The organism is Paraburkholderia piptadeniae, assembly GCF_900007165.1.
Taxonomy (GTDB): Bacteria; Pseudomonadota; Gammaproteobacteria; order Burkholderiales; family Burkholderiaceae; genus Paraburkholderia; species Paraburkholderia piptadeniae.
The window spans coordinates 56225-113895 of the sequence record NZ_CYGY02000064.1 but is presented as its reverse complement, the minus strand read 5'-3'; the positions used below and the strand labels follow the sequence as shown (position 1 = coordinate 113895).

Annotated in this window: 49 protein-coding genes, 1 tRNA gene, 1 pseudogene and 1 riboswitch (1 of these 52 cut by a window edge); of the genes and pseudogenes, 18 read left to right on the top strand and 33 right to left on the bottom strand. The window is 65.6% G+C overall.

Annotated features, from left to right (window positions below; translation table 11 throughout):
- From BN2476_RS31185 to BN2476_RS31175, 3 genes are all read right to left on the bottom strand, one after another.
- A protein-coding gene (locus tag BN2476_RS31185) for an FAD-dependent monooxygenase (protein WP_087738043.1) crosses the window boundary here: on the bottom strand, positions 1-505 show its start. 1217 nt of this gene lie to the left of the window's left edge; 505 of the gene's 1722 nt are visible here — the first part of the coding sequence; it begins with the start codon at positions 503-505; the stop codon falls past the left edge of the window.
- A gap of 125 nt (positions 506-630) precedes the next feature.
- A complete protein-coding gene (locus tag BN2476_RS31180; RefSeq protein ID WP_087738042.1) occupies positions 631-1734 on the bottom strand; it encodes a cation diffusion facilitator family transporter in 1104 nt (367 codons plus the stop codon).
- Positions 1731-2087: an ArsR/SmtB family transcription factor gene (locus BN2476_RS31175; protein WP_087738087.1), complete on the bottom strand. Its 357-nt coding sequence runs from the start codon at positions 2085-2087 to the stop codon at positions 1731-1733. Before BN2476_RS31175 ends, BN2476_RS31180 begins: the two co-directional genes overlap by 4 nt.
- A 128-nt stretch (positions 2088-2215) precedes the next feature.
- On the opposite strand from BN2476_RS31175, the gene BN2476_RS31170 reads away from it, so the two are divergent.
- The gene (locus tag BN2476_RS31170; protein ID WP_087738041.1) at positions 2216-4063 is read left to right on the top strand and encodes a tetratricopeptide repeat protein; all 1848 of its coding nucleotides are present in this window, start codon (positions 2216-2218) and stop codon (positions 4061-4063) included.
- A 106-nt stretch (positions 4064-4169) separates the two neighbouring features.
- Here the strand turns inward: BN2476_RS31170 and BN2476_RS31165 are convergent.
- Positions 4170-5471 (bottom strand): annotated as a pseudogene (locus BN2476_RS31165) (MFS transporter).
- Between the two features lie 439 nt (positions 5472-5910).
- Here BN2476_RS31165 and BN2476_RS31160 point away from each other — a divergent pair.
- Both BN2476_RS31160 and BN2476_RS31155 read left to right on the top strand, forming a co-directional pair.
- The gene (locus BN2476_RS31160; RefSeq protein ID WP_087738040.1) at positions 5911-6468 is read left to right on the top strand and encodes a GNAT family N-acetyltransferase; all 558 of its coding nucleotides are present in this window, start codon (positions 5911-5913) and stop codon (positions 6466-6468) included.
- Between the two features lie 173 nt (positions 6469-6641).
- Positions 6642-7796: a hypothetical protein gene (locus BN2476_RS31155; protein ID WP_235851035.1), complete on the top strand. Its 1155-nt coding sequence runs from the start codon at positions 6642-6644 to the stop codon at positions 7794-7796.
- A 149-nt stretch (positions 7797-7945) separates the two neighbouring features.
- Here BN2476_RS31155 and BN2476_RS31150 read toward each other — a convergent pair whose 3' ends face one another.
- From BN2476_RS31150 to BN2476_RS31140, 3 genes are all read right to left on the bottom strand, one after another.
- Positions 7946-8692, bottom strand: coding sequence for a DUF2968 domain-containing protein (locus BN2476_RS31150; RefSeq protein WP_087738039.1), 747 nt, complete (start codon positions 8690-8692; stop codon positions 7946-7948).
- Between the two features lie 266 nt (positions 8693-8958).
- Entirely contained in the window at positions 8959-10314 is a 1356-nt protein-coding gene (locus BN2476_RS31145) for a gamma-glutamyl-gamma-aminobutyrate hydrolase family protein (protein ID WP_087738038.1), read from the bottom strand.
- A 183-nt stretch (positions 10315-10497) separates the two neighbouring features.
- Positions 10498-12255, bottom strand: a complete 1758-nt coding sequence (locus BN2476_RS31140; RefSeq protein WP_087738037.1) for a cation:proton antiporter — start codon at positions 12253-12255, stop codon at positions 10498-10500.
- Between the two features lie 170 nt (positions 12256-12425).
- Here BN2476_RS31140 and BN2476_RS31135 point away from each other — a divergent pair, with 170 nt between their 5' ends.
- The 7 genes from BN2476_RS31135 (at position 12426) to guaD (ending at position 22479) form a co-directional block, all read left to right on the top strand.
- Positions 12426-13814: an amidase gene (locus BN2476_RS31135; RefSeq protein ID WP_087738036.1), complete on the top strand. Its 1389-nt coding sequence runs from the start codon at positions 12426-12428 to the stop codon at positions 13812-13814.
- 110 nt (positions 13815-13924) lie between these two features.
- Entirely contained in the window at positions 13925-14431 is a 507-nt protein-coding gene (locus tag BN2476_RS31130; protein WP_087738035.1) for a disulfide bond formation protein B, read from the top strand.
- Positions 14432-14857: 426 nt separating this feature from the next.
- Positions 14858-16405 carry a xanthine dehydrogenase small subunit gene (gene xdhA / locus BN2476_RS31125; protein WP_087738085.1) on the top strand — a complete coding sequence of 516 codons (1548 nt, stop codon included), beginning with the start codon at positions 14858-14860 and terminating at the stop codon, positions 16403-16405.
- Positions 16402-18831 (top strand): xanthine dehydrogenase molybdopterin binding subunit, encoded by a 2430-nt coding sequence (gene xdhB / locus BN2476_RS31120; RefSeq protein WP_087738034.1) that lies wholly within the window; start codon positions 16402-16404, stop codon positions 18829-18831. The genes xdhA and xdhB overlap by 4 nt, the downstream gene beginning before the upstream one ends.
- 100 nt (positions 18832-18931) lie before the next feature.
- Complete coding sequence (gene xdhC, locus BN2476_RS31115) at positions 18932-19942, top strand: xanthine dehydrogenase accessory protein XdhC (protein ID WP_087738084.1); 1011 nt, start codon at positions 18932-18934, stop codon at positions 19940-19942.
- Positions 19943-20072: 130 nt separating this feature from the next.
- The gene (locus BN2476_RS31110; RefSeq protein ID WP_087738033.1) at positions 20073-21113 is read left to right on the top strand and encodes an adenosine deaminase; all 1041 of its coding nucleotides are present in this window, start codon (positions 20073-20075) and stop codon (positions 21111-21113) included.
- 28 nt (positions 21114-21141) lie between these two features.
- A complete protein-coding gene (gene guaD, locus BN2476_RS31105; RefSeq protein ID WP_087738032.1) occupies positions 21142-22479 on the top strand; it encodes a guanine deaminase in 1338 nt (445 codons plus the stop codon).
- 70 nt (positions 22480-22549) lie between these two features.
- On the opposite strand, the gene BN2476_RS31100 is transcribed toward guaD, so the two are convergent.
- The gene (locus BN2476_RS31100) at positions 22550-23797 is read right to left on the bottom strand and encodes an NAD(P)/FAD-dependent oxidoreductase (protein ID WP_087738031.1); all 1248 of its coding nucleotides are present in this window, start codon (positions 23795-23797) and stop codon (positions 22550-22552) included.
- Positions 23798-23923: 126 nt separating this feature from the next.
- Between BN2476_RS31100 and BN2476_RS31095 the strand changes: the two genes are divergently transcribed.
- Complete coding sequence (locus BN2476_RS31095; RefSeq protein WP_087738030.1) at positions 23924-24664, top strand: class I SAM-dependent methyltransferase; 741 nt, start codon at positions 23924-23926, stop codon at positions 24662-24664.
- 126 nt (positions 24665-24790) lie between these two features.
- On the opposite strand, the gene BN2476_RS31090 is transcribed toward BN2476_RS31095, so the two are convergent.
- The 17 genes from BN2476_RS31090 to BN2476_RS31010 all read right to left on the bottom strand — a co-directional run bounded on the left by BN2476_RS31090 (position 24791) and on the right by BN2476_RS31010 (position 41475).
- Positions 24791-25219, bottom strand: coding sequence for a hypothetical protein (locus BN2476_RS31090; RefSeq protein WP_087738029.1), 429 nt, complete (start codon positions 25217-25219; stop codon positions 24791-24793).
- Between the two features lie 103 nt (positions 25220-25322).
- On the bottom strand, positions 25323-26549 hold the full coding sequence (locus BN2476_RS31085) for a beta-ketoacyl-[acyl-carrier-protein] synthase family protein (protein WP_087738028.1): 1227 nt from the start codon (positions 26547-26549) through the stop codon (positions 25323-25325).
- Positions 26546-27772: a beta-ketoacyl-ACP synthase gene (locus BN2476_RS31080; RefSeq protein ID WP_087738027.1), complete on the bottom strand. Its 1227-nt coding sequence runs from the start codon at positions 27770-27772 to the stop codon at positions 26546-26548. Before BN2476_RS31080 ends, BN2476_RS31085 begins: the two co-directional genes overlap by 4 nt.
- Positions 27772-28497: a 3-ketoacyl-ACP reductase FabG2 gene (locus tag BN2476_RS31075; RefSeq protein WP_087738026.1), complete on the bottom strand. Its 726-nt coding sequence runs from the start codon at positions 28495-28497 to the stop codon at positions 27772-27774. The genes BN2476_RS31080 and BN2476_RS31075 overlap by 1 nt, the downstream gene beginning before the upstream one ends.
- Positions 28494-28976, bottom strand: coding sequence for an ApeP family dehydratase (locus tag BN2476_RS31070; RefSeq protein WP_087738025.1), 483 nt, complete (start codon positions 28974-28976; stop codon positions 28494-28496). Before BN2476_RS31070 ends, BN2476_RS31075 begins: the two co-directional genes overlap by 4 nt.
- A gap of 36 nt (positions 28977-29012) precedes the next feature.
- The gene (locus BN2476_RS31065) at positions 29013-30197 is read right to left on the bottom strand and encodes a beta-ketoacyl-[acyl-carrier-protein] synthase family protein (protein ID WP_087738024.1); all 1185 of its coding nucleotides are present in this window, start codon (positions 30195-30197) and stop codon (positions 29013-29015) included.
- Positions 30194-32611 (bottom strand): MMPL family transporter, encoded by a 2418-nt coding sequence (locus BN2476_RS31060; protein ID WP_087738083.1) that lies wholly within the window; start codon positions 32609-32611, stop codon positions 30194-30196. The genes BN2476_RS31065 and BN2476_RS31060 overlap by 4 nt, the downstream gene beginning before the upstream one ends.
- A complete protein-coding gene (locus tag BN2476_RS31055; RefSeq protein ID WP_087738023.1) occupies positions 32611-33282 on the bottom strand; it encodes a LolA family protein in 672 nt (223 codons plus the stop codon). The genes BN2476_RS31060 and BN2476_RS31055 overlap by 1 nt, the downstream gene beginning before the upstream one ends.
- Positions 33270-33707 (bottom strand): acyl-CoA thioesterase, encoded by a 438-nt coding sequence (locus tag BN2476_RS31050; protein ID WP_087738022.1) that lies wholly within the window; start codon positions 33705-33707, stop codon positions 33270-33272. Before BN2476_RS31050 ends, BN2476_RS31055 begins: the two co-directional genes overlap by 13 nt.
- Positions 33704-35299, bottom strand: coding sequence for an HAL/PAL/TAL family ammonia-lyase (locus tag BN2476_RS31045; protein WP_087738021.1), 1596 nt, complete (start codon positions 35297-35299; stop codon positions 33704-33706). Before BN2476_RS31045 ends, BN2476_RS31050 begins: the two co-directional genes overlap by 4 nt.
- The gene (locus BN2476_RS31040) at positions 35286-37052 is read right to left on the bottom strand and encodes a glycosyltransferase family 2 protein (protein WP_087738020.1); all 1767 of its coding nucleotides are present in this window, start codon (positions 37050-37052) and stop codon (positions 35286-35288) included. Before BN2476_RS31040 ends, BN2476_RS31045 begins: the two co-directional genes overlap by 14 nt.
- Entirely contained in the window at positions 37049-38752 is a 1704-nt protein-coding gene (locus tag BN2476_RS31035) for an ApeI family dehydratase (RefSeq protein WP_087738019.1), read from the bottom strand. The genes BN2476_RS31040 and BN2476_RS31035 overlap by 4 nt, the downstream gene beginning before the upstream one ends.
- On the bottom strand, positions 38749-39399 hold the full coding sequence (locus tag BN2476_RS31030; protein WP_438942913.1) for a COG4648 family protein: 651 nt from the start codon (positions 39397-39399) through the stop codon (positions 38749-38751). The genes BN2476_RS31035 and BN2476_RS31030 overlap by 4 nt, the downstream gene beginning before the upstream one ends.
- 47 nt (positions 39400-39446) lie before the next feature.
- A complete protein-coding gene (locus BN2476_RS31025) occupies positions 39447-39704 on the bottom strand; it encodes an acyl carrier protein (RefSeq protein ID WP_087738017.1) in 258 nt (85 codons plus the stop codon).
- Positions 39701-40000 carry a phosphopantetheine-binding protein gene (locus BN2476_RS31020; protein ID WP_087738082.1) on the bottom strand — a complete coding sequence of 100 codons (300 nt, stop codon included), beginning with the start codon at positions 39998-40000 and terminating at the stop codon, positions 39701-39703. Before BN2476_RS31020 ends, BN2476_RS31025 begins: the two co-directional genes overlap by 4 nt.
- On the bottom strand, positions 39981-40775 hold the full coding sequence (locus BN2476_RS31015) for a lysophospholipid acyltransferase family protein (RefSeq protein ID WP_087738016.1): 795 nt from the start codon (positions 40773-40775) through the stop codon (positions 39981-39983). The genes BN2476_RS31020 and BN2476_RS31015 overlap by 20 nt, the downstream gene beginning before the upstream one ends.
- Positions 40759-41475, bottom strand: a complete 717-nt coding sequence (locus BN2476_RS31010) for a beta-ketoacyl synthase chain length factor (protein ID WP_087738015.1) — start codon at positions 41473-41475, stop codon at positions 40759-40761. The genes BN2476_RS31015 and BN2476_RS31010 overlap by 17 nt, the downstream gene beginning before the upstream one ends.
- Before the next feature lie 531 nt (positions 41476-42006).
- Positions 42007-42191: riboswitch (yybP-ykoY riboswitch) on the top strand.
- Between the two features lie 55 nt (positions 42192-42246).
- On the opposite strand from BN2476_RS31010, the gene BN2476_RS31005 reads away from it, so the two are divergent.
- Positions 42247-42819, top strand: coding sequence for a TMEM165/GDT1 family protein (locus tag BN2476_RS31005; RefSeq protein ID WP_087738014.1), 573 nt, complete (start codon positions 42247-42249; stop codon positions 42817-42819).
- A gap of 89 nt (positions 42820-42908) precedes the next feature.
- On the opposite strand, the gene BN2476_RS31000 is transcribed toward BN2476_RS31005, so the two are convergent.
- Positions 42909-43604 carry a DUF4136 domain-containing protein gene (locus tag BN2476_RS31000; RefSeq protein WP_087738013.1) on the bottom strand — a complete coding sequence of 232 codons (696 nt, stop codon included), beginning with the start codon at positions 43602-43604 and terminating at the stop codon, positions 42909-42911.
- A gap of 179 nt (positions 43605-43783) precedes the next feature.
- On the opposite strand from BN2476_RS31000, the gene pepN reads away from it, so the two are divergent.
- The 3 genes from pepN to BN2476_RS30985 all read left to right on the top strand — a co-directional run bounded on the left by pepN (position 43784) and on the right by BN2476_RS30985 (position 48056).
- The gene (pepN, locus tag BN2476_RS30995; protein ID WP_087738012.1) at positions 43784-46486 is read left to right on the top strand and encodes an aminopeptidase N; all 2703 of its coding nucleotides are present in this window, start codon (positions 43784-43786) and stop codon (positions 46484-46486) included.
- 395 nt (positions 46487-46881) lie between these two features.
- Positions 46882-47898 carry a class 1 fructose-bisphosphatase gene (locus BN2476_RS30990; protein WP_087738011.1) on the top strand — a complete coding sequence of 339 codons (1017 nt, stop codon included), beginning with the start codon at positions 46882-46884 and terminating at the stop codon, positions 47896-47898.
- A gap of 82 nt (positions 47899-47980) precedes the next feature.
- Positions 47981-48056 (top strand) — tRNA-Thr (locus BN2476_RS30985).
- A 73-nt stretch (positions 48057-48129) separates the two neighbouring features.
- On the opposite strand, the gene BN2476_RS30980 is transcribed toward BN2476_RS30985, so the two are convergent.
- From BN2476_RS30980 to BN2476_RS30970, 3 genes are all read right to left on the bottom strand, one after another.
- Positions 48130-48798 carry an autotransporter domain-containing protein gene (locus tag BN2476_RS30980; protein WP_087738010.1) on the bottom strand — a complete coding sequence of 223 codons (669 nt, stop codon included), beginning with the start codon at positions 48796-48798 and terminating at the stop codon, positions 48130-48132.
- Positions 48799-48977: 179 nt separating this feature from the next.
- Positions 48978-50117 carry an acyl-CoA dehydrogenase family protein gene (locus tag BN2476_RS30975; protein WP_087738009.1) on the bottom strand — a complete coding sequence of 380 codons (1140 nt, stop codon included), beginning with the start codon at positions 50115-50117 and terminating at the stop codon, positions 48978-48980.
- On the bottom strand, positions 50110-51360 hold the full coding sequence (locus tag BN2476_RS30970; RefSeq protein ID WP_087738008.1) for a CaiB/BaiF CoA transferase family protein: 1251 nt from the start codon (positions 51358-51360) through the stop codon (positions 50110-50112). Before BN2476_RS30970 ends, BN2476_RS30975 begins: the two co-directional genes overlap by 8 nt.
- 99 nt (positions 51361-51459) lie before the next feature.
- Here BN2476_RS30970 and BN2476_RS30965 point away from each other — a divergent pair, with 99 nt between their 5' ends.
- Positions 51460-52392 carry a LysR family transcriptional regulator gene (locus BN2476_RS30965; protein ID WP_087738007.1) on the top strand — a complete coding sequence of 311 codons (933 nt, stop codon included), beginning with the start codon at positions 51460-51462 and terminating at the stop codon, positions 52390-52392.
- 54 nt (positions 52393-52446) lie between these two features.
- Here BN2476_RS30965 and BN2476_RS30960 read toward each other — a convergent pair whose 3' ends face one another.
- The 3 genes from BN2476_RS30960 to BN2476_RS30950 are packed head-to-tail and all read right to left on the bottom strand — an operon-like array spanning position 52447 to position 56590.
- Positions 52447-52914 (bottom strand): thioredoxin domain-containing protein, encoded by a 468-nt coding sequence (locus BN2476_RS30960; RefSeq protein ID WP_087738006.1) that lies wholly within the window; start codon positions 52912-52914, stop codon positions 52447-52449.
- Positions 52911-54236 (bottom strand): sialidase family protein, encoded by a 1326-nt coding sequence (locus BN2476_RS30955; protein ID WP_087738005.1) that lies wholly within the window; start codon positions 54234-54236, stop codon positions 52911-52913. The genes BN2476_RS30960 and BN2476_RS30955 overlap by 4 nt, the downstream gene beginning before the upstream one ends.
- A complete protein-coding gene (locus BN2476_RS30950) occupies positions 54224-56590 on the bottom strand; it encodes a TonB-dependent receptor (protein ID WP_087738004.1) in 2367 nt (788 codons plus the stop codon). Before BN2476_RS30950 ends, BN2476_RS30955 begins: the two co-directional genes overlap by 13 nt.
- Between BN2476_RS30950 and BN2476_RS46685 the strand changes: the two genes are divergently transcribed.
- Entirely contained in the window at positions 56589-56756 is a 168-nt protein-coding gene (locus tag BN2476_RS46685) for a hypothetical protein (protein ID WP_160111790.1), read from the top strand. The two genes, BN2476_RS30950 and BN2476_RS46685, sit on opposite strands and share 2 nt — an antisense overlap.
- Positions 56757-56763: 7 nt before the next feature.
- Here BN2476_RS46685 and BN2476_RS30945 read toward each other — a convergent pair whose 3' ends face one another.
- Complete coding sequence (locus BN2476_RS30945) at positions 56764-57144, bottom strand: DUF2946 domain-containing protein (RefSeq protein ID WP_087738003.1); 381 nt, start codon at positions 57142-57144, stop codon at positions 56764-56766.
- A gap of 221 nt (positions 57145-57365) precedes the next feature.
- On the opposite strand from BN2476_RS30945, the gene BN2476_RS47305 reads away from it, so the two are divergent.
- Positions 57366-57515 (top strand): hypothetical protein, encoded by a 150-nt coding sequence (locus tag BN2476_RS47305; RefSeq protein WP_162849273.1) that lies wholly within the window; start codon positions 57366-57368, stop codon positions 57513-57515.
- Positions 57516-57671: the final 156 nt, after the last annotated feature.

Here is a 57671-nt window from a genome sequence, read left to right as displayed (position 1 = left end):
TGTGCGCACCGTCGGCGGCGATCATGTACGACGGATGAAGCGTCTCGATGTGGCCGTCCGCGCGATGCAACGTCGCGTTGATGCCCGCCGAGCCCTGCGCGAACATCGTCAGTTCGACGCCGCGTTCGACGTGCACGCCGAGCGTTGCGAGGTGTTCTGTCAGCAGGCGTTCCGTGATCGATTGATCGAGGAACAGCAGATACGGATAACGCGTTTGCAGCGGATCGAAATCGAGCCGCGCAAGACGCTGCCCATTTGAATAGAGATTCGCGGCACGCGCGCGATGGCCGAGATCGAGAAACGGTTCGACGAGGCGATGCTGCTCCAGCAGTTCGAGTGTGCGTGCCTGAATGCCGATCGCGCGCGAATGGGGATCGGGTTGCGGCGCCTTGTCGATGAGCCGCACGGGCACGCGCGCGCGTGCAAGGCTCATGGCCGCCGCGAGTCCCGTCGGCCCCGCACCGACAATCAGCACGGGCGGCACGTCGAAGGAAGCACCCGTCATGCAGACCTCCGCTGTCGGACATGCTTAGGGTCTTATGCAAACAGATCCTAGTGTACGCCGTGCATTTCGATCGCTGCGGCATCGCCGACGACGCGCCGCATCAAAGAAGCATGCAGCGCGAACGCTCAACGCCTACTGGGCACGTGATCGAGCGAACAGCGGTGATGCGTCGATCCGATGTCGACCTGCAGCGTCGCGTGATGCATGTCGAACTCGTCGCGCAGCGTGCAGACGATACCGTCGATCACGTTGTCGCCGGGATGCCCGTCCGGTATCACGAGGTGAGCGGACAGCGCGTTGCCCGTCGTCGAGATCGCCCACACATGCAGGTCGTGCACGTCGATCACGCCCGGCTGCGCGGCGAGGTAGTCGCGGATCTTCTGCACGTCGACGCCAGGTGGCACGGCATCGAGCGCGAGGCTCACGGAATCGCGCAGCAGGCCCCACGTGCCGTAGACGATCACCGCGACCACGACGATGCTCATCACCGGGTCGAGCCAGGTCCAGCCGGTGAAGAGAATCGCGAGACCGCTGATCGCGACTGCGGCGGACACCGCGGCGTCGGCCGCCATGTGCAGAAACGCGCCGCGGATGTTCAGGTCGTCTTCCTGGCCGCGCATGAAGAGCCACGCGGAGAAGCCGTTCACAACCATGCCGACGGCGGCGACGATGAACACATCGAGACCCGCGACGGGCGCGGGATGAATCAGACGCCCGACCGCTTCCGCGACGATCACGCCGCACGCGAACAGCAGCAATCCGGCATTGAGCAGGCTCGCGAGAATCGACGAGCCGCCGAGGCCGAACGTATAGCGCGCCGATGGCCGGCGCGTCGCGAGCCACGTCGCGCCCCACGCGAGCAAAAGGCCCAGCACGTCCGAGAGATTGTGGCCGGCATCGGCGAGCAGCGCGGTCGAGTTCGCGAGCACGCCATAGACCGCTTGCACGACGACGATGAACACGTTCAGCGCGACGGCGAGCGCAAACGCGCGGCCATGTCCCGCGACGGGCGCGTGGTGATGGTGATGATGGCCATGGCCGTGAAGATGCGCATGCGATGCGTTGCCGCCATCCGCGTGCGCATGGTCGTGATCGTGCTCGTGCTCGTGCGACGCGTGGTCATGGCCCGCGTGATCGCATGCGCCCGTGTGCGCGTGCGAGCCGGACGCCGGTTGATGCTTCGCCGCCGCGGTGTCGGAGTTGGTGTTGTTGTTGGTGTTGTATTTCATGTGTGGTCCTGCGCGAGATCGACGGCCGGTTCGCCGACTGAATCGTTGAGAGGTTCGGCGACGTGTTCGAGCATGTCCGCGAGCATTCCGCTGATGTGACGGTCAGCCGCCACGTAGAACACCTGCTTGCCCTGCCGCTCCGCGCGCACGATGCGCGCCGCGCGCAACAGCCGCAGATGATGGCTCACGAGCGAAGGCGACAGCTTCAACGACTCGGCGATCGCGCCCACCGCGCGGCGCTCGTCGACGCACGCGAGCACGATGCGCAGACGCGTCGGGTCGCCCAGCAGGCGGAACAGATCGGCGATCTGGACGACGCGGTCGTCGGCATTGAAAGAGACAACGGCTGACATGATTCGGACATACATATGAACACGTGTTCATATGTTATTGAGCAACACTCGCCGCGTCAAGTCGGAGGTGCGCGCGCCGAGTGTGGGAGAATGCGCGTTTTCCCGCATCACCCCACACCGCCTCCGTCATGCAACCCCTTTTCGATCGCGCGTACAGCGCGCATCGTGACGGCCGGCTCGACGACGCAGAGCGCGGCTATCGCGCGACGCTCGAACTCGATCCAGCTCACGTCGACGCGCTGCATCTGCTCGGCGTGCTGCGCCACCAGCAAGGCCAGCACGAAGAAGCGGCCGACCTCGTACGCCGCGCCGCCGATCTGCGCCCGCAGGACGCCGCGCTGCAGTTGAACCTCGGCAATGCGCTGAAGGCGCTCGGCCAGCTCGACAAGGCAATCGAACGGTTTCGCAACGCGCTGACCCTCGCACCCGCGTTCGCGATCGCGCACTACAACCTCGGCAACGCGTACGCGCTCGCCGGCCGTCACGAAGATGCCGTCGATGCCTTCCAGAAGTCCTTGCGGCTCCAGCCGACGGACGCGTCGTCACACGTCAATCTCGGCAATGCGCTGCATGCGCTCGGACGCCATCGCGAAGCCGTCGACTCGTTACGGCGCGCGCTCGAGCTGCGGCCGGGCCACGCGGGCGCGCACAACAACCTCGGCATGGCGCTCAATGCGCTCGGCTCGGCCGACGAGGCGATCGTGCATTTCCGCGCGGCGCTCAGGGCGGAACCCCGCTTCGTCGCCGCGCAGTTCAATCTCGGCAATACGCTCGACGCGACGGGCCGGCATCAGGAAGCCGTCCCCGCGTTCGAAGCCGCGCTCGCGCTCCAGCCGAATCTGCCGCCCGCGCTGTTCGGGCTCGGCAACGCGCTCGCCGCGCTCGGCCGTCACGAAGAGGCGCGACCGCGTTTCGAGCGCGCGGTCGGGCTCGACCCCACATTCACGCTCGCGTGGCTGAGCCTCGGCGCCGCGCATCATGCGCTCGGCGCGCACGAGGCGGCGATTCGCGCGTTCGATCAGGCGCTGCGTCTGCGGCCCGATCTCGCCATCGCGCATATGAATCGCGGCGTGACGCTGCTCACGCTCGGCAATTTCAAGCGTGGCCTGCCCGAATACGAATGGCGTCTGGAGAATGCGGCGCAATCGCCGAACGTGGCCGCGCTGCCGCGCTGGAACGGCGAGCCGATCGCCGGGCGCACGCTCTTCGTGCACGCGGAACAGGGCTTCGGCGACACGCTGCAGTTCGTGCGCTTCGTCGAGCTTGCCGCGCAGCGTGCCGCGCACGTCGTGCTCGAAGTGCAGCCGCAGCTCGTCTCGCTGCTTGCGCCCACCGCGCAGCAATGGCGCGTGACGTTGATCGCGCAAGGCGCGAAGCGCCCGCATGCCGACTTGCAGTGCCCGTTGTTGAGCCTGCCGCTCGCGCTCGGCACCGATTTCGACGCGATTCCGGCGCGCACGCCTTATCTGAATGCGCCCGCCATGTCGCGCCGCGCGTGGCGCGGTTCGCTCGGTGGGCACGCGAAGCGCAAGATCGGGCTCGCGTGGTCGGGACGCGCGCAGCGCCAGGATAACCGCGCGCTGCCGCTCGAGGCGCTCGAGCCGCTGTTCGCGCTCGACGGCATCGACTGGATCGTGCTGCAGCCCGCGCTCAGCGACGACGAGCGCTCCGCGCTCGACGAACATCCGCGCGCGAAGAACATCCATCGCTTCGATGCGCGCATCCACGATTTCGCGGACACTGCGGCGATCATCGAGCGGCTCGACGGCGTGGTGTCGGTCGATACGTCGATTGCGCATCTGACGGGCGCGCTCAACAGGCCGCTGTGGCTGATGCTGCCGTTCGCCGCCGACTGGCGCTGGTTCGTCGGCGACGCGCGCAGCCCGTGGTATCCGTCGGCGCGTCTCGTACGGCAGCCACGGCCGGGCGCGTGGGCCGACGTCGTCGAAGAGGTGGTTGCCGCGCTGCGCAGTTGAAGCTGAGTGCACGGCCTTGCTTCGCCGACGATCCAATGAAAACCCCCGCTACCGAGCGGGGGCTTTTGTTTTTTCGGCGACGCTGCCTGATGGGCCAAAAGCGCTTTTAAGCCGCCCGGTATTGATTGCGCGCTTCCGGCGTACGGTACAGCGCGAGCGTGGCGATCAGGCCGCAGACGGCCGCCACGCTCATCCACAGGCCGGGCGCCGCCTTGTTGCCCGTCGTATGAATCAGGTACGTCGCGATCGCGGGCGTGAAGCCGCCGATCGTCGTCGCGAGACTGTACGCCAGCGAGAAGCCCGCCGTGCGCACGTCCGACGGCATCACCTCCGTCAGAGCGACGACCATGCCGCCGTTGTAGCAGCCATACAGGAACGACAGCCACAGCTCGACCATCAGCAGGCGCGCGAACGACGGATCGGCGACGAGCCACTGCACGGCCGGATACGAGGTGAGAATCGTCAGGATCGTGAACGTCAGCAGCACCGGGCGACGGCCGATGCGGTCCGAAATCGCGCCCGATACGGGCAGCCAGATCAGGTTCGACACGCCGATGCAGACGGTCACGATCAGCGTATCGATCGCGGAGAGCTTCAGCACTTCCTTGCCGAAGGTCGGCGTGTACGCGGTGATCATGTAGAACGACACCGTCGTCATGATGACCATGCCCATGCCGCCGAGCACGATGCCCCAGTTCTGCGCCATCGAACGGAAGATTTCGCCGACGGTCGGACGATGCTTCTTCGTGAGGAATTCTTCCGTTTCCTTCAGCGAGCGGCGGATCAGGAACAGGAACGGCACGATCAGACAGCCGATCAGGAACGGCACGCGCCACCCCCACGCGGTCATCTGGTCAGCGGGCAGGAGACGGTTCAGGAACACGCCGATCAGCGCGGCGAACACGACGGCCACCTGCTGGCTGCCGGACTGCCACGAACAGTAGAAGCCCTTGTTGCCCTTCGTCGCGATCTCCGACAGATACACCGACACGCCGCCCAGTTCGACACCCGCCGAGAAGCCCTGCAACAGCCGCCCAAGCAGCACGAGCGCGGGCGCGAGCACGCCGATCGTCGCGTAACCCGGAATCGCGGCCACCGTCAGCGTGCCGAGCGCCATCAGCGACAGCGTGAGGATCAGGCCCTTGCGCCGGCCGTGATGATCGATGTAAGCGCCGAGGACGATCGCGCCCAGCGGACGCATCAGGAAGCCCGCGCCGAACACCGACAGCGACAGCATCAGCGAGGCGAACTCGTTGCCGCTCGGAAAATACGTCTTCGCGATCGCACCGGCGTAATAGCCCTAGACCATGAAGTCGTACATTTCCAGGAAGTTGCCGCTGACGACGCGGAATACGGTACGGGCCTTGGGTTCGCCCGTCGATGCGTGAGCACGGGATGCTGTTGCCATGTCGATCTCGGTATCGGGTATTGGCCCGCAACCTGCGCAAAGGCGGCACTGGGCAGTGGAAACGATCCGCACGGAAACATGGATGCCCGGATCGGGCGGCGGCAGAGGCACATGCGATTGGCCCGGGCACGGCGTTCACATGGGCGCGGTACGCTGATCCTGCGAATCACACCGATGTATCAGGGTAAACCTGTGATCTCGCTTACGAGATGCGCGAACCCCGACAATAACGTTACTGAGAACGTCGCGCAGCCAATACAATTTACTTACATTGGCGCACTTTCAGGAAAATTCTTTCGATGCAGCTATCGACGCTCCCGCGCTGCCAGATGACGCCGGAGGCTATGCGCCGTATCGTGAGTCTTGGCGAATTCGACCTGCTGAGTTCGTCCTGCTTTTGACCCGTCCAACCTGTCTGCTTCCCCCCGGTACCGCTGTAATGCCTGATCCTGCTTCGCCACCCGCTCTGTCGAGCCTCACGCTGCGACCCGCCACCGAGGCCGACTCCGATCTCATCGCCGCCATCCATAGCGCAAGCTGGCAAGCGACGTACCGCGGGCTGCTGCCCGATGAGTTTCTCGATGGCGAAGTCGTGCAAGAGCGCGCGTCCTACTGGCGCGCGCGGCTCTCGGCGCCCGGCGCCGACCGGCGCATCGTGCTGATCGCCGAGCGCGCCGGAGAGCCGATCGGCTTCATGTGCGTCGAGCGTCAGCCGGATTCGCCGTGGGGCGTGCTGCTCGACAACCTGCATGCGCTGCCCGCGCACCAGGGCGTCGGCGCGGGCAAGCTGCTGATGCGCGCCGCTCAGGACTGGGCGCGCGAACACGGAGAAGCACAGCTCTATCTCTATGTGCTCGAAGGCAACGCGCCCGCGATCGCGTTCTACGAGCGACAGGGCTGGCAGCTTTCAGGCGCGGAGCCCGATCATATGGGCGGTGTCGATATCACCGCATTGAGATACGTGTATCGGCTGGATCGCACTTCTGACTATCACTGATACCCGATCAGTTTTGGGAATTATCTGATCGATCGATCTGCATCCGCCTGCCACCATGCCGCGTCGAAGGCCCCGACGGGCAGCGTAGGCAGGATGCCGGTTCACACCTGATGTTGTCTGCCGCTTCGAGGCTCCAAGAACGCCAACAAAAACGAGGGAACGAGGCGAAGACCGTGTCGACACCACAATTCACTCTCATTGCCGGCGCCATGGCGATGCCGCGCCTCCGCCCTCTCGAGCTGGTCTCGCGCTCCATTGGCCGTGAATGGTCGCTGTTGCCGCCGAACATCAGCCTTCGAAAGGAACTGAAAGTCCTGTACACGGCGATGATGCGCACGTTCTGCCTGAACGCCGCCGCGATTCGCGCGATGTGCCGCTGGGACCCGCAGACCCTGCGCCGCCAGCCGGCCGCCCCGAGCGCGCCGGCTGTCGCACCCATCGGCAGTGCCATTCCGCTCGACTTGCGTCATCCGGCGCGCTCGTTCAAGCGCAAGAACCGTCAATGGAACACGATTGCGGGCGGTGCATGCGCGATCAGCGGCGCGGCCGTCATTGCGTGGCTCGTCGCGAGCCAGCAGCGGCAACCGCCGGCGCCAACGCTGGCAGCCGCGCCTGACGTGACGCTCAACGCCCGCGCAACGCATGTCGACGATGATGCCGCTACCTCCGAACATCGCCGCACCGGAAAAGTCGCGAGATCGACTGACGCGCGCGACACCTGGAATCGCGCTCGCGGCGATCTGAACGCACGCTCATCCGGGCAAACGGCGCCGCAGACAGCAGACACGCCGGACGCACCTACCGCGAACGCCGGGCGCTTCGACGTCGGCAACGGAGCCGCATCCGAACGCGCCTTCCCAGTTGCCCGGCGCGCCGTCGATACCAATGCGAGTGCGTCGCCGAGACACGCCACGGACCGGTCAGACACCGATCGATTCGCACGAGGCGCGAGCCGAAAGCATTCGACGAAGCGGGAGCGCGACGCCATTATCAACGCCGGCACGCACCGCGCTCCGCATCCGACATTCCGTTCGCTCGATGCCGAGCCGCGCTACAGTTGGCGGTCGCAGCCAGACGCAGGGCGTCACCCGACACACGGCACGCTGCATCGCACGCGTCCGCAGCCGTCGATGGCGGGCGCCTACTCGCCGTTCGCGCCGTCGCCGCGAGCCAACAGCGACTATGCTTCCGTCACCATGTCGGCGGGCATGCACGGCATTGCACCCGCCGCCATCGCGCGTGGACACGTCGATACGGACAGCACCGAGTGGATGAACCAGATATCGCAACGACGCGTCACCGAAATACCCGATCGCTTCTCGAAGTAGGACAGGTCAGCTAGCGCGCCCGTCAAACAAGACTCCGCGCCCACGCACAAAAGAACACCCCAAAAGCCGAACGCCAGCTTTTGGGGTGTTCTTTTATGGCAGAGCGCGACGCGCAGCGCGGCTTCACTTGAAGCCTGCCGAGGGCACCCTCAGCGCCCGCCAGGCAATCCCGCCTCCGCCTGACGCTGCAATTGCAGAACCTGCTGCTGCAACTGCCGCAATTGCGACTGCGCCTTTTCCTTTTCTTCGCGCAAGGCAAGCATTTCGTCCTGTGTTTGCCGCTGGTAGTCCGCGACCTTCGCTTCCTGGGCACGCGCCACCTGGATGTCCGCCTGCAAACGCTGCGCGCGTGCCTGCGACTCGCTGATCACGCGTTCTATCGACGCGTTCTGCGCCTGCAATTGCGTCCTGCGGATTTCGACTTCGGCAAGCTGCGCCGTCTGCCGCGCAAAGCCCGCATAAATGGCTTCGGCGCGCGCCTGATCGGACGTCCTGATGACGCGCCAGAAGCGCTTGTTCTGGAACAGCGCGATGTAGTACGTCATGTCCTGCGCGTAGAAGAACATCGATGCGCCGTAGCCGCCGTTATACGTCGTGCGCATTTCCGTGAGCGCGCCGTCGTGGATCAGTTGCATCAGATCGGCGACATCGCCCTGCACGCCGCCGCCCGCGCCCGAGTTCGCGTCGGAATTCGCTTCACTGGCCGGTTCGGCGACGGCGTCCGCATCGGTTTGCGCGTCAGACAACGCATCGGCCTGGGCGACTTTGGCAGCGCTCGCGCGAGCGACGTCAGGGTTCGACGCCGCCTTGCCCGCCGCCCACGCGATGCCGCCGTGCATGAGCGCGCAGGTAATCGCAAGCAATCCTATGCGGCGCAGATCCAAGGGGTACTTCATACGTCGATACTCCATGCGTATCCAGAAACAGCCTCGGATTATCGCGCGGATTTTGCCCTTTCTGACGCGCGGCTACAGGACTTTAAATCGAGATAAATGGACAACTAAGCAATCCGATGCGCAAACGCAAAAAATCGTAAAACACGCGCCGTATTTGTGAATTGAGCCCGGAAATCGAGACGACCGCCGCCACCAACCGCCGACGCAAAAAGAAACGCGGGCGTCACATCGGATGTGCGCCCGCGCATCGCCAGAAAGAGGAGAAATCAGAAGCGCGTTTCGCGCGCGACTCGCAAGAACGTATCGAGCAGCGGCGTGCAATCGAGCAGTTCCGGGCCGCCCGCGCGGTGGAACTCGGGGTGCCACTGCACGCCCATCACGAACGGTGCACGCCGGTAGCGCACGGCTTCGATGATGCCGTCCGACGCCGACACCGCTTCGATATTCAGATCGCGTCCCAACTGGTTGACCGCCTGGTGGTGGATCGAGTTGACGATTGCCTCGCGCCGTCCGGGGAACATGTTGACGAGTGTCGAGCCCTCCGGAAAGTGAACCGAGTGACGGTGCTGATCGTAATGTTCGTTGACGTGGACGCCCGCCGTCGGCACGTCGCTGGCGATGTCCTGATACAGCGTGCCGCCGAACGCGACATTGATCAGCTGGCAGCCGCGGCACACGCCCAGCACCGGCTTGCCTGACTCGATGAACTCGTGCAGCAGCTCCAGCTCGTACATGTCGCGCACGCGGTCGCCGGGCCATTCGGGCCGCGTCGCGACTTCGGCATAGGTTTGCGGCGACACGTCGGCGCCGCCTTGCAGCAGCAGGCCGTCCAGATGCTTCGCGTAGTCGCGCAGACGGATGTTGCTCGGGTGCAGCATGCCCTGATGGCCGACCGTCGGAATCATGAACACGAGCACGTCGCGCGACATCACCCAGTGCGCAATCGATTCTTCCAAGTACTGCAGCGTCTTGCCGCGCAGCCCCTTCGCGCCCGGCTCCGGATGGAATATCCGCGCCGACACGCCGATGCGCAGCGTTCGCTGCGTGATCCTGCGCCCCGCGCGGTCGAACAGCTGGCGCGCGCGCGCCGCCATGACCCGTCCGAAGACGGACCACGCCGAATCGCTGCGCTTCAGATACGCGGGCGGTCCCGGCGGAATGGCGGTGGCGGGCGGCGGATTGGCCGCGCTGAAATCCGGTGCCGAGCCGAAACCGGGCGGCGGCGAGCCACTGGGTTTCGCCGATGCGCCGAGCGTGCCGTCCGGCTCGCCGCCGACGCGCGCCGCCGCGGCGGCGCCCGCTGCGTCCGCCGTTCCCGCGGGCCTTCCCGCTTGCGCCGCTGCCCGCTCCGCGCTCGATACGACCGACTGCACGCGGGCCGCCGCTTCCTGCTGCGCGGTGGCCTCCGCGGCGCTTGCGCGCGCGTGCTCGGCCTCGTTGCGTCGCGTCGCGGGGGCGTCCCTGGGCGTCACGTTGGAGGCGCTTTCGGGGGAATCGGTGGAGGCCGCTTCTTTGGCGGGTGTGGGAGTCGGAGCCGGTGCGGGTTTCGGCGCGCCCGGCTGGCTCGCCGAAGGAGTGGGGGTGCCGGGGGCGCCGGCGTTATCGGAATTGTTTTCGCTCATGACTGTAGTCCAAACGCGTCCTGGCGCGCGAACAAATAGACACGAATCATTATCCGCCTCGCGCCTTGCGGCGGCAAACCAGCACACATTTCGTCACATCACGTCACAACATGCAACGTTGTGCGAACGTCCCCGATTGCATCCGCGCGACGCCATCATGCGCCACTTCGATGACGCTTTGCATCACGGGTCCGGCTGTTCGTCGAAGGTTTCGCGCAGCGCGATCTGCATGGTCGCGTGAATCCGCACGCACCAGCGCCAGAGCACCGCCAGCAGCAGCGCGGCAACCAGCAGCACGGCGACGAGCAGACCCGTCGGCGGCAGGATCGCGCTCGACAGCGCCGAGACGAGCAGGAACACGCCCAGCATCGAGACGACGGGCACGAGGTCCGAAATGGCGTAGCGGATCGCGCTCGTGAACCGCCCCGCCTTCGCCGGCTGCACGCTGATTTCGGCGAGCAGCAGCGCGAGCGACTTCGTCTTCCGGTAGACGGCGACGAGAAACGGCATCGAGACGACGAGCGCCGCGCTCCACAGCACGACGCGCTGCATCGGCTCGGACGGCAGCCATTCTGTGATGAAGCGGCTTCCATATGGCGCGCCGTACGATGCGCCCAGAAAAACGGCCGCGACGATGGCCAGATTGACCGCGATCTGCAGGATGATCCGCCGCGTGAGACCGAACACCGTCGGCCCGCCGGAGGCCGGCCGCAGGCTGCCGAGCCACTGTCCGTACATGGCGAACACGTTGGCGACGGTGGGCGGCATCGCGTGGCCCAGACGCCGCGTGAGGGGATCTGCGGCGCGGATCAGATACGGCGTGAAGAGCGTCGTCAGCGCGGACACGGCGACGGCGATCGGATAGAGAAACGCGCTCGTCACCTTAAGCGTAAGCCCGAGCGACGCGATGATGAACGAGAACTCGCCGATCTGCGACACCGTCATGCCGACGCGCATCGCCGTGCGCCCGTCCTTGCCCGCGAGAAAAGTGCCGAGGCCGCACGACATGATCTTGCCGGCGATCACCGCGATCGTGATCACCGCGATCGGCCATGCGTAGTCGACCAGCACGGCCGGATTCAGCATCAGCCCGATCGTCACGAAGAAGATTGCGGAAAACATATCGCGCAACGGCGCGATCAGATGCTCGATCCGATGTAGATGGCGCGACTCGGCCATGATCGCGCCGATCAGGAATGCGCCGAGCGCGATGCTGTAGTCCAGCTCGACGACCAGCAGGCAGAACGCGAAGCAGAAACCCAGCACGGAGACGAGCAGCATTTCGTCGCTCTGCGATTTCGCGACGTAGCTGAGCGCGCGCGGCACGACGAGTATCCCGACCACCAGCGACACCGTCATGAACAGCAGCAGCTTGCCCAGCGTGACGAGCGCGATGCCCGCCGACAGCTCGCCCGTCTGCGCGATGCCCGACAGCAGCACGAGCATCGCGATGCCGAGAATGTCCTCGACGATCAGAATGCCGAACACCAGTTGCGCGAAACTCTCGCGCTTCAGGCCCAGATCGGCGAGCGCCTTGACGATGATCGTGGTCGACGAAATCGCGAGAATCGCGCCGAGGAACAGCGAATCCATCGGGCTCCAGCCAAACGCGCTGCCGATCTCGTAGCCGATCCACAGCATCAGCACGATCTCCGATAGCGCCGCCACGATGGCCGTCGCGCCGACCTCGACCAGCTTGCGCAGGCTGAATTCGAGCCCCAGCGAGAACATCAGGAACACGACGCCAAGCTCGCCGAGCGTCTGGATGGTCTGTTCGTCGTGGATCAGCTGGAACGGCGGCGTGTACGGCCCGATGATCACGCCCGCCGCGATATAGCCGAGCACCACCGGCTGCTTCAGGCGATGGAACAGCACGGTGACGACGCCCGCGAGCGCCATCACGACTGCCAGATCCTGAATGAAGCCGATTCCGTGGTGCATGGGCCTTTCCTTACAAAAAGTAATACAGAGAGCGCGATGGTACCGCACGAACGGTGAAAGATGATGGTGGCGACGCGCGACGGAATGCATTGCGCACGATTGGCGCGTGTCCCGTCTGAAGCGTCACAATACGATTCCAGCCATCGTCAACCGTACCCGCCGCGCACGCCATGACCACTGCCACGTCCACCGATTTCACGCCCTTCCCGCCGCTTGCCCAGCTTGGCGCCGACCTCGCCGCCGGCCGCACCACGAGCCGCGCGCTCGTCGAAGCCGCGCTCGAACGCATCGCCGATCCCGCCGGCCAGGGCGCGGTCGTCTTCATGCACGTCGACGCCGACAACGCCCGCGCGACGGCCGACGCGCACGACCGCCTGCGCGCCGCCGGCACTGTGCTGTCGCCGCTGGCGGGCATTCCCGTGTCGGTGAAAGACCTGTTCGACATCGAAGGCCAGGTGACGCGCGCCGGCTCGACGGCACTGGCGGGCGCCGCGCCCGCCGCGTCGGATGCCCCCGCCGTCGCGCGGCTCAAACGTGCGGGCGCCGTGATCGTCGGCCGCACGAACATGAGTGAATTTGCGTTTTCCGGCCTCGGGCTGAATCCGCACTACGGCAATCCGCTGTCGCCGTACCGGCGCGGCGTGAAAGGCGACGAGCGGGTGTCGGGCGGATCGTCGTCGGGCGCAGCCGCGTCGGTGGCGGATGGCATGGCGGCCGTCGCGCTCGGCAGCGACACGGGCGGTTCGCTGCGCATCCCCGCCGCGCTGTGCGGCCTGACGGGCTTCAAGCCGACGGCCGACCGCGTGCCGAAGCAAGGCGGCGTGCCGCTCTCGCCAACCCTCGACGCGTTCGGTCCGATCGGCGTGACGGTCGCGTGCTGCGCGCTCGTCGACCGGATTCTCGCGGGGCTGGAACCCGTCGTCCCGGCCGCGCGACCGCTCGAAGGCGTGCGGCTCGGCGTGCTGAATCACTACGTGACGGACGGCATCGAGCCGGAAGTCGCGCAGGCCTATGACGCCGCGCTGAAGCACCTGGAAGCGGCGGGCGCGATCGTCAGCGACGTGCGCTTTGCGCCGCTCGACCGCCTCGCCGAGATCAACCGCTTCGGCTTTTCGCCGATCGAGGCGTACGCATGGCACAGGCCGCTACTCGAAGCGCATCGCGGCGACTACGATCCGCGCGTGCTCGCGCGCATCCTGAAGGGCGAGCCGGCGACGGCCGCCGACTATCTCGACCTGCTCGCCGAACGCGCGGCCGTGCTCGCCGAGGCGCGTCCGATGTGGCAGCGCTTCGATGCCATCGTTGCGCCGACGGCGCCCATCGTGCCGCCACGCGTCGCCGATCTCGTCGACGACGACGACGCGTTCTTCCGCGCCAACGGTCTGGTGCTGCGCAATCCGAGCGCGTTCAATTTTCTCGATGCGTGCGCGCTGTCGCTGCCTTGCCATCCGCGCGGCGATGCGCCCGTCGGGCTGATGCTGGCCGCCGCGCCGCACGCGGACGATGCGTTGCTGGGAATAGGACGTGCCGTCGAAGCAGTATTGAATTCGATCCGCTGACAGCCGTTGGCGACGGGCTCACCGCGGAGTTTTTTGCCCACCGGCAAGCGTCACGGCCTTCGGCTAGAATCGCGCGACGCCTTTTCGGAATCTCAACCGCTATAAGGATTATGGTCAACGATAACGTCACGCTGCGCCGCGAGCGCAGCCTCCTCGTTCTGCTCGGGCTCGTCTGTGTGGCGCTCGTCGGCGGGGCGCTTTATCTTCAGTTCGTCGAGCATGAAGACCCTTGCCCGCTGTGCATCATCCAGCGGTATTTCTATCTGCTGATCGCCGTGTTCGCTTTTATCGGCGCAACCATGCGCGGATGGCGCGGCGTGCGCGCGCTCGAAGCGCTGGCGCTGATCTCTGCGCTCGCCGGCGTGGCAACAGCCGCGCGGCATGTGTATGTGCAGTCGCACCCGAACTTCAGCTGCGGGTTTGATGCGCTGCAGCCGATCGTCGATGGGCTGCCTCCCGCGCGTTGGCTTCCGGGCGTGTTCAAGGTCGCCGGGCTGTGCGAGACGCCCTATCCGCCGATTCTTGGTCTCTCCCTGCCGCAGTGGTCGCTGGTTGGGTTCGCCGTCGCGTTCCTGGCTCTCGTGATAAGCCTGCGGCGGAACCGGCGGACACGCTGATTCCACTGGACAGCGCCGGAATGGTCGCGTGAGGGACTTTCCGGCGCAACGCTTCCTTTTCCGATCCGCCGAGGGGGGACCGTTCGCTTTCCTCCCCGCGGCGCGACGGCTCGTCTTCTCCTTCGGCGTAAACACCTGGCCCGCCGCCGTACGCCGCGTGCGCATCGCCTGATTCCTTGTCCGCCACGCGCAAAGCCCCGCCCATAAGGCTTCGCGCCCTTTTTCGTCACGCCCGCGCCCCACTCGCATCCTCAAAGCCGCGCCCTCATGACCGCTCCCGAATAACCCCCATTCGCGCCCGGAAATATTTTTGGGACAAAGTGGTGTTATGTTCGGTCATGGATGGCGATCTACGTGCGCGAGGCCGGCTACGGCGCGACCCCATGCGTAACGCGCGCCTGGTCCGCAATGTCTTCAGGATTCGCCGTGACAACGCAAACCATCCGTTTCTATCACCAGGGGACCGTCCGCGAAGTCGCCGACGCGCCCGCTTCGCGCACCGTGCTCCAGCATCTGCGCGACGACCTTCATTGCACAGGAACCAAGGAAGGCTGCGCGGAAGGCGATTGCGGCGCTTGCACGGTCGTCGTCGGTGAAGCCGATGCGCACGGAGAGCTTTCGCTCAAGGCCGTCAACGCGTGCATCCAGTTTCTTCCCACGCTAGACGGCCGTGCGCTCTTCACCGTCGAAGACCTGCGCGCCGCGAACGGCGCGTTGCACCCCGTCCAGCAGGCGATGGTCGATTGCCACGGCTCGCAGTGCGGGTTCTGCACGCCCGGCTTCGTGATGTCGATGTGGGCGCTGTACGAAAACCAGCCTGTAGGCGCAGGCCTGCCCACCCGCGACGAGATCAACACCGCCCTATCCGGCAATCTGTGCCGCTGCACCGGCTACCGGCCAATCGTCGAAGCGGCGCAGAAGATGTTCGACGAGCAGCAGTACCCGCGCGTCGCGCTCGACCGCGCCGCCGTCGTCAACGCGCTCCGTTCGATCCAGCGCGAAGAGACGTTCGAATACACCGCGCCCGACACGCGCGGCGCTTCGTTCGGCTCGCCGACCTTCTACGCTCCCGTCACGCTCGACGCCTTCGCGACGCTGCGCGCGCGGCATCCGCACGCACGGCTGCTCGCGGGCAGCACCGACGTCGGCCTGTGGGTCACGAAGCAGTTCCGCGACCTGGGCGACATCCTCTACATTGGCAACGTCGCCGAACTGAAGACGATCGAGAGCGACGCGCAGACGCTGACGATCGGCGCGGCCGCATCGCTCGAAGACGCCTATGCCGCGCTGACGGCCGACTACCCCGAACTCGCGGAGCTGTGGACGCGCTTCGCGTCGCTGCCGATCCGCAATGCGGGCACGCTCGGCGGCAACGTCGCGAACGGTTCGCCCATCGGCGATTCGATGCCCGCGCTGATCGCGCTCAACGCGCTCGTCGTGCTGCAACGCGAGCACAAGACGCGCACGCTGCCGCTCGATGCGTTCTACGTCGGCTATCAGAAGACCGCACTCGAACCGGGCGAATTCGTGGCCGCGATCCGCGTGCCGCGCCCCGCGCCGGATCTGCGCTTTCGGACCTACAAGGTGTCGAAGCGCTATGACCAGGACATCTCGGCCGTGTGCGCCGCATTTGCGCTGCACATCGTCGACGGCATCGTTGCCGATGCGCGCGTCGCGTTCGGCGGGATGGCCGCGACGCCGAAGCGCGCGCCGCATGCCGAAGCCGCGCTCAACGGCGCGCCTTGGGACGAAGCGGCGGCGCAACGCGCGATGGACGCGCTCGCCGCGGACTATCAGCCGCTCACCGACATGCGCGCGTCGGCAGCGTACCGGCTGAAGGTCGCGCGCAATCTGCTGTGGCGCTTCCATCTGGAAACGCGCGACGCCGCCCCGCTCGCGCTCCGCGACGTCAACGCATTCGCATTCGATGCAGGCGCGGGTCACGCCGCGTCCGCGCAGGAGCCGACGTCATGAACAAGCAGACGGATGCCTTCATTCATCATGCGACGCCAGCCGAAGATCAGACGGCGCAAGCCGCGATCGGCGTGCCGCTGCCGCACGAATCGGCGGCGCTGCACGTGAGCGGCGAAGCGACTTACACCGACGACATCCCCGAGCTTCAGCAGACGTTGCACGCGGCGCTCGGCCTGTCGCGGCACGCGCACGCGCGCATCGTCTCACTCGATCTCGATGCCGTGCGCGCCGCGCCCGGCGTCGTCGCCGTGCTGACGGCCGACGACATCCCCGGCGAAAACAATTGCGGCCCCGTGCTGCACGACGATCCGATTCTCGCGGACGGCGAAGTGCTGTATCTCGGGCAGCCCGTCTTTATCGTCGTCGCGCAAAACCATGAACTCGCGCGGCGCGCGGCGGCGCTCGCGAAGAGCGACGACGTGGTGCGCTACGAGCCGCTCGAAGCCGTGCTCACCGCCACCGAAGCGAAAGCGAAGAAACAGTACGTGCTGCCGCCGTTGCATCTGAAGCGTGGCACGCCCGCCGAGAAAATCGCCGGCGCGCCGCACCGGATCGCGGGCACGTACGAAGTCGGCGGGCAGGAGCAGTTCTATCTGGAAGGCCAGGTCGCGTATGCCGTGCCGAAGGAAATGGACGGCATGCTCGTCTATAGCTCGACGCAGCATCCGAGCGAGATGCAGCACGTCGTCGCGCACATGCTCGGCTGGCCGACGCATAACGTCGTGTGCGAATGCCGTCGGATGGGCGGCGGCTTCGGCGGCAAGGAATCGCAATCGGCGCTGTTTGCGTGCGCGGCATCGCTCGCCGCGCATCGGTTGCGCCGCCCGATCAAGCTGCGCGCCGATCGCGACGACGACTTCATGATCACCGGCAAGCGTCACGATGCCGTCTACGAGTACGAAGCCGGCTTCGACGACGACGGCCGCATTCTCGGCGCGCGCGTCGAGATCGCGCTGCGCGCGGGCTTTTCGGCGGATCTTTCCGGTGCCGTCGCGACGCGCGCCGTCTGCCACTTCGACAATGCGTACTACCTGTCGGATGTCGAGATCGTCGCGCTGCCATGCAAGACGAACACGCAGTCGAACACCGCGTTTCGCGGCTTCGGCGGGCCACAGGGCGCGCTCGTAATGGAAGTGATGATGGACGGCATCGCGCGCGAGCTGAAGCGCGATCCGCTCGACGTGCGCCGCGCGAATTTCTACGGCATCGGCGAGCGCAACGTCACGCCCTATGGCCAGACCGTCGAGGACAACATCATCGCGCCGCTGACGGATGACCTCGTCGAATCGAGCGACTACCACGCGAGGCGCGACGCGATCGCCGCGTTCAACGCGACGAGCCCGGTTCTCAAGCGCGGCATCGCCTATACGCCGGTGAAGTTCGGCATCTCGTTCAACGTGCCGTTCCTGAATCAGGCGGGCGCGCTCGTGCACGTCTACAAAGACGGCTCGGTGCTCGTGAATCACGGCGGCACCGAGATGGGCCAGGGCCTCAACACGAAGGTCGCGCAAGTCGTCGCGAACGAATTCGGCCTCCCGCTTGCGCGCGTGCGCGTGACGGCCACCGATACGTCGAAAGTGGCGAACACGTCGGCGACTGCCGCATCGACGGGCAGCGACCTGAACGGTAAAGCCGCCGAAGCCGCCGCGCGCACGATCCGCGAACGGCTTGCCGCGCTGGCCGCGAAAGAACTCGGCGGCAGCGCGGAAGACGTGACGTTCGCGAACGGCGCGGCGCACTCGAACGGCGCATCGATTCCGTTCGCGCAACTGGTCGGCGCGGCCTATCTCGCGCGCGTGCAGTTGTGGTCCGACGGCTTCTATGCGACGCCCAAAGTGCACTGGGACGCGAAGACGCTGACGGGCCATCCGTTCTACTACTTCGCGTATGGCGCGGCCGTCTCCGAAGTCGTGATCGACACGCTGACCGGCGAGTGGAAGCTCGTGCGCGTCGACGCGTTGCACGACGCCGGCCAGTCGATCAACCCGGGCATCGATCTCGGCCAGGTCGAAGGCGGCTTCATTCAGGGCATGGGCTGGCTCACGACGGAAGAGCTCTGGTGGAATCGCGATGGCCGCCTGATGACACACGCGCCGTCGACATACAAGATTCCCGCCGTCAGCGATACGCCCGCCGCGTTCAACGTGAAGCTGTACCGCAACGTCAACGCCGAGCCGACCGTGTTCCGCTCGAAGGCCGTCGGCGAGCCGCCGCTGTTGCTGCCGTTCTCGGTGTTTCTCGCGATCCGCGATGCTGTCGCCGCGACGGCACCCGATGCCGCGCATGCGCCCGTCCTGCGCGCGCCCGCGACGCCCGAGGCGATACTCGATGCGATCGACGCGCTGAAGCCCGCTGCAACGATCGCCACGACGGCCAGTCCAAAATCACCAGAGACCGCGCCCGCCGGCGCGGGCACGACGGCATAGCGAACACGCCGGAAAAAGCGCCACGCTGCACGACCGCGAGGCGCACGAACTCAACCGGCTGCGCGGCCATCCCGCGCGGCCTCGCATGGAGAACTGCCGGATGCACGCCTGGCTCACCGATCTGCAACAACTGCTCGCGCACGGCGACGCCGTCGTGCTCGTGACGGTCGCCCGCGCCGAAGGCTCCGCGCCGCGCGATGCCGGCACGAAGATGATCGTCACGCGCGATTCGGCGCGTCACACGATAGGCGGCGGGCACCTCGAATGGAAAGCGATCGAAAGCGCGCGCCAGGTGCTGCGCGACGGCATGCGCACGCCGAACATGCGGCGGCTCGAGCGTTTCGCGCTCGGCCCGAGCCTCGGCCAGTGCTGCGGCGGCGCGGTCGTGCTCGCGTTCGAGCGGCTCGACATCGGCGACCTGGGCTGGGTCACGTCGCTGGCGAAGCGCGTCGCGGCGGGCCAATCGGTGGTGCGTAGCGTATCATTCGGGCCCGCCGCCGATGCGGTGATGCTGTCCGATCCGGAGCCGGGCGTCGAAAGCGCCGATTGTCTGCTGTGGGACGGCGCGGGTTTCGACGACAGCAGCGCGTTGCTCACCGAAACCATCGCGCCGCGCGATTTTCCCGTCGTGCTGTTCGGCGCGGGGCACGTGGGCGCGGCGCTCGTGCGCGTGCTCGCGACGCTGCCCTGCCATGTGCGCTGGGTCGACGAACGCGACGCGCAGTTCCCGCCGCCCGACACGCTGGGCGCGCCGAACGTGGTGATCGACGCGAACGACGCGCCCGACGAAGCCGTCGACAAGGCCGCGCCCAGCACGTACTTCATCGTGATGACGCACAACCATGCGCGCGACCTCGATCTCGCCGAGCGCATCCTGCGGCGCGGCGACTTTGCGTTCTTCGGCATGATCGGCTCGCATACGAAGCGCAAGCAGTTCGAGCACCGGCTCGCCGCGCGCGGTTTCGACCCTGCGCTCGTCGCGCGAATGAAGTGCCCGCTCGGCGTGGACGGCATCGTCGACAAGTCGCCGGAAATCATCGCGATTTCAGCGGCGGCGCAACTGCTGCAAGCCGTCGAGGCCAATGCGGCGCGCGCGGCGCAGACGGTCTGAACGCGACAGGCACAAGCGAGCGCGGCAACGAACACGGCAAGCAAGCATCGAAGACCTTTGCGAAACGCGACGCCTGACCAGCCATCGGGCGTTGCAGCTTTACATCGATAACTCGAATCATTGACCGACCATGACGACAACCACACTTTCTCCGCTGGCTCACAAGACGAAGCACGCGCCGAAGGCCGAGCTGCACATTCATATCGAAGGCTCGCTCGAACCGGAGCTGATCTTCAGGCTCGCCGAACGCAACGGCGTGAAGCTCGCGTATGGATCGATCGAAGCGCTGCGTGCCGCGTACGCGTTCACCGATCTGCAATCGTTTCTGGACATCTACTATGCAGGCGCAAGCGTGCTGCTGAAGGAAGAGGACTTCTACGACATGACGATGGCCTACGTCGAGCGCGCGCTCGCGGACAACGTCGTGCACACGGAAATCTTCTTCGATCCGCAGACGCACACCGAGCGCGGCGTGCCGATTGCGACCGTCGTCGCGGGCATCGAGCGCGCGCTGGCCGATGCCGAGCAGCGCGGCCTCACGAGCAAGCTGATCCTGTGTTTCCTGCGCCATCTGTCCGAGGACGATGCGCTCGCGACGTTCGACGCCGCGCTGCCCTTGTTCGATCAGTACGAACACAGGCTGATCGGCGTCGGTCTCGATTCGTCGGAGCGCGGCCATCCGCCGTCGAAGTTCGAGCGCGTGTTCGCGAAGGCCCGCGCAAAAGGCCTGAAGCTCGTCGCACATGCAGGCGAAGAAGGCCCGCCGTCGTACATCTACGAAGCACTCGATCTGCTCAAGGTGGACCGCGTCGATCACGGCGTGCGCAGCATCGAAGACCCGGCGCTTGTCACGCGCCTTGCCGACACGCGCGTCGCGCTCACTGTCTGCCCGCTTTCGAACCTGAAGCTGTGCGTGTTCGACGACCTGACCAAACACACGCTGAAGGCGCTGCTCGACGAGGGCGTGGCCGTCACCGTGAATTCCGACGACCCCGCCTACTTCGGCGGCTACGTCAACGAAAACTACCTCGCGACGATCGAAGCCCTCAAGCTCGGCGACGACGAGGTGTACACGATCATCCGCAACGGCTTCGAGGCATCGTTCGTGACGCCCGCGGAGCGCGACGCGATGATCGCCAGACTCGATGCGCACTGGCGCGCATCAGCATGATTCATACAGATCGGAGACGGTTTCACTCATGACTCAAACGGCTTATCGCGCGCAACTGCTGACGTTCAACGGCGATCCTGCGCAATCGTCCAACGCGGCCATCTTCAACGAAGACGGACTTCTGATCGTCGAAGACGGACATGTCGTCGCGGCGGGCGCGTATGCGTCCGTTGCGTCACAACTCGCGCCCGGAACGCAAGTGGTCGAGATGCGCGACAAGCTGATCGTCCCCGGTTTCATCGATACGCACATTCATTTCCCGCAGACGGACATGATCGCGTCGCCGGCGCCGGGGCTGTTGCCGTGGCTCGACACGTACACGTTCCCGACCGAGCGCGGTTTCAGCGATCCCGCCGTCGCCCAGGACACGGCGCGCTTTTTCATCGACGAGCTGCTCGCGTGCGGCACGACAACGGCACTCGTCTACTGCACGGTGCACAAGCAGTCGGCCGATGCCCTCTTTACGGAAGCGCAAGCACGCAACGTGCGGATGATCGGCGGCAAGGTGCTGATGGACCGCAACTGCCCCGAGTTCCTGCGCGACACCGCGCAATCGGGCTACGACGACAGCGCCGAGCTGATCGCGCGCTGGCACAACCGCGGGCGTCAGATGTACGCGCTCACGCCGCGTTTCGCGCCGACCTCGACGGAAGCGCAACTCGAAGCGACGGGCGCGCTCGCGAAGCTGCATCCCGATGTGTTCATCCAGAGCCACGTCGCGGAGAACCACGACGAAGTGAAGTGGGTCGCGAGACTGTTCCCGGGTCATCGCAGCTACCTCGACATCTACGATCACTACGGACTGCTGCGCCCGCGCGCCGTCTATGGGCACTGCATTCACCTCGATGCCGAAGACCGCCGTCGCATGGCCGAAACGCGCACGGTCGCATCGCACTGCCCGACGTCGAACCTGTTCCTCGGCAGCGGTCTGTTCGATTTCGACAAGGCGGCCGAATCGCGGATGCCCATCGCGCTCGCGACGGATGTCGGAGGCGGCACGTCGTTCTCGATGCTGCAGACGATGAACGAAGCGCACAAGGTCGCGCGCCTGGGCGGCCATCATCTGACAGCGACGCGCATGTTCTGGCTCGCGACGGCGGGCGCAGCGGAAGCGCTCGACCTCGGCGACCAGATCGGCACGCTCAAGCCGAAGTCGGAAGCGGACTTCATCGTGCTCGACCCGAAGGCGACGCCGCTGCTCGCGCGGCGCACCGCGCGCACGGAAACGCTCGAAGAACTGCTGTTCGCGTTCGCGCTGCTCGGCGACGATCGCGCCGTGTACGAGACCTATGCGGCGGGCCAGCGCGTGCATCGGCGCGACGACGCACGCCAGCATGCGGCGGGAAAGGCGCGCATCGCCGCATAAGGAATTTCGGCGAGCCGTATCGCTGAAGTGGAAACGGCGCTTCGTGGCTTCACGAAGCGCCGTTCGTCATTTACGCCTGCTGCCTGCAAAGCTCATGCAGCGCATTCAGCCTGCGAGCCGGGTCCGCGACATAGGGATTCGTCTCGTCCCATGCATAACCCGCGAGCACCGCGCTGATCATGCGCCGGATCGAAGGCGTCTGGTCGCGATAGAAGATGATGTCCTGCAACTCGCCCGTGTACCAGCGCTCGACGAATGCGCGGAACGCATCGATGCCCTTTCTCAGCGGCATGTCGTACGCCTGTCGCCAGTCGACCGCTTCGCCGTTCAATTGACGCTCTAGCGTCTTCACGGCCAGATGCGCGGAACGCAGCGCGATCGTCACGCCCGACGAGAACACAGGGTCCAGGAACTCGCCCGCATTGCCGAGCAGCGCGAAGCCCGGTCCATGCAGCCGCTCGACATTCGCCGAATAGCCGCCGATATGTCGCACGGGCATCAGGAACGGCGCGTTGCCGATCAAGCGGTTCAACGTCGGCTCGCTCTGGATCAGCGTGCGCAGCTTCGCCTCGCGCTGCGCTTCCGGCACATCGAGAAACGACGCCTCCGCGACGCAGCCCACCGACGATCGGCCATTCGCCAACGGAATCATCCAGTACCACACGTCGCGATGGTCGGGATGCACGGCCACCGTGATCTTGTTGCGATCGTGCGCGTCGACGGGGATGCCGTCGCGCACGTGCGTGAAGATCGCGGCGCGCGTCGGCATGCGCGTCGGCGCTTCGAGATTCAACAGACGCGGCAGCACGCGACCGAATCCGCTCGCATCGAGCACGAAGCGCGCGTGCACTTCGTAGCGGTTGCCCGCTTCGTCGGTCACGTCGAGCACGGGCGCGTCGCCCGTCTTCATCGCGAGCACCGTGTGGCCGAAGCGCACGTCGGCGCCCTGCTGCGCCGCGCAGCGGATCAGCAGATCGTCGAACACGGCACGCTCAACCTGATACGTCGTGCCCCAGCCGATCGAATGCTTGTCGCGGAAGTCGTAGGCCGAACTCTGTTCGCGGTACACGAACTGCGCGCCGTTTTTGTACTGGAAGCCCGCTTCGACGACCGCCTGCAACATGCCCGCTTCTTCGAGGTACGCCATGCTCTGCGGCAACAGGCTCTCGCCAATCGAGAAGCGCGGAAAGTGCTGGCGTTCCAGCACGAGCACCGAGCGCCCCGTCTTGCGCAGCAGCGCCGCGGCGACGGCGCCCGACGGCCCTGCTCCGATGATGGCCACATCCACGGCGGCGTTCAGCGACGAATCCGTATTCATCAATCTTCCTTCAAATAGCCCATCATTGCGTATCGCACACGCGACATCCGCGAGACCCGCCAGCGATTACAATGTCGCGCAATCTTCAAGAAATCAAACCAGGACCAACGATTCACGGGGAACAACGTGCAGTCCACCGAAACATCCAGCGTGCCCTTCGTGGCGGAGACGGCCTTCGGCGTCTGGTTCCTCCGCACCCATACCTGGGAACATCATGTTCTACGCGTCGCGATCAACGATCTGAAGCGCCTGATCGATACGCCGCTGCCCGCTTCGCCCGTGATCGTCGATGCCGGTTGCGGCCAGGGTATTTCATTCCGGCTGCTCGCGCAAACGTTCAAGCCGGCGCGCATCGTCGGCGTGGACTTTCATCGGCCGTCGCTCGGGCTTGCCGCGCAATCCGCGCGCAACTGTCAGGATCACGCCGATACCCGCTCGACGCAGATCGAACTGCTGCATGGCGACTGCGCGAATCTGCCGTTGCCCGACGCGAGCGCCGACATCGTCTTCTGCCATCAGACGTTCCACCATCTCGTCGAACAGGAACGCGCGCTCGCCGAATTCCACCGCGTGCTGAGGCCTGGCGGCGTGCTGCTGTTCGCCGAATCGACCGATGCGTACATCAAGTCGTGGGTGATCCGCCTGCTCTTCCGCCACCCGATGCACGTGCAAAAGAGCGCGGACGGCTATCTCGACATGATCCGTCGAGGCGGCTTCACGTTCGGCGCGCGCAACGTGTCGCTGCCGTATCTGTGGTGGAGCCGCGCGAAGGACTTCGGCCTGCTCGAACGTCTGCGCATTTATACGCCGAAGCCCGGCAAGCGCCGCGAGACGCTCGTCAACGTCGCGGCCGTCAAGACGGCCTGATCGTATCGAGGGACGCCGGGCATCGGCGATGTCCGGCGGCGTCCTCACGCGTTAGCAATCGTCGCGCCTGCCCGGCAGGTGAACGCCGTTGCTCCATCTCGCAGTGCGTTCATGCCGTCGATTGTCTCAGTTCGCTTCGAGCGTCACGACATCGCCGCGCACGGCAAGCGTCGATCCATTCAGGCTCGCGCCGCAAGTGAACTCCGTCGCGGATGCCGTGATCGTGCTTTGAAAGCGCGTCTTCACGTTGATGACGGCATTCGCGTGATGCTCGCGCGCATAGTCGCGCAGTTGTTGAAGCGCCTTCGTCAGCGCGAGATTGCAGGTCGCCTCCTTGCTGCTTTCCGGCTGGCGGTTCACACGCACGGCAAACTCCTTGTTGCCGAACGTCTGCTTGACGGGCGCATGCGCGTCGTCGCCGAAATAGAGCGCGACGTCCTGCGCGTTCCGTGTCTGCAACGCGGCCGGCATCGGCAGCGAGCTGATCCTGGTCGTACAGCCCGCCTGCGTCAGCAAAACGGCCGCCACCAGCCCCAACGTCATTTTCGTTTTCATTGTTCGACTTCCTTTTTTCGTTGTTTATCGCGCGTGCTACTACACTCGTGTGCCTGTAATTCGTCCCGGGTCCCGTCCCGAGATTCGTCCCGACAGGCGGCGGTCAAATCCTTGCGAACATCAAACTCGCGCAACTGCCGCCGAAGCCGAACGACACCGACATCGCACTATCGATGCACGCGTCGCGCGTCGCCTGCACGAGCGGCAGGGTCTGCGCCAACGGCTCGATGTGCTCGATGCCCGGCGTGCCCGCGATGAAGCCGTCGCGCATCATCAGCAGCGTATAGATCGCTTCGTGCGCGCCGCATGCGCCGAGCGGATGTCCCGTGAGTCCTTTCGTCGATGAAAACGGCGGCACGTCGGCGCCGAATACCGTTTGCAATGCGCGCAGTTCTTCGAGATCGCCGAGCGGCGTCGACGGCGCGTGCGTGTTCACGTAGCCGGGGCGCGCGCCTGCTTCGTCGAGCGCGGCCTTGATCGCGCGCGCGATGCCCGCCGCGTGCGGCGTCACCATGCCTGCGCCATCCGTGCTGTGGCCGAAGCCCGTCAGCTCCGCGTAGATGCGCGCGCCGCGCGCGAGCGCATGATCGAGCGCTTCGAGCACCAGCACGCCGCCGCCCGAGGCGATCACGAAGCCGTCGCGCGCCGTGTCGTACGGACGCGATGCGCGCGCGGGCGCGTCGTTGAAGCGGCGCGACAGCGCGTGCATCGCGTCGAACATTAGCGTCATGTTGTCGTGCAGGCATTCGCTGCCGCCCGCGAGCACAATCTGTTGACGCCCCGTCTGAATCAGCTGCATCGCCTGGCCGATTGCAAGCGTCGATGTCGTGCAGGCCGACGACGGCGAATACGTGACGCCTTCGATGCCGAACACCTGCGCGACATTCGCGGACGCCGTGCTGCTCATCGCCTGCGGCACCGTATACGGCGGCGTCCTGTCGATACCGCGCGCATTCGCCACGGCCACCGCTTCGTCATACGCGGACATCGTGCCGACGCCCGAGCCGATCACGGCGCCCGCATCCGACGAGCGCAGCGCAGCGGGATCGAGACGCGCATCGTCGACGGCCTTGCGCGCCGCGTGGCACGCAAAGCGCGCGGTGTCGCCCATGAAGCGCTCGAACTTGCGCTCGAACGGCAGCTCGCCCACCACCGATGCGACGCCCGCGACCCGCGTGCCGAAGCCGCGCGCGCGCCACGCGTCGACATGCGTGACGCCGCTGCGCCCTTCGCGCAGCGCGGCGCTGACTTCATCGAGCGTATTGCCGAGACAGGACACGATGCCCATGCCCGTCACGACGACACGCTGCAAGCGTCGCTGACCGCTCATCGAACGCGCCTGAAAATCAACGACGTATTGATGCCGCCAAACGCAAAGTTGTTGCTCATCGCGTACTCGGCGTCGATGCTGCGTCCCTCGCCCCGGATGTAGTCGAGCGGCGCGCAGGCGGGATCGACGTCGGTGAGATTCAACGTCGGCGCATACCAGTTGCGCTTCATCATCTCGATCGTCCACCACGCTTCGAGCGCGCCGCACGCACCGAGCGTATGGCCGACGTAGCTCTTCAGCGATGAAATCGGCATGCGCTCGCCGAAGGTTTGCGCCGTCGCCTCGCTCTCCGCGATATCGCCGCGATCCGTCGACGTGCCATGCGCGTTCACATACGCGATGGCCTGCGCGTCGAGCTTCGCGTCTTCGAGCGCGAGCTGCATCGCGCGCGCCATCGTGTTCGCCGTCGGCTGCGTCATGTGCGCGCCATCCGAGTTGCAGCCGAAGCCGACGATCTCCGCGTGAATCGTCGCGCCGCGCGCCTTTGCGTGCTCGTACTCTTCGAGCACGAGCGTCGCCGCGCCCTCGCCGACCACGAGACCGTCGCGCTTCACATCGAACGGGCGCGGCGTCAGATGCGGCTCGTCGTTGCGCGTGCTGGTCGCATAGAGCGTGTCGAACACGGCCACCGCTGGCCCCGACAGTTCTTCCGCGCCGCCCGCGAGCATCAGCGCCTGCTTGCCCGTCGCGATCGCTTCGTACGCGTAGCCGATTGCCTGGCTGCCCGACGCGCACGCCGACGATGTCGGCACGATGCGGCCTTTCAGGTCCCAGAAGAGGCTCACGTTGACGGCCGTCGTGTGCGGCATCATCTGCACGTAGCTGTTCGATGTGACGTTGGTCATCGCGCCCGTTTCGAGCATCGCGCCGAACGCGCGTATCGGCTCGACGGAGCCGGACGACGAACCATAGGCGACACCCATGCGGCCGTCCTTGATCGATGCATCGTCAGCGAGGCCCGCGTCGGCGAGCGCCAGTTCGCTCGCGCGCACCGCGTACATCGACACCGTGCCCATCGATCGCGTCTTCTTGCGCGGCCATTGCGCGGGTTGCTCGAACGCGGGCAACGGACACGCGAGGCGCGTATGCAGCGACTCGAAGTAGTCCCACTCCGGCATGCGACGCACGGCATTCCGGCCCGCCTTCAACGCCGCTTCGATCTCGTCCCAGCGGCTGCCGAGCGCCGTGACGCCGCCCATGCCCGTAACGACGACTCGCTTCATCAGATCATCCCGCCATTGACGCCGATTACCTGGCGCGTCACATACGAGGCCGCATCCGACATCAGGAAGCTGACCACCGACGCGACTTCAGCCGGTTGACCGACACGGTTCATCGGCACGGTCTTCAACGCGTGTTCGAGCGGCACGTCGTCGAGCATGCCCGTTTCGATCAGCCCGGGCGCCACGCAGTTGACCGTGATGCCGCGCGACGCAAGCTCGACGGCGAGCGCCTTCGTCGCGCCGATCAGCCCCGCTTTCGCCGCGCTGTAGTTCACCTGGCCGCGATTGCCGATCACGCCCGACACCGACGCGATCGTCACGATGCGGCCGCCCTTTTTCGCGCGGACCATCGGCATCGTCAGCGGATGGATCACGTTGTAGAACGCGTCGAGTCCCGTTTCGATCACGACGTCCCAGTCTTCGTCGGTGAGCGCGGGAAAGGCGGCATCGCGCGTCACGCCCGCGCTGCACACGATGCCGTAATACGGACCGTGCGCGGCCACATCCGCTTCGAGCACTTCGCGGCACGCGGCGCGCTCGCGCACGTCGAACTGCAGCACGCGCGCCGAGCCGCCTTGCGCCGCGATGCCCGCCGTGACGGCTTCCGCTTCGCCGCGGCCCGTGCGGCAATGCACGGAGACAGCGAAGCCGTCGGCGGCCAGTTGATACGCAATCGCGCGGCCGATGCCGCGGCTCGCGCCCGTTACGAGAACTCGCCGGCTCATGTACTGAGACTCCCTTCGATGAACGTCTGAAAATCGCCCGGTTGAAAGACCTTGATGACGGCCTCCGCATGGCGCGCGCCGTCATGATCGATCGTGCATTCGTACGCGCTGTGTCCCTCTTCGCTGCGCAGCACTTCGTGCACGCCGATCGTCAGTTGCACATCGCGCGCGAACGCGCTCACGTGTGCCTTGTAGCTGCGCGTGCCGAGCAGCACGCCCGGACGCGCATGGCCGCCCGCGCGCATCGCGAGCAGCGCGATGTGCGCGGCCACCGCTTGCGCCATCAGCTCGATGCCGATCCACGCGGGCATCGCGCCGCCAGCGTCCGCGTACCATGCGTCGCCGCGCACGGCCGCATAGGCCGTCAGCGCAACGTCGCTGCATGCGCTCACGCCGTCGATCAGCAGCATCGTGCCCCGATGCGGCAGGATCGTGTCGATCGGCGGAAAAATTTCGTTGGTCTCGGGTGTGGCCGTCATGTCGTTATGTTTTTGCTGCGTGGCATTCGATGCGGCTCAACGCGCCAGTATCAGGCTGACGTTGCTGCCGCCGAACGCAAACGAATTGCTCATCACGTACCGCGCGCCGCCATTGCGCGGCACATGCCGCTCGTCCTGCACGAGATCGAGCGCGGGCAACGCCGGGTCCGCTTCGCCGTCCCATTGATGACGCGGCATCGCCACGCCGTCGCGCGCGAGCGTGAGCCACGCGAAGCCCAGTTCCGTCGCGCCCGCCGCGCCGAGCTGGTGCCCCGTGAACGGCTTCGTGCCGCTTGCGGGCACGCCGTTCGCGAACACGCGCGCCATCAGATGCGCTTCCATGTCGTCGTTCTTGCGCGTGGCCGTTGCGTGCAGATTCACATACGCAATCGCCGATGCTTCTATGCCTGCGTCTTTCAGCGCGTCGCGCAACGCGAGCTCGCCGCCGACGCCATGCGGGTCCGGCGCGGAGATATGATGCGCGTCGCTCGATTCGCCCGCGCCCGCGAGGCGCACTTCGCCTTCGTCGCGCGTCATCAGAAACACGGCTGCGCCCTCGCCGACGTTGATGCCGTTGCGATTGCGGCTCATCGGATTGGTGCGCGTGATGCTCGTCGATTCGAGCGACGCGAAGCCCTGCACCGTCAGCTCGCACAGCGTATCGACGCCGCCGACGACCATCGCGTCGCACAGTCCCAGTTGCAACAGACGGCGCGCCGACACGAACGCCTTGGCGCTGGACGTGCACGCCGTCGAAATCGTGAACGCGGGGCCCTGCACGTCGAGCGCGGCGGCCGCGAACGGCGCGGCCGTGCCGATCTCCATCTGCCGGTAGTTGAAGTTGTCGGGCAGCTGGCCCGCTTGTGCCTGATGAACGAACGCGACTTCCGCTGCATCGATGCCCGATGTGCTCGTGCCGAGCACGACGCCGATGCGATGCGAGCCGTAGCGCTCGCGCGCCGCTTCGATCGCGGGGCTAATCTGCGCGAGCGCCGCGAGCAGCATGCGGTTGTTGCGGCAGTCGAAGCGCTTCAACGGTTCGGGCGGCGCGATGTCGAGCGGCGTGGACACGCGGCCGACGAACGCGTCGCCGATGCCCGTGTGCATCAGCCCCATGCCCGGCGATTGCGCCGCCGCGAGCGCGGGCACGATCGAATCGACGTCGCCGCCGAGCGCATTGACCATGCCGAGCGCGCGCAGATAAACAGATGGCAGCGTCATGCGGCTCTCCTCGTTGCGGATCTTTCCTGATGCGGCATCCCGATCGGCGCAAGCAGCACCGACACGAGAATACCGAGCGCCAGCGTGGCGCCGAAACTCTTCAATGCGGGCATCTCTCTCATGCCGAGCATGCCGAACGACAGCAGCGTCGTCGCCGCCGACAGCAGCACGCCCGTCCACACAGCGCCGAGATCGGCGTGATCGCGCAGGCAGCCTTCGCGCAGAAACACCGCATAGTTTGCGCCGACGCCGAGCACCAGCATCAGCGCGAGACAGTTGAACAGATTGAGCGGCACGCGCGCGTAGCCGAACGCGGCCAGCGTCACGCCGATCGCGAGCAACACGGGCAGCGTGGTCGCAATGCCGCCGCGCGGCTTGTAGCGCACCATCAGCAGCACCAGCACGAGCAGCAGCGCGAGCGCGAGCCAGATGCCGCTATCGACGCGATACGCGCCGAAGAGCTTCGACACGCTCGCGGCCTTGTCGACGAACGCGACGCCTTCGACGGAACGCGCGGTGTTCGTCAACGTTCGAACGTTTTCGGGCGTCACGCGTTGCGAAATCACGATGGCCGCATAGCCGCGTTCACCGCGAGCGTCCACCGCGCCCAGCCACAGATGACGATATGGCTGCGACCATTTCGCCGAGAGCCACTGTTCGACCGTCAGCGGCGCGGCGTTCGACTTTGCGTACGAAGCGAGCCAGGCATCGGCGACTTCATCGCGAAAGCCCGCTTGCAGCAGCATCGAACGAAGCGCGGTGGGATCGCTGAAGACGTGCTGCGCGAGCACCGCGTGCGCATCGGCCTGACGTTGCGCCGACGGCACGAACTGCGTGACCGATTGCCAGCCGTCCACCGATTGCGCGCCGCTCAACGCATCGAGCTTCGCGCCGAGCGCTTCCGCGCGCTGCAATACGACCTCTTGCGACGGACCGCGCACGACGAAGAACTGCGCTGTGTTATCGACGCCGATCGCACTGCGCACCTGATCTTCCTGCGCCACCAGCGATGCATCGCGCTGGATCAGCAGATGGATGTCGTCGTCGCTCGTCAGGCGCAGCCAGCCGGGTATCGCGGCGAACACGAGCACGCCCGCGACGATCCACGCGCGCCGTCCGCCGATCGCCGCATGCCAGCGCGCGAGCAGCGCGGCGGCACGCACGAAGAGACGCCGTTGCGCGCGCTTCGGCCCTTTGACGAGCAGCACGGGCAGCAGCCAAAGCACGGACGCGAACGCCGTGCAGATGCCCGCAATCGCAAAGCACGCGATCTGCTTGAGCGCCGGAAACGGCACCCACGCGAGAATTGCGTAGCCGAGCAGACTCGTCGCGAGCGCGACGCTCAACGCGGGCCGCACCGAACGCGCACCCTGCCGCGCATTCCAGCCTCGCTGCGCGCCGAGATAGACGACGAAGTATTGAATCGAATAATCGACGGCCTCGCCGATCAGGCTCGCGCCGAACACGAGCGTCAGCAGATGCAGCTTGCCGAATACGAGCATCGTGACAGCGAGCGCGCACACGATGCCGAGCGCCGTCGACACGAAGCCGAGCAGCAGCAGACGCGGTGAGCGGAACACCCACAGCATCAGCAACGCAATGCCGCACGCGGACGCGACGCCGATCAGATGCACTTCGCGCTCCGATGTGCTGCGCGCCGCCTCCGCATAGAACACGGCGCCTGTGCGCGCGACACGCGCATCGGGATAGCTCGCCTTCAGCGACGCCTCGGCTTTCGCGGCGGCCGACAGCACCGCGCGCTGCGTCTGCGTTTCGTATGCGGAGCCGGACAGCGTCGTGACGACGAGCACGCTCGTCCTGTCGCCTCGATGCGCGACGAGCATGTTGTCTTCGAGATCGAGATTCGATGTCGCGAGCGGCAAGCTCGCGAGCCAGTGTTCGAGCCAGCCGAACGGATCGTCGGCGAGCTGCGTTGCGAGCGGGCCGCGCACCGGGTTGTAGATGCGTTGCATCAGCGCATCGTGCAGCGGCATCGTGTTGCTTGCGAGCGCATCGCGGTCGTCGCGCGTCAGCAGGCCGAAGCGGTAGGGCATGTACAGCGCGCCGATCTGCGACATGTCGAACGGCGGCAATTCCGCCGTCACCGAGCCGAACGCGCCGCTCTTTTGCAGCGCCGCGCCGAACTCTTTGGCAGCCGCTTTCGCGTGATCGGCGTCGTGGCTCGTGACGAGAAACACGGTGCGGTCGCCGAGCGCGTTGGCGAGCGTATCGACGGCTTTTTCGGCGACAGGATCGGCTTCCGTCGCGGGCAGCAGCGCGAGCAGGTTCGTCTCCAGCGGCGACGGCCCCATGAAGCGATGAACGCAGTAAAGCGAAGCGGCGAGCGCGAGCACGAGCCATGCGGCCCGGATGCCCCACAACTGCGTCTTCGTCCACTGTCGCGCCAGCAGCATCATTGCGCTCCGAGCAGCGTCCGTTCGCCGGGCGCCAGTTCGCTGACAGCTTCGCTCTTTGCGAACTCGATCTGCGTGACGTCGCCGTTCGCGAGCGCGATGCGCAGCGTCTGCAGGAATTCACCGCCCGTCATCTGCAAGCCCTTGATCGATTGCGCGAGCTGCGGCTGGTTTGGCTTCAGTTCGAGCTTCCATTGCGAAGCCGTACCTTGCGCGTCGACGTCGAACTGCGAGTACAGCGCGGACAGATCGCCGCCGAGCATCGCGCGCATCATCTTCGATACCTGCGCAACACCCCTGACGCCTTGCGCGCTCTTCGTGCCGATGCGCTTGCCGTTCGCATCGACTTCGCTCACGCCGGCGTCGCCGATCACGTAGGTCGCCTTGTACGGCGTGTCGATGCGCCAGATCACGCCGCGCTCGCGAAAGAACACGAGCGAGCCCGTGCTGACGAGCGGCTGCTTCATCGCAGAGAGCGTCTGCGTCTGCGTGAACTGCGCGCGCACGCCCTTCGTTTGCGCGAGACGCGCGGTGATCTGCGAGACGAGCGCCGCGTTGGCGTTCTGCGCTTGAGGCTGCGTCTGATCTGCAGCATGCGCGGTCGTCAGCGTGCTCAAGCTCGCGGCAAGCAATGCTGCCGTCAGCGCGGCGCGAAGTGTCAGCGTGCCCATGCGCGCTCCAGCTTCTCGAACACGACGGGCGGCGAGACGAACTGCAACTCCTGCGTGGCGGCGTCGACGGCCACCTGAATCGTGTAGCCCTTCGTCAGCCGCGCACCCGTCGCGCAATCGACGATTTCATAGCCTATTTTCAGGCGGTTTTCGAATTCGAGCAGTTCCGTGCGCACGTCGAGCCGCTGGCCGTAGGTCGCGGGCCGCACGTACTTCAGATGCGCCTCGACGATCGGCCACAGATAGCCCGACGCCTGCATCTCGCGGTAGTCGTAGTCGAACGCGCGCAACAGCGCAGCGCGGCCGATCTCGAAGTACTTCAGATAATGGCCATGCCAGCAGACGTTCATCGCATCGACATCATGAAACGGCACTTCGACGAGCGCGCTTGCCGTCAATGTCTTGCCCTGAAGACGCTCGTTCATCGCACGCCTCCCGCGACTTCGACGAGCGCGCAATCGGCCATGCGCGCCGTCAACGCGCGCAGATCGCTCTCGAGCGCACGGTCTTCGTCGACGAACGGCGACAGCGCCGCGACCTGTCCCGCGAACGCGCGCAGCGGCGCTGGCACAGGCGTCGCGCCGTCGATGCGCATGCGCAGTTCGAGCGCCTGCACCGTCGCGAGCGTGTGCGCGGCGGCGACCTGCTCCGTCAGTTCGAGCACGCGCAGGCAGTCGCGCGCGGCGATCGTGCCCATGCTGACCTTGTCCTGATTGTGCGCTTCCGTCGAACGCGAGAACACGCTTGCGGGCATCGTGTGCTTGAGCGCCTCAGCCGTCCACGCCGACGACGAAATCTGCACCGCCTTGAAGCCGTGATTGATCGGCGCGCGAGCCGACGTTGCACCCGACAGGTTGCGCGGCAAGCCGTTGTTGAACTTGTCGTCGACGAGCAACGCCAGTTGCCTGTCCATCAGATCGGCGAGATTCGCGACGGCTGTCTTCAGTGCGTCCATTGCGAACGCGATATGGCCGCCGTAGAAGTTGCCGCCATGCAGCACCCGCTCGCCATCGGGATCGATGAGCGGATTGTCGTTGGCGCTATTGAGTTCGTTCTCGACGTCGCGCCGCACCCACGACAGCGCATCGACGGTAACGCCGATCACATGCGGTGCGCAGCGGATCGAATAGCGGTCCTGCAAACGATGGCCCGGAGTATCGTCGCGGCCCGCGAGATCCGCGCGTATCCATGCGGCCGCATCGGCCTGGCCCGCGTGCGGCTTCGCTTCGAAGATCAGTGCGTCGAAGTGCGCGGCGCGGCCGTCGAGCGCGACCGTCGCAAGCGCCGTCAGGCGCGCGGCAAGACGCGCGAGATGCCCGGCGCGCGCGAATGCGAGGCACGCGAGCCCCGTCATCACGGCCGTGCCGTTCATCAGCGCGAGACCTTCCTTCGGCGCGAGCGTAAGGGGCGCGTGGCCGAGTTGGGCCCATACGCCCGCGGCATCGCGCAGCGTGCCGTCGAACATCACGTCGCGTTCGCCGACGAGCGCCGCGGCCACATACGAAAGCGGCGTGAGATCGCCGCTCGCGCCAACCGACCCTTCGGCCGGAATGCGCGGCAGCACGCGATGATTGATCAGATCGGCGAGCCGTTCGAGCAGCACGGGACGCACGCCGGAAAAGCCATACGCCAGCGAGTTCAGACGCGCGGCGATTACGGCGAGCGTCTGCGCGTCGTCGAGATACGCGCCCATGCCGCAGCCGTGATAGCGCGTCAGTTGCAGCGGCAGCGCTTCGACGAGTTCCATCGGCACGTCGACGATGCACGCATCGCCATAGCCCGTGTTCACGCCATACACCGTTTCGCCCGCCGCGAGATGTCGGTGCAGAAAATCCGCGCCGCGCTGGATGCGCGAGCGCCACGCGGGATCGCCGCTCAGCGCGACGCTCGCACGTCCCTTCGCAATCGCGACGACCTCTTCGATCGACAGCCTGCGTCCGCCGATCACCACCGCGCGCGGCGTTGCTGCATGCACGGCATGAGCGTGCGTATCGTCGATCAGATCATGTTCTGACATTCGCGTCTCCGTGTGGGATGCCACCCGTTATCGCTTTTCGGGGACGCGCCCAGAAATCGAAGAAGTTGAACCATTGATAAGGCGCCTTGCGGCAATAGTGCTCGAGGCGCGACGCATAGCGCTGCGCCCATGCCGCGATGTGCTGCGCACGTTCGCGGCGCGGCAGGTCGATGCGCTCGGCGAACGGCTCGAAATACATGCGATAGCGTTCGCGGTTTCGTTCATCGCGCTCTTTCAGGCAGAAGAACAGATACACGGGGCAGCGGAGCGCATGCGCGAGCACATATGGCCCTTGCGCGAACGGCGCCGTCGCGCCGAGAAACTGCGCGTCGGTCGTGCGGCCCGATTCGCGCGCGGGCACGCGGTCGCCGACGATCACGAGCAGTTCGCCCGCATCGATGCGCTCCAGCATCATCATCGACGTCTCGGGCCCGAAGTCGCTCACCTGCACGAGACGCTTCGCGAACTCGCTGTTCGCCGTCGACAGCACGCTGTTGAAGCGCTTTGCGTGCTCGGTGTAGACGATGGCCGTGACCTTCGCATGGCCGCCGCTCCACGCGAGCGCGCGCGTCATTTCGAGGTTGCCCAGATGCGCTCCGATCACGAGCGCGCCGCGCCCGCTCGCGACGAGCGCTTCGAACGCGGCCGCATCGTCGAAGACGACGTCGTTCGAACCGATGCGGCCCGACCACGCTGCGAGCTTGTCGAGCCCCGATTGCGCGAACGCGAGCATGTGCCGGTAGGCCGAACCCCAGCCGGGGCGCGGCGTGCGTCCGCCTTGCGTCGAATGGGCGAGATGCGCGAAGTAGTCTCGCGAAGCATCGCGTGCGGCGCGGCCCGTCAGCAGAAAATACGCGACGACGGGATGCAGCCACAGCGCGGTGAAGCGCATGCCGAACAGCTTGCAACTGAGCGCGAGCAGCGTCATGCCGAGGCGGCTGCCGCGTTCGGCGATGCGCCACCACTTCGCATCGTCGCCGCTGGCAATAACGGCGGATTTGCGCGGCATGAACTTGTGCGCGAGCAACATCGGCAAACGCAGCAGCATCCCGCACACTAGCCGTGTATGGCTCGCGCTGATGCGCACGTTGTCCCACAGCACGTCGAAGTGCGAGACGCCATCCGTCGCATACGTGACGCGGGTCGGAATCGCGTGGAACGCGAGACGGCGCCAGTAGAGGCGCACGAGGATCTCGATGTCGAAATCCATGCGCGTCGGCAGATCGACGCTGTCGATCAACGCGCACGCGGCGTCGAGCGGATACAGGCGAAAGCCGCACATCGAATCGCGGATCGTGAACGACAGCGTCTCGATCCACACCCACACATGCGTCAGATAGCGGCCATAGAGACGCGCCTTCGGCACGCTCTTGTCATAGACAGGCCGGCCGAGAATCACGGCACCCGGCTCGTCGCGCGCGGCAGCGATGAAAAGCGGCACGTCGTTCGCGTCGTGCTGGCCGTCGGCGTCGATCTGCAATGCGTGCGTGTAGCCGGCGCGCTTCGCGGCACGCAGTCCCGCCATCACGGCCGCGCCCTTGCCGCCGTTGACGGCCAGGCGCAGCAGCGTCATCCGATGGCGGTACTGGCACGCCAGCTTCGCGAGCACGGCTTGCGTCGCTTCATCGCTGCCATCGTCGACGACGAAGATGGGCAGGCCATGCACGATCAGACGCTCGACCGTGCCACCGATCGCATCCTTGTGGTTGTAGATCGGAATGACGATGCACGCGGCGAAACCGACTTCGCTCATGCGCGCTCCCGATACACGATGACGCCCGACGAGCAGTCGCGTCCGTCGAGCCGAAACGCGAACTGCACGCGCCGCCGCGCCGCGTCGTGCGACAGCTTCAGGTCGAGCATCGCGCCGGGCATCACGGGCGCGGTGAACTTCAGGCGATCGACGGATTCGATGTCGCGCACGCCCGTCACATGCTCGGCGGCGAGGCGGATCGCCCAGTCGAGCTGCACGACGCCGGGCAGAATCGGCAGGCCGGGAAAGTGGCCTTCGAAATGCGCGAGCGTCGGCGGCACGCGCAGCGCGTAGTACAGGTCGTCACCGCTGCGCGCTTCCGACAGCAGTTCGAAGCCTTCGGCGCGCGCGTCGAACGTGGCGGCAACGGCCGCGACGGGCAGCTTGCCGCGCGCATCGAACGGCAACGCGATGCGAAAGCGCCAGTGACGCGGCAGCACGACCACGTCGAAATACGCGGCGAGATGGCGGCGCAACGTCTTCGCGAGCGCGACACGCCCTTCGCCGCGCAGCGCGTCGCTGCCCGCATCGTTGAGCGCGACCACGGCACCGACCCGCTCGCGCGATGCGCCCGCGAGCGGCACCACGCAAGCCTGCGCGACATACGGATGCAGCGCGAGACGCGCTTCGACTTCCGGCAGCGACACGCGCTTGCCGTCGAGCTTGATCACGCGATCGAGCCGCCCTTGCAGACGAAAGCGGCCGTCGTCGTCGAATGCGATCGCGTCGTCGGTGCGATGCCAGTCGTCATGGTCCAGATGTGGCGAGCGCACGAAGAGCGCGCCGTCTTCGCCGCGCCGCACTTCGACGCCGTTGACGGGCCGCCACGCCGCCGTTTCGTTCTGCCGGCGCCACGCGATGCCGCCCGTCTCCGTGCTGCCGTAGATCTCGATCGGCGCGCTGCCGAAGGCCGCCGTGTATTCCGCGGCAGCTTCGGCGGAAAGCGGCCCGCCCGACGAAAAGAATGCGCGCGGCGCAGGCGTCAACGCCGCGAAGCCTGGCAACGCGGGCCAGCGCGACAGTTGCGCCGGCGACGACACGACCACGGCCGCGCCGCATTGCTCGATGCGCGACTGCACATGGTGCGGCTCGTTACAGACGGCGCGATCGAACGCGCGTCCGGCCGCGAGCGGCCACATCACGCGAAACAGCAAACCGTAGATGTGATGATGCGGCACGCTCGCGAGCATCGTCGCATCGCCGATGCGAGCACCCCACTCGCATTCGAGCGTGTGCACTTCGGCGTTGAACTGCGCGAGCGTCTTGTGGATCGGCTTCGGCGTACCGCTGCTGCCCGATGTGTAAAGCGTAAGCGGCGCATTCGGATCGATCTCGAAGGATGCAACGGGCGCGGCTGCTTGCGCGTCGGCATGCGGGCGGACGTCGGCATCCGTCAGCACGGCATCGTAGGCATCGGCCAGATCGGCGAGATAGCCGGGCGTTGCGTTCGCGGGAATCACGGGCTCTTTGCCGCATGCGAAGAGCGCGAACAGCGCGCACGCGAAATCGAACGGATCGTCGATGCACAGCGCGTAGCGATGCGCATGCGCGCCGCGCAATCGCACGGCGATCGCGGCGACGCGCGCGCGGAACGACGCGAAGTCGATCGTCGCGTTGGCCTCGCCGTCGCGACGCGTGTTGCGGCAGACGGGCACGCGAGCGTCGCGGCCGCACGACAGCAGATCGTGCAGCGCGATCATGCCGCCTCCGAACGCCGTGCGTGCGGCTGGATCACCAGATAGCGCCACGCGATTTCACCCACCAGCAGCACGCCGATCAGTCCATACGCAATCGCGCCGTTATACAGCGACCACGCTTCGCGCGACCAGTACAGCGCCGTGTAGAGCGAGAACGCGCCATTGAGCACGAAGAACACACACCAGATCTGCGTCACGCGGCGCGTGTAGCGGATCGCGGGTTCGCCGAGATCCGGCGTGCCGATGCGCGCGAATTTTTCGATCATCGTCGGGCCGCGCACGAGCGTCGCGCCGAACGCGATCAGCAGTCCGAGATTCACCAGCGACGGATAGATGCGCAGCAGCAGCTCGCTATTGGTCCAGACGATGGCAGCAGATGCAATGCTCAGCATGAACGCCACGCTCCAGTCGACACGCGTGAGTCTGCGCAGCGACGCACCAAACGCGCCCGTGCCCGCGCAACGCTGCAACCATAGCAGAGCGAACAGCAGACAGCCGACATAGCGCGGCGTGTCCCAGAACCACGCGCACAGAATCACGGCGGGATACGCGAGCTTCGCGACGATCGAGAGCGCGAGGCCAGCCCAGCCGTGCCCGTTTGCTGCGGATGCGTCGACGCCGTCATGCGGCCGTTGTGCCGAGGCCTGCATGTGCGACTCGTTCGAAGCGTCGCGTGCGCGCGAACGTTGCGCGTGCATCAGCCCTGCGCCGCGAGCAGCGACTCGACGGCAACGATCACGTCGCCGACCGTGCGCACCGACTTGAACTCCTCCGGCTTGATCCGGCGGCCCGTCATCTCCTGTAGCTTGATCGCGAGATCGACGGCATCGATGCTGTCCAGATCGAGCTCTTCGAACAGATGCGCGTCGGGCGTCACGCGTTCGGGCTCGATCGCAAAGTTCTCTTTGAAGATCGCGCGGATGCGCTCAAGAATCTCGGTGTCGGTCACGGTCATTCCCCTTTCTTTGTGGTTTCGCCCGACTCATGCGCCGGTTCGCGCTGGCTCGCCACCAGCGCTGCAAGCGTATTGATCGAGCGGAAGTGCTCTCGCGTGCGTTCGTCGTTCGCCGCGATCGTCAGTTGATAGTGTTTGCGCAGCACGATGCCGATTTCGAGCGCGTCGATCGAATCGAGGCCGATGCCGTCGGTATCGAAGAGCGGCGCATCGTCGTCGATGTCGGCGGGCGTCAGGTCTTCCAGATCGAGCGCTTCGATCAGAAGCTGTTTGATTTCAAGCTTTAAAGAATCCATAGTCGAACAGGTGCCGGGTGATGTGTGCTTCGATTGCGCTCGTCACCGCGCGCGCGGCGAGCGCGGGCGGTTCGTCGTGCGCGGCCAGCCCGTCCGCGCCGACGGGTTCGAGCACGTTGACGCGCATGCGGAACGCGCGCTCGGGCACGTTGTACCAGCGCATGCCCTTCGTGAATGCCGGCGGATCGCAGTCCATCAGGACGGGCAGGATCGGCGCGCCGGACTTGAGCGCCATATGCGCGAAACCGCGCGAAAAAGCATGCATCCGGTTGCGCGCCGGGCTGCGCGTGCCTTCCGGAAAGATGATCATCGTATTGCCGCGCGCCAGTTGCCGCGCGCCCGCCTCGACGAGCTCGACGGGGTCGGCATTGCTCACGTACTCCGCGGCGCGCACGACGCCCCAGAAAAACGGATTGCCCCAGTGCGCGCTCTTCACGACGCAGCACGCATGCGGCGTCAGCGACAGCAGCACCATCACGTCGAGCCACGTCGGATGATTCGCGACGACGATGGCGGGGCCCTCGCCGTTGCGGCGCAGCGCCTCGACGCCGCGCGCATCGAGCTCCATCACGCCCGCCCGCCGCAGCACGGCGACGAGCGCGCGGAAGAACGCATGAACGATCGCGGTCACGGCGCGCTGCTTCGACGCGCGATGCGGCCATATCCACGCGATGGGGAACAGGATCAGCGAAAAGCCGAGTCCGCAGACGCCGAACGCCGTGAACGCGAGCGCCGTCGCCACGAGGCGCCACCGATAGTCAAGCCACGCCTTCATGCCAGCTCCATGTCCAGGCGGCGTGCTCGCCGCGCCACTGCGCGGCCGTGCGCGTGTCGAGGCAGTGATGCACGGCCTGGCTCTGCGTCGCAAAGACAGTGCCCGACGGTGCTTCTTGTGGTGTGTCCGTAGCGGCGTTTGTCACGGCCTTGCGCGCGCACGACAGCCGGCCCGTCGCGGCTGAATCGCCCAGCAGGATCGCGAGCGCGCCGCCGTGCACTTCCTCTTCGATGGTGCCGTAAGCGGGATCGGCGGGCTCGTCGGCGTAGACGAGCAGCACGGGTGTCGACGGGTCGGTCGCGTATTGGGCGTGCGCTTCGAGCAGCGCGTAGCCGAGCGTTTCCGCGCCCGCGGACAGCGCGCTCGCGGCTGTGCGGTCGCCGCGCGAGATGCCGAACACGCCCGTCATCGCATTGAGCACGGAAAGACTGAACGAAGTCGGCGAGACGGGCTCGCCCGCGCTGATGTTGCGCAGAATGTCGGTCGTGCGGCGCAGCTCGCCGTGGCGCGAGGCGAAAACGATTCGCACATTGGGGTGGTCGGCGGCGCAATCGTGCGCGACCTTCAGCGCGACCCGCGACAGCGTGCTCAGACGACGCCGCACCATCGGCTCGATGAAGCCAAGGTCGGGGGCGACGGCTGCGACGGCAGGCCACGAAGACCAGCGAGCAACCGGAATTGTCCAGTGCAGATCGGGCATATCGGTGTTCGCGCGTGAAGGCTGCTGGCGCCGTGGGCGCGCCTGCCGTCGACAGCACGTGAGGCGCGCTACTCCGGGGCGGGGCGCGACGCCTGGGTGACTCCAGGATTGACTTAAGGAATCACCGAAATAACGGCACGCAGCGATGATTATTTAGGGCGGAATGTCAAAACTGGGCTTTCGTCTGGTAATTACCTCGGCCGCCCAAAATGATACAGAGCATTCTGGCCGAAATCAGCCAGAAAAGACGTATCCATCTGTATCCGTCTCTTGCACGCGACGAAAGCGTTTTCCTGCGCTTCCTGCGAGGCAGCAGCCTTGTTCCAAGGGGTTTCGCCGCGCCCGGCCGAACACGGGGACGGAACAGTAGCACGGGTTTTGTTACTTCCCCATTCCAGTGGGCGACACGCGACAGTTCCGTTAAAAATCGACATTGGTGCTCCGCGCCGCAGCGGCTTGCTGTAAGCGTGCGAAGAGGCGCCACAAGTTGCGCAAGGCGCGGCTCTGCCGCACAGGCCACCGTGCTATACTCCGTCGCTCATTGGGGAGTAGCCGCCCTGCTTCATGCCCGCGCAACGGTTCGGTCAGATCGAACAGCGAGCGCAGCGCGCATGAATCGCGGGGGCGCCTGTCAACAGACTTGGCCATATCGGCCATGGCAGACGCAGCCTCTGGCCTGGCGAGACCGATGATCCACCACCGCCGCTCTAGGGCCCGGCGCGTCGTGGGTCGTCGCTCGCACACATCTCGGCCCGGGGAATCTATCAAAACGTGGAACAAGCATTTCTGATCTCGACCGGCGCCGTCGCGCTCGCTGAAATCGGCGACAAGACGCAACTGCTCTCGCTGGTCCTCGCCGCGCGCTACCGCAAACCGCTCCCCATCATTCTCGGCGTGCTTGCCGCGACGCTCATCAACCACGCAGGCGCCGGCGCGCTCGGCGCGTGGCTCGGCTCGCTCGTCACGCCGACCGTGATGCGCTGGGCGCTGGCCGCCTCGTTCATCGGCATGGGCCTGTGGATTCTCGTGCCCGACAAGCTGGAGGACGAGGAAGCGAACACCAGCCGCACGCACTTCGGCGTGTTCGGCGCGACCGTGGTCACATTCTTCCTCGCCGAAATGGGCGACAAGACGCAGATCGCGACCGTCGCGCTCGCGGCGCGCTTCCACGAATTCTTCGGCGTCGTCGCGGGCACGACGCTCGGCATGATGATCGCGAACGTGCCGGCGATCCTGCTCGGCGATCGCTTCGCCCACAAGCTGCCGACCAGGCTCGTGCACGGCATCGCGGCGATCATGTTCGTCGTGCTGGGCGCGATGGCGTTGATGGGTATCGGCGTTTGACGATGCGCGCCGCGTCGAATGCGCGTCATCGGTGAACAAAAAAGCCGCATCGCTCACACGATGCGGCTTTTCTTCGCGCGCAAACGCGCTTACTCGACGGTCTTCGCGCCCGACGCCGGGACAGGCGCCGCCGCGCCGCCCGCCGCGACCTCGTTCGACGCGCCGCCCTTCTCGTCCAGAGGAATCTTCACCGTGCGCATCGCGCCGTTGCTCAACGGGAAATCGGACATCGCGCTACGCGCGAGAAAAGGCATTGCGGCGAACAATGACGACTGCTCGTCCGTGTTGCGCGCCGTCACGTTATAGACCTCCTTGCCCGACGCGCGCTCCGTGATGCGAATGCCGAGCAGGTGCGTGTACACGGGATAGCTCTGGTTCACATAGGTCGGCGGGAACGGACCCCACGGGCCCCACGGGTCGAATGGCCGCCCCCAGTAGTACGGGCCCGGCCACGGGTTGTAGTAGTAGACGGGCTGCGCCACCGTCACGGTATCGGAGCGCATGCCCCACGCGAGCGCCACCAGATAGCGCGCGTCGCGAGCATCGCTTTGCCGGAACGCATGCAACGCGAGTTCGTTCGCGACGATCTGTTCGTATGTGGCCTGTTCGAGATTGTTCTTCTGCTCCGGCGTGCGCGTGAATGCGTAAGTGCGCGTCGTATCGCTGCCGCTCCAGTCGGAAAAGGCCGTCACCTGCGTCGTGACATAAGTCGTGCAGCCCGCCAGCAGCGTAGCGAGCGCCGCCAGCGCGAGTGCCGCGTGGCGGGTCAATCGGTCGAGCTTCATGGTCTACCTCGTTGATATCGTCGCCCGCGTCTGTGCGCGAGCGGCCCGATAATACGCTGACTCATACGGCCGGTAAAAAGTTCTGTCCGCACGATCGGCCGAGGCTTTGTACAATGGTCCGACCCGCCCGGCCTGCGCACGACGCTCGCCGGCTTCGAGCTTTCTTCCGTCACGACACCATGGCCGATACCGAAACGCCTCAAGTGATCCGCCGCGCCGACTACGCGCCGCCCGCCTTTCTCATCGATACCGTCGCACTCGAATTCGATCTCGTGCCCGAGCGCACCGTCGTCAGGAATACGATGTGCATCCGTCGCAATCCCGATGCGGTACGCGCCACGCATCTCGAGCTGATCGGCGAGCAGCTGGAATTCGTCGAGGCGTCGCTCGACGGCAAGCCTTATGCCGGTGTGCATGCGCACGAACACGGCCTGACCGTCGACAACGTGCCCGATTCGTTCGAACTGACGGTGACGGGCATCTGCAATCCCGCCGCGAACACGACGCTCTCGGGCCTTTACGTATCGAGCGGCAACTTCTTCACGCAGTGCGAAGCGGAAGGCTTCAGGCGCATCACGTGGTTCCTCGACCGCCCGGACGTGATGGCCACCTACATGGTGACGATGCGTGCCGACAAGGCCGCGTACCCGGTGCTGCTGTCCAACGGCAATCTGCTCGAACAGGGCGATCTGCCCGACGGCCGCCACTTCGCGCGCTGGGAGGACCCGTTCAGAAAGCCGAGCTATCTGTTCGCGCTCGTCGCGGGCAAGCTCGTCGCGCTCGAAGAACGCGTGAAGACGAGCTCCGGCAAGGAAAAGCTGCTGCAAGTCTGGGTCGAGGCGCACGATCTCGACAAGACCCGTCACGCGATGGATTCGCTGATCCACTCGATCCGCTGGGACGAAGAGCGCTTCGGCCTCGAACTCGATCTGGACCGCTTCATGATCGTCGCGGTGAGCGACTTCAACATGGGCGCGATGGAAAACAAGGGCCTCAATATCTTCAACACGAAGTACGTGCTGGCCAATCCCGAAACCGCGACCGATACGGACTTTTCGAATATCGAGGCCGTCGTCGGTCACGAATACTTCCATAACTGGACGGGCAATCGCGTCACGTGCCGCGACTGGTTTCAGTTGAGTCTGAAAGAAGGACTGACCGTATTCCGCGATCAGGAGTTTTCCGCGGATATGGCAAGCGGCGGCAGCTCCGGCCAGGACCAGGCAGCGCGCGCGACGAAGCGCATCGAAGACGTCCGCGTGCTGCGTCAGATGCAGTTCGCCGAAGATGCCGGTCCGATGGCCCATCCCGTCCGCCCGGAAAGCTACGTCGAGATCAACAACTTCTACACGATGACCGTCTATGAGAAAGGCTCGGAAGTCGTGCGGATGTATCAGACGCTGTTCGGACGCGAAGGCTTCCGGCGCGGCATGGATCTGTACTTCAAGCGCCACGACGGCCACGCGGTGACGTGCGACGACTTCCGTCACGCGATGGCCGACGCGAACGGCCGAGACCTCGCGCAGTTCGAGCGCTGGTACAGCCAGGCGGGCACGCCGCGCATCGCGGTCTCAACGAACTACGACTCCGCGCAAAAACGCTACACCGTGAAGCTCACGCAAGGCTTCGGCGACGCGTCGCCGGCCGCGCGCGAAACGCAGAAAGGCCCGCTGCTGATTCCGTTCGCGATCGGCCTGATCGGCGCGGACGGCCAGGACTTGCCGCTGCGCCTCGAAGGCGAAGCAGCGGCGTCGCCGCAAACCACGCGTGTGCTCGAATTCACCGAGACAGAGCAGACCTTCACGTTTGTCGATGTCGCCGAAAAACCGCTGCCGTCGCTGCTGCGCAATTTCTCGGCGCCCGTCGTCGTCGAGTACGACTACACGGCCGATGAGCTCGCATTCCTGCTCGCGCATGACAGCGATCCGTTCAACCGCTGGGAAGCCGGTCAGCGACTCGCGACGCGCGAGCTGCTGACGCTCGCCGAGCGCGCGGCAACGGGCAAGACGCTCGAACTCGACGATACCGTTGTCGCCGCGTTCGCCCGCGTGCTGAACGACGAGACGTTGTCGCCGGCTTTCCGCGAGCTCGCGCTGATGCTGCCGTCGGAAGCGTATCTCGCCGAGCAGATGGACGAGTCGAACCCGGCCGCCGTGCATAGCGCGCGGCAGTTCGTGCGCAAGCGTCTCGCATCGGCGCTCAAGGGCGACTGGCTCGCGATCTACGAACGGCATCAGACGCCGGGCGGGTATGAGCCCACGCCGAAAGCAGGCGGCCATCGCGCGCTGAAAAATCTGGCGCTCGCCTATCTCGCCGAACTCGACGATCCCGCCGATGCTGTGCGTCTCGCGAAGGCGCAGTACGACGCGGCGGACAACATGACGGATCGCGCGTCGGCGCTAGCGGCTTTGCTGACGGCCGCGGCATCGAACGGCGGCGCGGCCGCCGCGGACGCACTCGACGACTTCTATCGCCGCTTCGAGAACGAGCCGCTCGTCATCGACAAGTGGTTCGCGCTGCAAGCGATACAGCGCGGCACGAAACAGCGCGCCGTGATCGACATCGTGCGCAAGCTGATGACGCATCCCGCGTTCAACCTGAAGAACCCGAACCGCGCTCGCTCGCTGATCTTCAGCTTCTGCTCGGCGAATCCGGCGCAGTTCCATGCGGAAGACGGCTCGGGCTACACGTTCTGGTCCGAGCAGGTGATCGCACTCGACGCGCTCAATCCGCAGGTCGCGGCCCGTCTCGCGCGTGCGCTGGAACTGTGGCGGCGCTTCACGCCGGCGCTGCGCGAGCAGATGCGCGCGGCGCTGGAGAAGGTCGCGGCTCAGGCGAAGTCGCGCGACGTGCGCGAGATCGTTGAGAAAGCTTTGGCCTGATTCCTGGTATTCTTCGCAGTCGAAAGCCGGCACACGTGCCGGCTTTTTTCGTCCGTCCTTCGTCCGTTCATCTGGGCTTGCTGTCGCCAATCATTGGATTAGCGCACCAGGCCGGGGGTGGGGGGTTCTGTCCGGCACAACGAACGCATGGTGCAACTCGACCCTTCTCCGGTTTTTCATTAACTTGCTTCAACATTGCAGAGGCAATGAGCCGCTCGCGACGCGCATTCCGGCATGCCATCGTTGCGATAGCCGCGCCGCCGATCCACCGCACATCCAACGGATTGAAAGCAGGTGGCTAGCGGTCCTCGGAACCGGACTGTTCATAAAGTCACGGAACCCGCACATCGAAAGGTTAAAATCCAGATATTCCCAAGCCTCTCCGGAGTACAGCAATGTCTTTGCAACGTCGTACCACTCTCACCAAGTATCTGATCGAGCAGCAGCGCGAAAACAACAACCTGCCCGCTGATCTGCGTCTGTTGATCGAAGTCGTTGCGCGCGCGTGCAAGGCCATCAGCTATCACGTCAGCAAGGGCGCGCTCGGCGAAGCGCTGGGCACGGCCGGCAGCGAGAACGTTCAGGGCGAAGTGCAGAAGAGGCTCGACATCCTGTCGAACGAAATCCTGCTCGACGCCAACGAATGGGGCGGCAATCTCGCCGGCATGGCGTCGGAAGAGATGGAACAGTTCTTCCCGATCCCCGCGAACTATCCGAGGGGCGAGTATCTACTCGTGTTCGATCCGCTCGACGGCTCGTCGAACATCGACGTGAACGTGTCGATCGGCACGATCTTCTCGGTGCTGCGTTGCCCGGACGGCCAGCAGCCGACCGAGCAATCGTTCCTGCAGAAAGGCACGCAGCAGGTCGCGGCGGGTTATGCCGTGTATGGTCCGCAGAGCGTGCTCGTGCTGACGACGGGCAACGGCGTCAACTGCTTCACACTCGATCGCGAGCTGGGCTCGTGGGTGCTTACGCAAAGCGACTTGCGCATCCCCGTCGAGACGCGCGAGTACGCGATCAACGCGTCGAACCAGCGCCACTGGTATGAGCCCGTGCAGCAGTACATCGGTGAGCTGAACGCGGGCAAGGACGGTCCGCGCCAGGCCGACTTCAACATGCGCTGGGTCGCATCGATGGTCGCGGACGTGCATCGCATCCTGAGCCGCGGCGGCATCTTCATGTATCCGGCGGACAAGCGCGATCCGTCGAAGCCCGGCAAGCTGCGTCTGATGTACGAAGCAAATCCGATGGCGTTCATCGTCGAGCAGGCGGGCGGCGCCGCGACCAATGGCGAAAAGCGCATCCTCGACATCCAGCCGAAGAGCCTGCATGAGCGCGTCGCGGTGTTCCTCGGCTCGAAGAACGAAGTGGATCGCGTGACCCGCTACCATCTGGAAAAGAAAAATTAAGAAAGCACTTGCCAACTGGATAAACGGCACCCTATAATCTTGCTTCTTCGTTGCTGACGTCCAAAACGAAAGCGACAACGGCGCCGGAATAGCTCAGACGGTAGAGCAGCGCATTCGTAATGCGAAGGTCGGGGGTTCGATTCCTCTTTCCGGCACCAGCAGATTCAAGCAAAAAGCCCAGTCCTCGCGACTGGGCTTTTTGTTTTTCTGCCGTGCTTCTGCCGGATCGAATCACCAGCTCCACCTCACCCCCACGTTCCCGCCCACGACACTCCGATGTGATCCGTTCACATTCATTGTGTACGCGACCCTCGCCAATGCGCTCGCGCGCCTGCTTGCCTTCGCAACCACGCCGATATCGAAATGCAGCGCAGTCGCCGCGTCGCTGACGGAAAGCGCCCTCGGACCCAGCGTCGCGTAATCGGTGCCGCCGAAATTGCGCCACAGGTTCACCGTCGCGAATGGCTGGAAAGCGGCGCCTCCCTGCTCGAACTGTCCTTGCACGCGCGCGCCGATCCGCCCGACGACGCTGTTCGCCGCATGAAAAGACACGTTCGATACGCCATCGTTGAGATCGTCGATGCCAACGTGCTGCACGATCAACTGGATCTGCGGCTCGACGCTCAGGCTCGCGGTCAACGGAACCGGGAAGCCGCCTTCGATCGAAGCCCCGATTTCATAGCCTTTCGTCGATGCCGAAATGCCCTCGTTCGACAACGGCGACACCGACAACGAGCTGCCGACGATCACGGCATCCGTGTACCAGTCGCCCGGCCCGATATGCGTCCAGTACGCGCCCGCTCCCGTCGAGTTGATCGACAGATGCCCGGCGGCGAAATCGGGAAAGCCCAGCGCGAAACCATTGACGTCGCCCGTCGCGCGCACGAATGAAAAGAACACGCGGTAGTGATTGCGATGGCCGTTGGGCGTACCGTCCGCAGACGTTTAGAGCAACACCTGACCATCGGTTCTCTGCTTCGCGGCGCGCACATTTCCAATCAGCATAGACAATTATTCGCGCAACATAAGGCGCACCCACTTCCGTTGCACTAAAGCAATAAATAAGTGCTTCGAATCATTCACGCCAAAACCGAACGTGCAATCACTGTTCGCTGTATCTCTGAGGAGCCCTCGTAGATGCGCAGAATGCGCGCATCGCGCACGAGCCGCTCCAACGGCATCTCGCGCGTGAAGCCATAGCCGCCATGCAATTGCAACGCCGCATCGGCGACGAACGCAGCCATCTCCGACGCGTAGAGCTTCGCCATCGACGCATGCTGCGTGAACGGCTCACCCGCCCCACGCATTGCCGCCGCCTGCAACGTCAGCAGCCATGCGGCTTCGAGACGCGTCTTCATATCGGCGATCGTCCATTGCAGGCCTTGCTTGTGCGACAGAGGCTCGCCGCCGACGTGCCGCGTCTTCAGCCAATCGACGGCAAGCGCCAGCGCCGCCTCTGCAATGCCGATGCTCGTTGCGGCGACATCGAGACGGCTGTTGTCGAGCACTTTCATCGCCGTGCGAAAGCCGCTGCCCTCGGTGCCCAGGCGATTCGCAGCGGGCACGTGACAATCGAGCGCCACTTCATGTGCCGGCGCGCCGCGTATGCCCATCAGTTTTTCGGCGGGCGCAACGTCGACGCCCGGTGTTTCGCGGTCGACCACGAATGCGCTGATGCCACGCGTGCCCGCATCGGTATCCGTCTTCGCATACACGACGATAAAGCCCGCAGCGTCCGCATTCGAAATGAAGTGCTTGACGCCCGTGATCCGATAGCCGTCGCCCTCGCGTGTCGCGCGCGTGGACATGTCGGCGGGATTCGATCCGGCGCGCGGCTCCGTCAATGCGAATGCGCCGAGCTTCCGGCCCGAAGCCGCGTCGCGTAGATAACGCTCTCGCAAGGTATCGTCACCACCGATCAGGATCGAGTCTGTCGCGAGATAGTGCGCGCCGATCATCGACGACGTCGATGCGCATGCCTTCGCGATCTCCACGAGCGACAGCACGATCGCGACAGCGGACGCATCCACGCCGCCCCAACGCTCCGGCAGATTCATGCCCATCACGCCGAGTGCGGCGAGTTGCGCGACATAGCGCGTGGTCGAAAGCTCATCGCGATCGACTTGCGCGGCACGCGGCGCAAGTTCGCTTTGCGCGAAACGCGAGATCGCGTCGGCAATCTCCAGATCGCTGTCCTCGACACCCAGGCGCTTATGCATGGTTACGCTCCTCGTTGCGAAATGCGCTCTCCTCATTCGATGCGCGTGCGCCAAACGCGCCGCGCTCGCGCATCGAAGCGATGTCTTTCACGTCGTAGCCGAGTTGCTGCAACAGCGCTTCCGCATGCTCGCCAAGCGCCGGCGCAGGCGACACACGATTGAGCTCGTACGCGGAAAACTTCACTGGCTGCGAAGGCACGCGCGCCGCGTGTTTGCCTTCGCGCTGCACTCGCGTCAGCAGCGCGCGATGGGCCGCGTGATCGCTTTCCAACGCTTCCTGCAGATTGCGGATCGGCGCGACGGGAATGCCCGCGTCACCGAGCGTGCGATTGACTTCGTCGACGGTGCGCGACGCCGACCATGCCTCGATGGTCGCGCGCAGATCGGCTTCGTGAATGCAGCGCGACGCATCGCTGGCGAAGCGCGGATCGCTCGCGAGATGCGGCGCGTCGATGGCGTGCGCGAACGCGCCGAACAAGCGATTGTTCAGCACCGCGACGACATAGAAGCCGTCCGCCGCGCGATACGCGCCGAAAGGCGCCGACGACGGATGACGGTTGCCGACACGGCGCGGCGCAATTCCCGTTGCGGCATAACGCGCGACGAGGGTCGCGCTCAGTCCGAGCGTCGCATCGAACATCGACACGTCGACATGCGTGCCCTTGCCGTTCCGCTCGCGCGCGAGCAGTGCCGCGAGCACGCCCCACGACGCAAAGAGACCGCTGACGACGTCCGATACCGATTCGCCGATCATCGTTGGCGGTCCGTCGGGCGAGCCGGTTGCGTCCATGAGTCCGCACATCGCCTGGAGAATGATGTCGTATGCGGGGCGATGCGATTCGGGTCCGGTTTGCCCGAAGCCCGACACGCTTGCATACACGAGCGACGGATTGATATCGCTCAACGCGGCATAACCGATGCCGAGCTTGTCCGCGACGCCTGGCCTGAAGTTCTCGACGACGACATCGGCGTCCGCGCACAACGCGCGCGCAAGTTCACGCCCGGCATCGGTCTTCAGATCGAGCACGATGCTTCGCTTGTTGCGGTTCATCGCGGCGAACAGACCGCTCTCGCCGTCTTCGGTAAAGGGGCCGACCGCGCGATAGTCGTCGCCCGCGGGCGGCTCGACCTTGATCACGTCGGCGCCCAGATCGCCGAGCAGCGCGGTGCAATAAGGGCCCGCGAGCACGCGCGAGAAATCGATCACACGCAGCCCTTCGATCGGCAGATTCGAACGGAACATCGACGGCTCCTTTCACGAGGGGTTCGATGCGCCGATTCTCGGCCTGCGTAGCCTATCAAGTAAAATATCAAATTGAACTAGCACCTATAGGATTTTCCGATGCGCGTCTCGTTGCGGCTTCTGCGCTACTTCACGGCGACGGCGGAAACAGGCAGCACGACCGCCGCGGCGAAACAGCTGAACGTCTCGCAGCCGTCCATTTCGGTCGCGATACGCGAACTCGAATCGTTGTTCGACGACACGCTCTTCACGCGCGAAACGGGCGCAAAGATGACGCTGACGCGTTTCGGCGTGCGCAAGCTCGCGGAAGCGCGTCAACTGCTGCACGCCGCCGCATCGTTCGAGGCCGACGACAGCGGCAATGCGGCGTCAGGGGAAGTGCAGATCGGCGTCTTCAGCACGATTGCGCCCGTCTATCTGCCCGCGTTGCTGCGCATTGCTCGTGCGCGCTTTCCGGACCTGTCGATACGCTTCGTCGAAGGCGATCTCGTGCAGCTCGAAGAAGGATTGCGCAGCAGCCACATCGAACTTGCGCTGATGTACGACGTCGGCCTGCCCGCCGATATCGAACGCGAGTGTCTCGCGGAACTGAAGCCCTACGCGCTCGTGCCCGCCGCATCGAAGCTCGCGAAGAAGGCGGGCAAGCTGTCGCTGCACGAGCTCGCGAAAGAGCCGCTGATCCTGATCGATCTGCCGCACAGTCGCGAATTCCTGATGGCGCCGTTCTGGCAATGCGGGCTCGCACCCGAAGTGCGCTATCGTGCGACATCGCTCGAACTCGTGCGCGGCATGGTCGCGCATGGTCTCGGCGTGTCGCTGCTGATCACGCAAGGCGAAATGGCTTCGTCGTCGACGGGCGCAATCGAACGGCCCATTCGCGAAGAAACCATACGCCAGCCTCTCGTGATTGCGCGGCCCGCGCGCGCCTCGCGCACGAATGCGTCGGAGCTCGTTGCGCAGTGCATGCGCGAAGCTGTGAACGAAGCGATGTCCAAACGCGCGGGACATACGCGCCGCCGCTCGCGCGCGTGAAGCACGAAACCTGAAGCCCGAAGCCCGAAGCGCGAAAAACTGGCTCGCTGCGCGCTACCGATGCCAGGCGTCGAGCACGGCAGGCTGCAACAACCCGCTCGTCGCCTGCCGTGCGCCGTACGCGTCGATCAGCAGCGTGCGCGGCATCTCGCCGTGCCAGTTGGGATCGAGCGCGCGGCGCAGCTTGTCGGGGATCGCCTCGGCGTTCGCGTACAGCGCGGTCTGCGGCGGCAACGGCAGCGACGCGAGCACTTGCAACAGCGCTGCGGCGTTGTCGTCGATGGTGTCCATCGCGATCATCGTCAGCCGCACATCGCGATGCTTCTTCTGCCATTCGACGATGCGAGCCGCGTTCTCGCGGCAGTAGCCGCAATCGAGCGACCAGATTTCGACGATCTGCGGCTTGCCTTGCGACGCGGCGAAAAGCGCGTTCACTTCCGACGCGTGCAGCGGCTCGAGGCGGCCTGCTTGCGCGCCGGCAGCAATCAAGGCGCTGGCGAGCGCCATCCCGATTCGCTTCATTGATTGCCCTCCCCGGCCGGCACGAGCATGTAGCCGTCGTTCTGCGTGCGCCACGACAGATAGACGCGCCCCGCGTCTTCCAGCAACTGCGGATTGTCGCTGCCGCCCGCCGTCTGCGCGAGCATGCGCGGCGCGCTCCAATGCGCACCTTCGTCATCGGAACGGCGCAGCATCAGACGCATCGTGTCGCCGTCGAAGTCTTTCCACGCGAGCCACAGCGTCTTGCCTTGCGCGATCAGCGCCGCGTGCGACGCCTGCTCGTCGGGCTTGCCCGTGTCGCCGAACGCCCACGGCTCGCCAATCGGCTTGCCGTTCGCGTCGAGGCGCGAGTAGTAGATATCAGCGCGTCCGTTGACGACGCTGAACCACGCCATGTGGCGCACGCCGTCCGGCGTGATCGCGAGCGCGGGCCCATGCTCGGGGCACGCTTCCATATGCCAGCCGGAAAATGTCGCGCGAATCGGCACGACGGCCTCGCGCGGGTCGGCGGGCAGCACCGCGAGCGCGTGATCGCGAATCTGGCCGTCGAACACGTTGCGCCACATCGCCTGCACCCGGCCTTCGTTGTCGAGCGCCAGCGCGATCCGGCAGCACTCGCACGTGTGGTCGGCGACCTTGCGCTCGGGCTGGAAAGACTGCCCGCCGTCCGTCGATACCGCGTAGTAGACAGCCGCGCCGTCATACGGCCTGCCCGCTCTCTTCGCCGCCGTCAGATCGCGCTTGTCGATCCACGCGACGAAGATGCGCCCCTGTCCGTCGACGATCAGCGAATCGAAGCGATGCGTGATCGGCTGGCGGTCGCCGTGGACCGTCGCGGGCACGCTCCACGTCGCGCCGCCGTCGATCGAACGCGAGAAGCGCACCATGCCCGTGTACGGCGCGTCGAGCGGCATCGACCACGTGACGTAGATCGCCTTCGCGTCCGGGCTCGCGGCGATCTTCGGACGGTTCTCGGCGCTCGTGTAGATCGGCTCGGGCATCGCGTTGACCACGACGGGCGGCGACAGCGTGCGGCCCGTTTTGTCGGCGTGGCTCGAATGCGCGACGACGACATGCTGCCCTTCGACCCACGCCACCCACAGGCGATGCTGCGCATCGAACGCGGCGCCCGTCGCGAGCGGCGCTTTGGCTGCGCGCACGGCTTTCGCGCCGGCGCCCGATGCTATGCCGCTCATGCCGCTCATGCCGTCCGCCACGTCCATCGGCATCGCATGTCCCGCGTGCGTATCGGTCGAAGCGTCATGCGCGAGCGACGGCTGCGCGATCAGCGTCAGCGAGAAGCCGGCGGCCAGCGCCGCCGCCCATTTTCTTAAAGCGACCATTCGAGTTCTCCGTAGAACGTGCGGCCCGGATACGGGTGAAAGACGTAGTAGCGGCGGTCCGTCAGGTTGTCGATGCCGAGCGACGCGAGCCAGTGCTTGCCCATCTGATAACGCGCCTTCAGATCGACGACCAGAAACGAGCTGGTGCCGCCGTAGACATCGGGACTGACGTCGCTGTTGTCGAGCGTGTTGTACTGGCGGCCGGAATAACGTATTCCGACGCTGCCCTGCCATTGCGGGTCGAAGTGGTAGTTGGCGAGCAGATTCGCGCGCATCACGGGAATGCGCGGGAAGCGCTTGCCGACATACGACGGATTCGCCGGGTCGGCGAGAATGCGCGCGTTGGTCGCCGAGACGTTCGCGTCGAGATCGAGCCCGCGCAGCAGCACGTTCTGCCCCGAGAACGCCAGTTCGACGCCGCGCACGCGCACGCGATCGACGTTCGAGATGTTGGTGAGCGTCGATGCGCCGTTGACCGTCGTCTGGCTGTAGATCGAGTCGCGCAGGTCGCTCTGGAACACGCTCGCCCGCACGACACCCACGCCGACGTCGCGCTCCGCCGTGAAGTCCCAGTCGATCGCCTTCTCAGGGCGCAGGCCCGGATTGTTGTTGACGATCGCGTTGTTCGCGATCGTCCCCTGAAACAGCTCGCCGACGGTCGGAAAGCGCGTGCCCGTCGCGAACGACAGGCGGAACAGCCACTCTTGCGTGGCCTGCCATTGCACCGACGCTTTCGGCGACAGTGCGTTCGCGCCGTGGTCCGCGTAGCCGAACGTCGACGTGCCGTTGCTGAGCGCGCCGTCGTATGCGTCCCAGCGCTCGTAGCGCACGCCGAGCGTCGCGAGCCAGCCCGGCGCGAAACGCCACGCGTCCTGGCCATAGAGCGCCTGGGTGCGCGTGTCGCCGCGATACGTGCTGGCGAGCGTCGACAGAGAACCGTTCAGCCAGTCGGACGTGTTGAAGGTCTCGTTGCGCAGGAAGTAATTGTCGAAGTGATAGCCGACGGTCAACGCGTGGCCCGCATACGACGGGGACTCTGCTTTCAGATCGAGCGTGCGCCAGCCCGTGCCGTCGCCGAAGAAGATCGTGCCCGGGCCGCCGCCATAGGCAGCGGGCGGCGCAGTCGCCGACGAGCGCAGCACGTCGCGCGACACGTCGTACGCCGATACGGTGCCCGACAGCTTCCAGCCCGAGTCGAGCCGCGCGTTCAGCCCGAACGCGTAGAGCCAGTTCTCCTGATCGCCGTTGGCGGGCGAAAACGCCGTCGGCGCAATCGTGTAGTTCTTCCCGCCGATCGTCACATTGCCCGCATAGACCGGGTTGCCGGCGGCATCCGTCAGGAAGGTCTGCGCGCGGTCTTTGTAGTGGTTCTCCCAGTGGCCGAGCGTGAGCGTCGCGTCGACGCGGTCGGTCAGCGCGTAGCCCATGCGCACGGATTCGCCGGTCTGCTCGGTGCGCTCCATCATCTGCGGACCGACGATCACGCGCGGCTGGCCGTTCGGGCCGATATCCGTCGCCGCGCCCGTCACCGCGACGGGCGCGCCGAGCTTCGCGTTGTATGCGCTGTTCGGGCTCGCGTACTGCAACGGCTGGCTGTTGTTCTCGAGACGATCGAGCGTCAGCGAGTACCAGAACCGGCCGATGCGATCGGCGATATGCGCCGACTCATGATTGCCGCCGAAGCTCTTCGTGAGGCCATAGGGGTCGTCGTAATGCTGCGTGAAAAGCTGCGTGTCCAGCGACGCTTCGAGCTTCTCGGGCTTGCGCGTCGTGATCTGCACCGTCGAGCCGATCGAATTGCCCGGATAGAGCGCCGAGAACGGCCCATACAGCACCTCGACCTGGGCGATGTCATCGGGCGCGATCAGCGACCAGCGCGGCGGGTAGGCATAGCTCGACCCGAGCAGATTCGACAGCAGCAGGCCGTCGGCATAGACGAGGCCGCGCGCGCTCTGAAGCTCGTTGAAGTCCCGGCCCGCGAACACCGAGTTGCGGTCGCCCGTGAAGCGCTTGCGGACCATGACGTTCGGCGCGTACTTGAGCGCGTCTTCCGTGTTGACGATGTTGCGTGCGTCGATCTGCTCGCGGGTGACGGTTTCGACGACGCCAGGCGTATCCGGCGCAAACGCGGGTGCGGCTCGCGCGGCCGTGACCCTCACGGCTTGCAGCGTGCCGGCGGATTCCGTCAACGAATCCGCGGAATCGCTCGTTACAGAAGAATGGGAGACCGAAGTATCCGGGGTGGCACGATCGATCGTACTTTGAGCGGCCCATGCAGGTTGAAAGACGAACACTGCCGTGCATGCCGCCGAAAGCGGCGTGCGTGCGGACAGCGCAGCGGAAACGATGCGCATGAAGAGTCCTGAAAACGTGATCGAAGACGCCCTGCCGGTGCACATGCCCAAGCCGCTTGCCGCGTGGCTGACGCGGCAGGCAGGAAACCGGGAGCAAAGGCACGCACGGCGGCTCGCCGCCTGCTACGCCTTGACGATGTCAGACGCAGGCGAGCGAACGGGCTGAATGGGCCTCAGATCGACGTGACGGGAGGGGCGCGGGGTTGTGCGACGCGTACGCTGCGGCGCACAAAGACGACTTCCGGCTCGACGGCGCGCGCGTAAGCAAGCGCACGGACGGGAGGCGGGACGAACGGGACGCTGGCGCCAAGCGCGAAGTTGGCGGCGAAGCCCGGACAGTAGACACAGTGGGGAACAGCGAGGTGCGACTTCGGCGTGCTGTCGTGCGAATCGCCGAGGTCGATGACGACGTTCTTCGCGCCAGCCGCATGACAGAGCTCGACGGAGAGCGGACCTTGCGAGCCAGGTGCACGCGCATAGCCGATGACGGGCGACAGTACGTTGAGTACCAGCGCCAGCCATACGAGACTGATCCAGCGTGTCGGGCGTGCCATCGCTACCTGAAAAAGTGAGCGCGCAGTATAGCAGCGGCCGAAAGACGGTGTTTAGACGTACTGCAATAAGGCAATCATTAAATTCTAAACAAGGCGCTTCAATGCCTGGGACCCTGTGCCGTTAAAGCAACAGAGGCGCGCCAAAACATCTGCTGTGTGCGGCAGCGCTGGTCCGACATACATGCCAGGGAAGATAATGATTTCGTAAAGGAGAGAACATCATGGATACCAAACCGCCGAAGATTCCGACCCCCGACAAGGTCTCGAGCCCGGATCCGGAACCGGCAGGCGTCGAGTTTCTGGGCGCGGAACTGCCCGAGCATGTTCGCGCGTTCTTCGACGAACAACGCAAGTCGTGCGACCCGAAGTAACGGTTGACGTGCATTGCAGCATCGGGGCTCGCGCATCGAAAGGATGCGCCAATGTCGCTGCACGTCCGTGCGCTTCGCATATCGAGGCGCGGGGGTTGTGTGCGCTCGCGTTTGTGTCTTTCCGCTTTTGAGCGACGACTGACGACGCGTCAACGT

Coding starts and splice junctions, on each gene's coding strand:
- BN2476_RS31180 (WP_087738042.1), bottom strand. CDS start 1,734: ATGAAATACAACACCAACAACAACACCAACTCCGACACCGCGGCGGCG.
- BN2476_RS31175 (WP_087738087.1), bottom strand. CDS start 2,087: ATGTCAGCCGTTGTCTCTTTCAATGCCGACGACCGCGTCGTCCAGATC.
- BN2476_RS31170 (WP_087738041.1), top strand. CDS start 2,216: ATGCAACCCCTTTTCGATCGCGCGTACAGCGCGCATCGTGACGGCCGG.
- BN2476_RS31160 (WP_087738040.1), top strand. CDS start 5,911: ATGCCTGATCCTGCTTCGCCACCCGCTCTGTCGAGCCTCACGCTGCGA.
- BN2476_RS31150 (WP_087738039.1), bottom strand. CDS start 8,692: ATGAAGTACCCCTTGGATCTGCGCCGCATAGGATTGCTTGCGATTACC.
- BN2476_RS31145 (WP_087738038.1), bottom strand. CDS start 10,314: ATGAGCGAAAACAATTCCGATAACGCCGGCGCCCCCGGCACCCCCACT.
- BN2476_RS31140 (WP_087738037.1), bottom strand. CDS start 12,255: ATGCACCACGGAATCGGCTTCATTCAGGATCTGGCAGTCGTGATGGCG.
- BN2476_RS31135 (WP_087738036.1), top strand. CDS start 12,426: ATGACCACTGCCACGTCCACCGATTTCACGCCCTTCCCGCCGCTTGCC.
- BN2476_RS31130 (WP_087738035.1), top strand. CDS start 13,925: ATGGTCAACGATAACGTCACGCTGCGCCGCGAGCGCAGCCTCCTCGTT.
- xdhB (WP_087738034.1), top strand. CDS start 16,402: ATGAACAAGCAGACGGATGCCTTCATTCATCATGCGACGCCAGCCGAA.
- xdhC (WP_087738084.1), top strand. CDS start 18,932: ATGCACGCCTGGCTCACCGATCTGCAACAACTGCTCGCGCACGGCGAC.
- BN2476_RS31110 (WP_087738033.1), top strand. CDS start 20,073: ATGACGACAACCACACTTTCTCCGCTGGCTCACAAGACGAAGCACGCG.
- guaD (WP_087738032.1), top strand. CDS start 21,142: ATGACTCAAACGGCTTATCGCGCGCAACTGCTGACGTTCAACGGCGAT.
- BN2476_RS31100 (WP_087738031.1), bottom strand. CDS start 23,797: ATGAATACGGATTCGTCGCTGAACGCCGCCGTGGATGTGGCCATCATC.
- BN2476_RS31090 (WP_087738029.1), bottom strand. CDS start 25,219: ATGAAAACGAAAATGACGTTGGGGCTGGTGGCGGCCGTTTTGCTGACG.
- BN2476_RS31085 (WP_087738028.1), bottom strand. CDS start 26,549: ATGAGCGGTCAGCGACGCTTGCAGCGTGTCGTCGTGACGGGCATGGGC.
- BN2476_RS31080 (WP_087738027.1), bottom strand. CDS start 27,772: ATGAAGCGAGTCGTCGTTACGGGCATGGGCGGCGTCACGGCGCTCGGC.
- BN2476_RS31075 (WP_087738026.1), bottom strand. CDS start 28,497: ATGAGCCGGCGAGTTCTCGTAACGGGCGCGAGCCGCGGCATCGGCCGC.
- BN2476_RS31070 (WP_087738025.1), bottom strand. CDS start 28,976: ATGACGGCCACACCCGAGACCAACGAAATTTTTCCGCCGATCGACACG.
- BN2476_RS31065 (WP_087738024.1), bottom strand. CDS start 30,197: ATGACGCTGCCATCTGTTTATCTGCGCGCGCTCGGCATGGTCAATGCG.
- BN2476_RS31060 (WP_087738083.1), bottom strand. CDS start 32,611: ATGCTGCTGGCGCGACAGTGGACGAAGACGCAGTTGTGGGGCATCCGG.
- BN2476_RS31055 (WP_087738023.1), bottom strand. CDS start 33,282: ATGGGCACGCTGACACTTCGCGCCGCGCTGACGGCAGCATTGCTTGCC.
- BN2476_RS31050 (WP_087738022.1), bottom strand. CDS start 33,707: ATGAACGAGCGTCTTCAGGGCAAGACATTGACGGCAAGCGCGCTCGTC.
- BN2476_RS31045 (WP_087738021.1), bottom strand. CDS start 35,299: ATGTCAGAACATGATCTGATCGACGATACGCACGCTCATGCCGTGCAT.
- BN2476_RS31040 (WP_087738020.1), bottom strand. CDS start 37,052: ATGAGCGAAGTCGGTTTCGCCGCGTGCATCGTCATTCCGATCTACAAC.
- BN2476_RS31035 (WP_087738019.1), bottom strand. CDS start 38,752: ATGATCGCGCTGCACGATCTGCTGTCGTGCGGCCGCGACGCTCGCGTG.
- BN2476_RS31030 (WP_438942913.1), bottom strand. CDS start 39,399: ATGCAGGCCTCGGCACAACGGCCGCATGACGGCGTCGACGCATCCGCA.
- BN2476_RS31025 (WP_087738017.1), bottom strand. CDS start 39,704: ATGACCGTGACCGACACCGAGATTCTTGAGCGCATCCGCGCGATCTTC.
- BN2476_RS31020 (WP_087738082.1), bottom strand. CDS start 40,000: ATGGATTCTTTAAAGCTTGAAATCAAACAGCTTCTGATCGAAGCGCTC.
- BN2476_RS31015 (WP_087738016.1), bottom strand. CDS start 40,775: ATGAAGGCGTGGCTTGACTATCGGTGGCGCCTCGTGGCGACGGCGCTC.
- BN2476_RS31010 (WP_087738015.1), bottom strand. CDS start 41,475: ATGCCCGATCTGCACTGGACAATTCCGGTTGCTCGCTGGTCTTCGTGG.
- BN2476_RS31000 (WP_087738013.1), bottom strand. CDS start 43,604: ATGAAGCTCGACCGATTGACCCGCCACGCGGCACTCGCGCTGGCGGCG.
- pepN (WP_087738012.1), top strand. CDS start 43,784: ATGGCCGATACCGAAACGCCTCAAGTGATCCGCCGCGCCGACTACGCG.
- BN2476_RS30990 (WP_087738011.1), top strand. CDS start 46,882: ATGTCTTTGCAACGTCGTACCACTCTCACCAAGTATCTGATCGAGCAG.
- BN2476_RS30975 (WP_087738009.1), bottom strand. CDS start 50,117: ATGCATAAGCGCCTGGGTGTCGAGGACAGCGATCTGGAGATTGCCGAC.
- BN2476_RS30970 (WP_087738008.1), bottom strand. CDS start 51,360: ATGTTCCGTTCGAATCTGCCGATCGAAGGGCTGCGTGTGATCGATTTC.
- BN2476_RS30965 (WP_087738007.1), top strand. CDS start 51,460: ATGCGCGTCTCGTTGCGGCTTCTGCGCTACTTCACGGCGACGGCGGAA.
- BN2476_RS30960 (WP_087738006.1), bottom strand. CDS start 52,914: ATGAAGCGAATCGGGATGGCGCTCGCCAGCGCCTTGATTGCTGCCGGC.
- BN2476_RS30955 (WP_087738005.1), bottom strand. CDS start 54,236: ATGGTCGCTTTAAGAAAATGGGCGGCGGCGCTGGCCGCCGGCTTCTCG.
- BN2476_RS46685 (WP_160111790.1), top strand. CDS start 56,589: ATGAAGAGTCCTGAAAACGTGATCGAAGACGCCCTGCCGGTGCACATG.
- BN2476_RS30950 (WP_087738004.1), bottom strand. CDS start 56,590: ATGCGCATCGTTTCCGCTGCGCTGTCCGCACGCACGCCGCTTTCGGCG.
- BN2476_RS30945 (WP_087738003.1), bottom strand. CDS start 57,144: ATGGCACGCCCGACACGCTGGATCAGTCTCGTATGGCTGGCGCTGGTA.
- BN2476_RS47305 (WP_162849273.1), top strand. CDS start 57,366: ATGGATACCAAACCGCCGAAGATTCCGACCCCCGACAAGGTCTCGAGC.